The sequence below is a fragment of the Pseudomonas citri genome (assembly GCF_025336485.1).
Taxonomy (GTDB): Bacteria; Pseudomonadota; Gammaproteobacteria; order Pseudomonadales; family Pseudomonadaceae; genus Aquipseudomonas; species Aquipseudomonas citri.
Window position 1 is genome coordinate 283,338 of the sequence record NZ_JAODAB010000002.1, and the last position, 57,671, is coordinate 341,008.

The 57,671-nt window shown below is 60.8% G+C and carries 52 protein-coding genes (1 of these 52 only partly in view); 7 read left to right on the forward strand and 45 right to left on the reverse strand.

The window, feature by feature from the left end; translation table 11 throughout:
- Positions 1–95 precede the first annotated feature (95 nt).
- From fliJ to N4Q37_RS03725, 39 genes are all read right to left on the reverse strand, one after another.
- Complete coding sequence (fliJ, locus tag N4Q37_RS03535; RefSeq protein WP_260955410.1) at positions 96–545, reverse strand: flagellar export protein FliJ; 450 nt, start codon at positions 543–545, stop codon at positions 96–98.
- Positions 546–551: 6 nt separating this feature from the next.
- On the reverse strand, positions 552–1,910 hold the full coding sequence (gene fliI / locus N4Q37_RS03540) for a flagellar protein export ATPase FliI (protein ID WP_260955412.1): 1,359 nt from the start codon (positions 1,908–1,910) through the stop codon (positions 552–554).
- Complete coding sequence (gene fliH / locus N4Q37_RS03545) at positions 1,900–2,730, reverse strand: flagellar assembly protein FliH (protein ID WP_260955414.1); 831 nt, start codon at positions 2,728–2,730, stop codon at positions 1,900–1,902. The genes fliI and fliH overlap by 11 nt, the downstream gene beginning before the upstream one ends.
- Positions 2,731–2,737: 7 nt before the next feature.
- Positions 2,738–3,757 carry a flagellar motor switch protein FliG gene (gene fliG, locus N4Q37_RS03550; protein WP_260955415.1) on the reverse strand — a complete coding sequence of 340 codons (1,020 nt, stop codon included), beginning with the start codon at positions 3,755–3,757 and terminating at the stop codon, positions 2,738–2,740.
- The gene (gene fliF, locus N4Q37_RS03555) at positions 3,750–5,537 is read right to left on the reverse strand and encodes a flagellar basal-body MS-ring/collar protein FliF (RefSeq protein ID WP_260955417.1); all 1,788 of its coding nucleotides are present in this window, start codon (positions 5,535–5,537) and stop codon (positions 3,750–3,752) included. Before fliF ends, fliG begins: the two co-directional genes overlap by 8 nt.
- Before the next feature lie 15 nt (positions 5,538–5,552).
- On the reverse strand, positions 5,553–5,879 hold the full coding sequence (gene fliE / locus N4Q37_RS03560) for a flagellar hook-basal body complex protein FliE (RefSeq protein WP_003199082.1): 327 nt from the start codon (positions 5,877–5,879) through the stop codon (positions 5,553–5,555).
- A 151-nt stretch (positions 5,880–6,030) separates the two neighbouring features.
- Positions 6,031–7,419: a sigma-54-dependent transcriptional regulator gene (locus tag N4Q37_RS03565; protein WP_260955425.1), complete on the reverse strand. Its 1,389-nt coding sequence runs from the start codon at positions 7,417–7,419 to the stop codon at positions 6,031–6,033.
- A 5-nt stretch (positions 7,420–7,424) separates the two neighbouring features.
- Positions 7,425–8,615 (reverse strand): sensor histidine kinase, encoded by a 1,191-nt coding sequence (locus N4Q37_RS03570; protein ID WP_260955640.1) that lies wholly within the window; start codon positions 8,613–8,615, stop codon positions 7,425–7,427.
- A 128-nt stretch (positions 8,616–8,743) separates the two neighbouring features.
- The gene (locus tag N4Q37_RS03575; protein WP_260955426.1) at positions 8,744–10,219 is read right to left on the reverse strand and encodes a sigma-54 dependent transcriptional regulator; all 1,476 of its coding nucleotides are present in this window, start codon (positions 10,217–10,219) and stop codon (positions 8,744–8,746) included.
- Between the two features lie 169 nt (positions 10,220–10,388).
- On the reverse strand, positions 10,389–10,685 hold the full coding sequence (locus tag N4Q37_RS03580; protein ID WP_260955427.1) for a flagellar protein FliT: 297 nt from the start codon (positions 10,683–10,685) through the stop codon (positions 10,389–10,391).
- Positions 10,686–10,696: 11 nt separating this feature from the next.
- Positions 10,697–11,092: a flagellar export chaperone FliS gene (fliS, locus tag N4Q37_RS03585; RefSeq protein WP_260955428.1), complete on the reverse strand. Its 396-nt coding sequence runs from the start codon at positions 11,090–11,092 to the stop codon at positions 10,697–10,699.
- Between the two features lie 129 nt (positions 11,093–11,221).
- Positions 11,222–12,655, reverse strand: coding sequence for a flagellar filament capping protein FliD (gene fliD, locus N4Q37_RS03590; protein ID WP_260955431.1), 1,434 nt, complete (start codon positions 12,653–12,655; stop codon positions 11,222–11,224).
- Between the two features lie 82 nt (positions 12,656–12,737).
- Positions 12,738–13,103, reverse strand: coding sequence for a flagellar protein FlaG (locus N4Q37_RS03595; protein WP_260955433.1), 366 nt, complete (start codon positions 13,101–13,103; stop codon positions 12,738–12,740).
- A 72-nt stretch (positions 13,104–13,175) separates the two neighbouring features.
- Positions 13,176–14,027: a flagellin domain-containing protein gene (locus N4Q37_RS03600; protein ID WP_260955436.1), complete on the reverse strand. Its 852-nt coding sequence runs from the start codon at positions 14,025–14,027 to the stop codon at positions 13,176–13,178.
- Positions 14,028–14,281: 254 nt separating this feature from the next.
- A complete protein-coding gene (locus tag N4Q37_RS03605; RefSeq protein ID WP_260955438.1) occupies positions 14,282–14,551 on the reverse strand; it encodes a hypothetical protein in 270 nt (89 codons plus the stop codon).
- Positions 14,548–15,837, reverse strand: coding sequence for a motility associated factor glycosyltransferase family protein (locus N4Q37_RS03610; protein ID WP_260955440.1), 1,290 nt, complete (start codon positions 15,835–15,837; stop codon positions 14,548–14,550). Before N4Q37_RS03610 ends, N4Q37_RS03605 begins: the two co-directional genes overlap by 4 nt.
- A gap of 83 nt (positions 15,838–15,920) precedes the next feature.
- Positions 15,921–16,847, reverse strand: coding sequence for a ketoacyl-ACP synthase III (locus N4Q37_RS03615; protein ID WP_260955442.1), 927 nt, complete (start codon positions 16,845–16,847; stop codon positions 15,921–15,923).
- Between the two features lie 197 nt (positions 16,848–17,044).
- The gene (gene pseI, locus N4Q37_RS03620) at positions 17,045–18,097 is read right to left on the reverse strand and encodes a pseudaminic acid synthase (RefSeq protein WP_260955444.1); all 1,053 of its coding nucleotides are present in this window, start codon (positions 18,095–18,097) and stop codon (positions 17,045–17,047) included.
- Positions 18,090–19,595 (reverse strand): UDP-2,4-diacetamido-2,4,6-trideoxy-beta-L-altropyranose hydrolase, encoded by a 1,506-nt coding sequence (pseG, locus tag N4Q37_RS03625; RefSeq protein ID WP_260955445.1) that lies wholly within the window; start codon positions 19,593–19,595, stop codon positions 18,090–18,092. The genes pseI and pseG overlap by 8 nt, the downstream gene beginning before the upstream one ends.
- Positions 19,592–20,293 (reverse strand): pseudaminic acid cytidylyltransferase, encoded by a 702-nt coding sequence (gene pseF, locus N4Q37_RS03630; protein ID WP_260955447.1) that lies wholly within the window; start codon positions 20,291–20,293, stop codon positions 19,592–19,594. The genes pseG and pseF overlap by 4 nt, the downstream gene beginning before the upstream one ends.
- A gap of 6 nt (positions 20,294–20,299) precedes the next feature.
- On the reverse strand, positions 20,300–21,460 hold the full coding sequence (gene pseC / locus N4Q37_RS03635) for a UDP-4-amino-4,6-dideoxy-N-acetyl-beta-L-altrosamine transaminase (protein ID WP_260955448.1): 1,161 nt from the start codon (positions 21,458–21,460) through the stop codon (positions 20,300–20,302).
- Positions 21,457–22,458, reverse strand: coding sequence for a UDP-N-acetylglucosamine 4,6-dehydratase (inverting) (gene pseB, locus N4Q37_RS03640; RefSeq protein ID WP_260955450.1), 1,002 nt, complete (start codon positions 22,456–22,458; stop codon positions 21,457–21,459). Before pseB ends, pseC begins: the two co-directional genes overlap by 4 nt.
- Positions 22,459–22,486: 28 nt before the next feature.
- On the reverse strand, positions 22,487–25,420 hold the full coding sequence (locus N4Q37_RS03645) for a TIGR00180 family glycosyltransferase (RefSeq protein ID WP_260955452.1): 2,934 nt from the start codon (positions 25,418–25,420) through the stop codon (positions 22,487–22,489).
- 49 nt (positions 25,421–25,469) lie between these two features.
- Positions 25,470–26,207: a cephalosporin hydroxylase family protein gene (locus N4Q37_RS03650; protein WP_260955454.1), complete on the reverse strand. Its 738-nt coding sequence runs from the start codon at positions 26,205–26,207 to the stop codon at positions 25,470–25,472.
- Positions 26,208–26,222: 15 nt separating this feature from the next.
- Positions 26,223–27,293, reverse strand: coding sequence for a class I SAM-dependent methyltransferase (locus N4Q37_RS03655; protein ID WP_260955455.1), 1,071 nt, complete (start codon positions 27,291–27,293; stop codon positions 26,223–26,225).
- A complete protein-coding gene (locus N4Q37_RS03660) occupies positions 27,283–28,140 on the reverse strand; it encodes an NAD-dependent epimerase/dehydratase family protein (RefSeq protein ID WP_260955457.1) in 858 nt (285 codons plus the stop codon). The genes N4Q37_RS03655 and N4Q37_RS03660 overlap by 11 nt, the downstream gene beginning before the upstream one ends.
- The gene (locus N4Q37_RS03665) at positions 28,137–29,363 is read right to left on the reverse strand and encodes a class I SAM-dependent methyltransferase (protein ID WP_260955459.1); all 1,227 of its coding nucleotides are present in this window, start codon (positions 29,361–29,363) and stop codon (positions 28,137–28,139) included. Before N4Q37_RS03665 ends, N4Q37_RS03660 begins: the two co-directional genes overlap by 4 nt.
- Positions 29,360–29,920 (reverse strand): dTDP-4-dehydrorhamnose 3,5-epimerase family protein, encoded by a 561-nt coding sequence (locus tag N4Q37_RS03670; RefSeq protein WP_260955460.1) that lies wholly within the window; start codon positions 29,918–29,920, stop codon positions 29,360–29,362. The genes N4Q37_RS03665 and N4Q37_RS03670 overlap by 4 nt, the downstream gene beginning before the upstream one ends.
- A complete protein-coding gene (gene rfbG, locus N4Q37_RS03675) occupies positions 29,917–30,999 on the reverse strand; it encodes a CDP-glucose 4,6-dehydratase (RefSeq protein WP_260955461.1) in 1,083 nt (360 codons plus the stop codon). Before rfbG ends, N4Q37_RS03670 begins: the two co-directional genes overlap by 4 nt.
- Positions 30,981–31,754 carry a glucose-1-phosphate cytidylyltransferase gene (gene rfbF, locus N4Q37_RS03680; RefSeq protein WP_260955462.1) on the reverse strand — a complete coding sequence of 258 codons (774 nt, stop codon included), beginning with the start codon at positions 31,752–31,754 and terminating at the stop codon, positions 30,981–30,983. Before rfbF ends, rfbG begins: the two co-directional genes overlap by 19 nt.
- A gap of 234 nt (positions 31,755–31,988) precedes the next feature.
- Positions 31,989–35,561: a glycosyltransferase gene (locus N4Q37_RS03685; protein WP_260955464.1), complete on the reverse strand. Its 3,573-nt coding sequence runs from the start codon at positions 35,559–35,561 to the stop codon at positions 31,989–31,991.
- A 91-nt stretch (positions 35,562–35,652) separates the two neighbouring features.
- A complete protein-coding gene (locus N4Q37_RS03690; RefSeq protein WP_260955466.1) occupies positions 35,653–37,218 on the reverse strand; it encodes a flagellar hook-associated protein 3 in 1,566 nt (521 codons plus the stop codon).
- Positions 37,219–37,231: 13 nt separating this feature from the next.
- On the reverse strand, positions 37,232–39,298 hold the full coding sequence (gene flgK / locus N4Q37_RS03695; protein ID WP_260955468.1) for a flagellar hook-associated protein FlgK: 2,067 nt from the start codon (positions 39,296–39,298) through the stop codon (positions 37,232–37,234).
- 10 nt (positions 39,299–39,308) lie between these two features.
- Complete coding sequence (gene flgJ / locus N4Q37_RS03700; protein WP_260955470.1) at positions 39,309–40,613, reverse strand: flagellar assembly peptidoglycan hydrolase FlgJ; 1,305 nt, start codon at positions 40,611–40,613, stop codon at positions 39,309–39,311.
- A 10-nt stretch (positions 40,614–40,623) separates the two neighbouring features.
- The gene (locus N4Q37_RS03705) at positions 40,624–41,709 is read right to left on the reverse strand and encodes a flagellar basal body P-ring protein FlgI (RefSeq protein ID WP_260955641.1); all 1,086 of its coding nucleotides are present in this window, start codon (positions 41,707–41,709) and stop codon (positions 40,624–40,626) included.
- 45 nt (positions 41,710–41,754) lie between these two features.
- Entirely contained in the window at positions 41,755–42,450 is a 696-nt protein-coding gene (flgH, locus tag N4Q37_RS03710) for a flagellar basal body L-ring protein FlgH (protein ID WP_260955472.1), read from the reverse strand.
- Positions 42,451–42,523: 73 nt separating this feature from the next.
- The gene (gene flgG, locus N4Q37_RS03715) at positions 42,524–43,309 is read right to left on the reverse strand and encodes a flagellar basal-body rod protein FlgG (protein WP_260955474.1); all 786 of its coding nucleotides are present in this window, start codon (positions 43,307–43,309) and stop codon (positions 42,524–42,526) included.
- 49 nt (positions 43,310–43,358) lie between these two features.
- Positions 43,359–44,096 (reverse strand): flagellar basal body rod protein FlgF, encoded by a 738-nt coding sequence (locus N4Q37_RS03720; protein ID WP_260955476.1) that lies wholly within the window; start codon positions 44,094–44,096, stop codon positions 43,359–43,361.
- Between the two features lie 256 nt (positions 44,097–44,352).
- On the reverse strand, positions 44,353–45,915 hold the full coding sequence (locus tag N4Q37_RS03725; protein ID WP_260955478.1) for a sigma-54-dependent transcriptional regulator: 1,563 nt from the start codon (positions 45,913–45,915) through the stop codon (positions 44,353–44,355).
- Between the two features lie 343 nt (positions 45,916–46,258).
- On the opposite strand from N4Q37_RS03725, the gene phhA reads away from it, so the two are divergent.
- The 3 genes from phhA to N4Q37_RS03740 all read left to right on the forward strand — a co-directional run bounded on the left by phhA (position 46,259) and on the right by N4Q37_RS03740 (position 48,694).
- A complete protein-coding gene (gene phhA / locus N4Q37_RS03730; protein ID WP_260955480.1) occupies positions 46,259–47,044 on the forward strand; it encodes a phenylalanine 4-monooxygenase in 786 nt (261 codons plus the stop codon).
- Positions 47,045–47,144: 100 nt separating this feature from the next.
- Positions 47,145–47,501 carry a 4a-hydroxytetrahydrobiopterin dehydratase gene (locus N4Q37_RS03735; protein ID WP_013692526.1) on the forward strand — a complete coding sequence of 119 codons (357 nt, stop codon included), beginning with the start codon at positions 47,145–47,147 and terminating at the stop codon, positions 47,499–47,501.
- Positions 47,501–48,694 (forward strand): amino acid aminotransferase, encoded by a 1,194-nt coding sequence (locus N4Q37_RS03740; RefSeq protein WP_260955483.1) that lies wholly within the window; start codon positions 47,501–47,503, stop codon positions 48,692–48,694. Before N4Q37_RS03735 ends, N4Q37_RS03740 begins: the two co-directional genes overlap by 1 nt.
- Positions 48,695–48,746: 52 nt before the next feature.
- On the opposite strand, the gene N4Q37_RS03745 is transcribed toward N4Q37_RS03740, so the two are convergent.
- Complete coding sequence (locus N4Q37_RS03745; protein WP_260955485.1) at positions 48,747–49,310, reverse strand: NAD(P)H nitroreductase; 564 nt, start codon at positions 49,308–49,310, stop codon at positions 48,747–48,749.
- 118 nt (positions 49,311–49,428) lie between these two features.
- Between N4Q37_RS03745 and N4Q37_RS03750 the strand changes: the two genes are divergently transcribed.
- The gene (locus tag N4Q37_RS03750) at positions 49,429–50,883 is read left to right on the forward strand and encodes a TrkH family potassium uptake protein (protein WP_260955487.1); all 1,455 of its coding nucleotides are present in this window, start codon (positions 49,429–49,431) and stop codon (positions 50,881–50,883) included.
- On the opposite strand, the gene N4Q37_RS03755 is transcribed toward N4Q37_RS03750, so the two are convergent.
- A complete protein-coding gene (locus N4Q37_RS03755; RefSeq protein ID WP_260955489.1) occupies positions 50,840–51,895 on the reverse strand; it encodes an AraC family transcriptional regulator in 1,056 nt (351 codons plus the stop codon). The genes N4Q37_RS03750 and N4Q37_RS03755 overlap by 44 nt on opposite strands.
- A gap of 185 nt (positions 51,896–52,080) precedes the next feature.
- Between N4Q37_RS03755 and N4Q37_RS03760 the strand changes: the two genes are divergently transcribed.
- Positions 52,081–52,392 (forward strand): DUF962 domain-containing protein, encoded by a 312-nt coding sequence (locus N4Q37_RS03760; protein ID WP_260955642.1) that lies wholly within the window; start codon positions 52,081–52,083, stop codon positions 52,390–52,392.
- 49 nt (positions 52,393–52,441) lie between these two features.
- Here N4Q37_RS03760 and N4Q37_RS03765 read toward each other — a convergent pair whose 3' ends face one another.
- The gene (locus tag N4Q37_RS03765) at positions 52,442–53,257 is read right to left on the reverse strand and encodes a UDP-2,3-diacylglucosamine diphosphatase (RefSeq protein WP_260955491.1); all 816 of its coding nucleotides are present in this window, start codon (positions 53,255–53,257) and stop codon (positions 52,442–52,444) included.
- A gap of 135 nt (positions 53,258–53,392) precedes the next feature.
- Between N4Q37_RS03765 and N4Q37_RS03770 the strand changes: the two genes are divergently transcribed.
- Together N4Q37_RS03770 and N4Q37_RS03775 are read left to right on the forward strand one after the other, a co-directional pair.
- Positions 53,393–54,148: an AraC family transcriptional regulator gene (locus N4Q37_RS03770; protein ID WP_260955493.1), complete on the forward strand. Its 756-nt coding sequence runs from the start codon at positions 53,393–53,395 to the stop codon at positions 54,146–54,148.
- 81 nt (positions 54,149–54,229) lie between these two features.
- Complete coding sequence (locus tag N4Q37_RS03775) at positions 54,230–55,120, forward strand: DMT family transporter (RefSeq protein WP_260955495.1); 891 nt, start codon at positions 54,230–54,232, stop codon at positions 55,118–55,120.
- On the opposite strand, the gene N4Q37_RS03780 is transcribed toward N4Q37_RS03775, so the two are convergent.
- From N4Q37_RS03780 to N4Q37_RS03795, 3 genes are all read right to left on the reverse strand, one after another.
- Positions 55,114–55,401, reverse strand: a complete 288-nt coding sequence (locus tag N4Q37_RS03780) for a SelT/SelW/SelH family protein (protein WP_260955497.1) — start codon at positions 55,399–55,401, stop codon at positions 55,114–55,116. The genes N4Q37_RS03775 and N4Q37_RS03780 overlap by 7 nt on opposite strands.
- A gap of 112 nt (positions 55,402–55,513) precedes the next feature.
- Positions 55,514–57,544 (reverse strand): FimV/HubP family polar landmark protein, encoded by a 2,031-nt coding sequence (locus N4Q37_RS27670; protein ID WP_313958310.1) that lies wholly within the window; start codon positions 57,542–57,544, stop codon positions 55,514–55,516.
- A 110-nt stretch (positions 57,545–57,654) separates the two neighbouring features.
- Positions 57,655–57,671, reverse strand: the 3' portion of a protein-coding gene (locus N4Q37_RS03795) for a MarR family transcriptional regulator (protein WP_260955498.1). 418 nt of this gene lie beyond the right edge of the window; the window shows 17 of its 435 coding nt (coding positions 419–435); its start codon lies off the right edge, out of view — the gene reads right to left on this strand; its stop codon occupies positions 57,655–57,657.

Here is a 57,671-nt window from a genome sequence, read left to right on the forward strand (position 1 = left end):
GCTTCCTTGTCATGGACATACGTGTACAAGGTTTAGCATCTGGTAGAGCTATGGGCAAGGTTTTCGATCATTTCCCGCCAAAATTGCGTGCATGATCAATAGGGGTCCTGACGCGGCAAGCGCTGGGACAACTCATCCAGCAGCCTTTGCTCGCGCTTGTCCTCCAACTGCCGCGCCTCGTCGATATAGCGCTGCACCAGCTTGCGCAGACCTTCGACCCGGGCGAAGGCTTCTTGCCAGGCCACACGGGCCTTTTCCAGGTTGTTCTGGTGCCAGACCAGGCTCTGGCGCTGCTGGTCGATGGCGGTACCCAATTGCGCCAGGAACCCCTGATAACCCAACAGCCATTGACCGGAAACCCCGTGGCTGCCACGGGCGATCCATTGCTCCTGGTATTCGAGGCGAAAGTTCTCCAGGTCTGCCAGCTTGCTTTCGGCTACCGCAACCTGGCCTTGGAAATAGGCAAGCCGCTGAACCGCGGTTTTCTCGGCCTTTTCAGCCATGTCCACCACCGGCGCCAGGCGTGCCGAACGACTCGTGGCCATGGCCGGTTACCCGCCGGCAATCGGGGTGAAGAGGGTTTGCAGGTGCGCTTCGCTGGCACCCATGCCAATGTTGTCGTTGAGGCTCTGGCGCAAGTAGACCGACATAGCCGGATACAGGTTGATCGCGGTGTCGGTTTCGCGGTCGCCGCCCGGTACATAGGCACCGACGCTGATCAGGTCACGGCTTTGCTGGTAGCGCGACCAGTACTGCTTGAACTGCTGGGCACGCTTGAGATGTTCGGCGCTGATGACCGACGGCATGACCCGGCTGATGGAAGCCTCGATGTCGATGGCCGGGTAATGCCCCTCCTCGGCCAGGCGCCGGGACAGCACGATGTGTCCGTCGAGCACGCCTCGCGCCGAGTCGGCGATGGGGTCCTGCTGATCGTCGCCTTCGGACAACACGGTGTAGAACGCTGTAATCGAGCCTCCACCCTTTTGCGCATTGCCGGCGCGCTCCACCAGTTTCGGCAACTTGGCAAACACTGAAGGTGGATAGCCTTTGGTGGCCGGCGGCTCGCCGATGGCCAGGGCGATTTCCCGCTGGGCCTGGGCGAAACGGGTCAGCGAGTCCATCAGCAGCAGGACGTTCTTGCCCTTGTCACGGAAATACTCGGCGATGCGCGTGCAATACATGGCCGCCCGCAGGCGCATCAGCGGCGCATCGTCCGCCGGCGAAGCGACGACGACGGAACGCTTGAGGCCCTCCTCGCCCAGGATGTGCTCGATGAACTCCTTCACCTCGCGACCCCGTTCGCCGATCAGCCCTACCACGATGATGTCGGCCTCGGTAAAACGGGTCATCATGCCCAGCAGCACACTCTTGCCCACCCCCGTGCCGGCGAACAGCCCCAAGCGCTGGCCCCGTCCTACCGTCAACAAACCGTTGATGCAGCGGATCCCCACGTCCAGCGGCACGCTGATGGGGTCACGCTTGAGCGGGTTGATGGTCGGACCGTCCATCGGCACCCAATCTTCAGCCTTCATGCCGCCCTTGCCGTCCAGGGCCCGCCCGGCCCCGTCCAGCACCCGTCCGAGCATGCTCATGCCCATGGGCAACCGACCGTTATCTGCCAGGGGGACCACGCGCGCGCCGGGTGCGATACCGGCGACGCTGCCCACGGGCATCAGGAAAACCTTACTGCCGGAAAACCCCATGACTTCCGCTTCGACCTGTACCGGGTGATAGCTGTCGTCGTTGATCACCAGGCAACGACTGCCCATGGCGGCCCGCAAGCCCTCGGCTTCGAGGGTCAGGCCGACCATGCGCAGCAGGCGTCCTTCGAGGATCGGCTGGCCAGCCAGCTCGATGGCATCCGCGTAGCTGCCCAGGCGCTTGCCGAAGCTGGTTCGCTCAAGGCGCATCGCGGCCATCCGGCTCAAGGGCTTCGATGGGGGCGACAGCCCGATCGTCGCTGGCGGCGACTTCGGGCTCGTCCGGTAATTCCAGGCTCAAATCGGGCTGCGCCGGATGCAAGGCCTGCTCGTGCAATTGATCGAACAGTTTGGCCATGGCCTGGCTGATGCGGGTCTCGATCGTCGCGTCGATCCGGCTGTGCTCGGTCTCGATCCGGCAACCGCCCGGCAACAGCGCGGCGTCCTCGACGATGCGCCAGGTTTCCTCATGGCGTTCACGCAAGGCCTTGACCAGCTCGAAGTCCTGGGGATTGACGTACAACCGCACGTCACCCGCGCCCAGCGGCAGCAGCTTGAGGGCCTCACGCATGACGTGTTCGATCTGGCTCGAGTCGATCGCCAGCTCGCGCTGGATCACTTGCCGGGCAAGGTGCTGCACCAGACCCACCAGGGATTTCTCGATCTGGGTGTCCTGCTCGGCGATGGGTTCGAAGAGGTTACGCATCAACGACTCCAACGCCCGGAGCTTGGCCGTCAACGCCACGTCGGCTTCCTGGCGGACCTTGAGCGAGGTGCTGTGGAAGCCTTCCTTTTCGCCCACGGCGAAGCCTTCGTTGTAGGCTTCCTGGCGAATACTTTCGACTTCCTCGAGGGTCAGCGGCTGGACTTCTTCCAGCGGCACTTCCTCGACTTCCGGCAACTCCTCCACGGGCTCGGGTTCAGGCTCGGGCACATGGGGGTCGAAGCTGGGCAACGACCAGACGTCGAAGCCCGCTACGTCGCGAGCGCGGATCAGGTCGCTGGGTGAATCTTCACTCTTGGCAGACATAACGACCTTAGATCATCTCTTCGCCGCCCTTGCCGCCGAGCACGATCTCTCCGGCTTCGGCCATACGGCGGGCGATGGTGAGGATTTCCTTCTGTGCGGTTTCCACGTCGCTGACGCGCACCGGGCCCTTGGCCTCGAGATCGTCGCGCAACAGTTCGGCCGCCCGCTTGGACATGTTCTTGAAGATCTTTTCCTTGACGCCTTCGTCCGAACCCTTGAGGGCCAGGACCAGCACATCGGAGGAGACCTCGCGCAACAGCGCCTGGATGCCACGGTCGTCGACATCGGCCAGGTTGTTGAACACGAACATGAGGTCTTCGATCTGGCCGGACAGGTCCTCGTCGAACTCGCGGATCGAGTCCATCAGTTGGCCCTCGATCGAACTGTCGAGGAAGTTCATGATGTCCGCCGCGCGCTTGATACCACCCAAGGTGGTGCGCGAGGCATTGGAGTTGCCCGAGAACTGCTTCTCGAGGATCTGGTTCAATTCCTTCAGGGCCGCCGGCTGCACGGTATTGAGCGACGACACCCGCAAAATGATGTCCAGGCGCACTTTATGGTCGAAGTTGCTCAGCACCTCGCCAGCCTGGTCCGGGTCGAGGTAAGCCACCACGATCGCCTGGATCTGCGGGTGCTCGTAACGGATCACGTCAGCTACCGCACGCGGTTCCATCCACTTGAGGCTGTCCAGGCCGCTGGTATTGCCACCCAGCAGGATCCGGTCGATCAGGCCGTTGGCCTTATCCTCGCCCAGGGCCTGGGTGAGCATCTTGCGCACATAGTCATCGGAGCCGACGCCCAGACTGGTCTGATCGCCGACGATGTCGACGAACTCACTCATGACCTGCTCGACCTGCTCGCGGTGCACATTACCCATTTGTGCCATGGCCACGCCCACCCGCTGGACCTCCTTGGGCCCCATGTGGCGCAACACTTGGGCGGCGTCGGTCGACCCCAGGGACAACAACAGGATCGCGGCCTTGTCGACCCGGGTCAGTTTGGCAACAGCGGCTCGATTATCACTCATCTGCGTTAATCCACTCTTTCACGACCTGGGCCACGCGACCCGGATCTTCTGCCACCAGACTCTTGATGGCGTTCAACTGGGCGTCATAACCTTCGCTCGGGCTTGGCAGCAGAATGCTCTGCGGTCCGCCGAGGCTGACGCGATCGTTGGCCAGCTCGCCATCCAGGCCACCCATGCCTCCCAGCTCGACGTCGCCGAATGCCGCGAGCTCTTTGCCCTTGCCACCGTTGGTGATGTTGTTGAGCACCGGACGCAGGACACCGAACACCAGTATCAGGATGAACAGCACACCCAATACCTGCTTGACCACATCCCAGAACCAGGGTTGCGAATAAAACGGAATATCGGCGATGACTTCCCCGCGCTCCGAAGAGAACGGCACGTTGATCACGCTGACGCTGTCGCCACGGCTGGCATCGAAACCGACGGCGTCCTGCACCAGGCGGGTGAAGCGCGCCAATTCGTCGGCACTCCACGGCGCACGACTGGTTTCGCCGTTGGCCGGGTTGACCTTGACCTGATCGTCCACCACCACCGCCACCGACAAGCGATTCAAACGGCCCTGCTGTTGCTTGGTGTGGCTGATGGAGCGGTCCAGCTCGAAGTTCTTGGTCGACTGTTGACGCTTGTCGGCCGGATACGGTGCCAGCATCGGCTGGCCGGTGGTCGGGTCCATGATCTGCTGGCCGTTGGCATCCACCAGCGGTTGGCCTGGCTGCACCATGCCAGCGGCTGCGCCAGCCCCACCCGTGGTCTGCGGGGCGCTGGCCGGCGACGGAGGCTGGTTGCTCAGGGCACCCGGCACACCTTGCGGGCCATTGCTGGCAGTACGTTGTTCATTCACCGATTGCTCGCTGCGCAACGCTGGCTGATCCGGGTTGAACTGCTCGGACGTCGACTCGACGGCGCTGAAATCCACGTCAGCGGAGACTTCGGCTTTATAGCGGTCGTTGCCCAGGATCGGTTGCAGGATGTTGTGCACCCGCTGGGTCAGCATGCCTTCCATGCGGCGGCTGTAGTCGAACTGCTTGCCGGCCATGGTCAGTTCGGAGTTCTCCGCCTGATCGGACAACAGGGTGCCCTTCTGGTCGACTACGGTAATCTGGGACTTGCTCAATTCGGGAACGCTGGTCGCCACCAGATTGACGATGGCGAGGACCTGACCCGGTTCCAGGGAACGGCCCGGGTACAGTTCCACCAGCACCGAAGCACTCGGCTTGCGTTCATCGCGCACGAAGACCGAGCTTTTCGGGATCGCCAGGTGCACGCGGGCACCCTTGACATTGTTCAGGCTGGAAATGGTACGCGCCAGTTCACCTTCGAGGCCACGACGATAACGGGTCGCTTCCATGAACTGGCTGGTGCCCAGCCCCTGGTCCTTATCGAGGATCTCGAAACCGATGTTGCCATCGGTAGGCGACACACCGGCCGCAGCGAGCTTGAGGCGCGCACGGGCGACGTCGTCGGCCTTGACCAGCAAGGCGCCGGAGTTGGGTTCGACGGTATAAGGAATGTCGGCGGAAGCCAGGGTTTCCATGACTTGCTTGGCGTCCATGCCTGCCAGGCTGCCGTACAGCGGACGGTAGTCCGGCTGCTGGGACCAAAGCACCACGGCAAAACCAATCGCCACGCTGGCTGCCAGGCCGACCAACAGGCCCACCTGACGCAGCATGGTCATCTCGGAGAGATTTTCCAGGAAAGACAGACCGAACAGCGGCGGTTTACCGCCGTCTACCGCAGTGGCCTTGGCTGGAACGTTATCAACGGCTGCTTCTGCCATGACTCAATAATTTCCTTAAACCGGCATCTGCATGATGTCTTGGTAGGCTTGAACCAGCTTGTTGCGAACCTGGGTCAACGCCTGAAACGAGACACTGGCTTTCTGCGAGGAGATCATTACGTCCGTCAGGTCGACGCCACTTTTGCCAATTTCAAAAGCACTGGCCAACTGGTTCGACGCCTGCTGGGTGTCGTTCACTTTATTGACGGCCTGACCGAGCATGTCGGAAAAGCTGCTGCCCCCCACCTGGGGGACCGCGACCGATTTAGGCTGGGCCATGGCGTCCATTTGCATGGCCCGCATGTCCAACATCAACCGATTAAATTCAATACCTTGGCTCATGGTCTATTCTCTCTGGCGGCCCGCATTTTTTTGACACTTGCTCAGCGGGTGTTCAGGTATTAGCAACAAGGGTGCCAGCTCCATGGCAACGAGAAACAAATGCGCGCGCGCAATCTCCCACTCCTGTGGGGGCAGTTCGGGTTTCAATGACTCAACTGGCGAACAGGTAAGCCTCGACATCCATGCCGGCGTCACGCATCTGCGCCAGCTTGTAGCGCAGCGTGCGCGGACTGATTCCCAGGCGCTCGGCGGCTTCCTTGCGGCGACCGCGCTCGGCACGCAGGGTATCGATGATCATCTGGAACTCCCGGCGACGCAGGTCGTCTTCCAGACCTCCCGCCGACTCGCCCTCCACTTGCACGGGCGGCACGGGCGCGGCGACCGGAGAAGGCGCCGGCAAGGGTGCACAAGCAACCGGCCCGGCCAGGCAGAAATCTTCCGGCCGGATCAAACCGCCTTGCTGCAGGATCAATGCTCGCTGGATCGCGTTGTCCAACTCCCGCACGTTACCAGGCCAAGGGTAGGCAACCAGGAAAGCCCGGGCCTCGGGCGAGAGCGTTGCCATCGTGTGCTTCATTTTATTGACGTGCTTGTTCAACAAGCGCTCGGCCAGCGGCAGGATATCGGCGGTGCGCTCGCGCAACGGACGCCAGGCCAGGGGAAACACCGACAAGCGGTAATAAAGGTCTTCACGGAAACGCCCCGCCGCCACTTCACCCGCCAAGTCACGGTTGGTGGTCGCCACCACGCGAATATCCAGGCTGATGGGCTTGCGCGCACCGACCCGCTCCACTTCCCGCTCCTGCAAGACGCGCAACAGCTTGGCCTGCAGGCCCAAGGGCATTTCGGAAATTTCATCGAGCAGAATGGTACCTCCATCGGCCTGCTCGAACTTGCCGGCCTGGGCCGCGATAGCGCCGGTGAACGAACCTTTCTCATGACCGAACAACGTCGCTTCGAGCATGTTGTCCGGGATCGCTGCGCAATTGATGGCAATGAACGGTTCACTGGCGCGTCGGGACTGCTGATGGATATAACGTGCCAGCACTTCCTTGCCCGTCCCCGATTCGCCGGAAATCAACACGGTCGAATCGCTGCGAGCCACCCGCGTGGCCAACTCCAGCAACTGTGCACTGGCCGGCTCGACGGCCACCGGCCCCTCGCCTTCGACGGCAAGACTGCCCAACCCATGGCGCGCGACCAGGTCGAGCAACGCCTTGGGTTCGAACGGCTTGACCAGGTAATCCGCGGCGCCCTGGCGCATGGCATCCACCGCACGCTCGACAGCACCGTGGGCGGTCATCAGCAATACTGGCAGGTAAGGCTGGCGGGCTCGCAACAGGCCGAGCAATTGATGACCGTCCATGCCCGGCATGTTGACGTCACTGACCACCAGGCCAAACGCCTCCCGATCCACCGCCAGCAACGCCTCCTCCGCCGAACCGACGGCGGCGTAGTCATGCCCGGCCAACACCAGCGTATCGGCCAGCGCTTCGCGCAGGGCCCGATCATCTTCAACCAGCAACACCTTGATCGCCATTGCCGTCACTCTCCCCCCGGCACACCGCTAAACAGCGGCAACAGCACCTGCACACAGGTGCCGCGCCCCAGTCGCGAGTGCAGCTGCAATTCTCCCTGGTGAGCCCGGGCTACAGCCTTGACCACGGTCAGGCCGAGGCCCGTCCCGGTAGCCTTGGTGGTGAAGAACGGCTCGCCCAAGCGCGCCAGCACCGCCGGCTCGATGCCGCAACCATTGTCGCTGATACACACACGCAAGCTGCTACCGCGGGTATAGACGTGCACCTTGAGCCGGACATTGCCATCACTGGCCTGGATCGCATTTTCAATGAGGTTCAACAACGCCCCTACCAGCGTGTCGCGATTGCACAGCACTTCACCGACGCGACTGTCGCACTGCCAGCGGATCGGCAGATCCTGCACATGGGTCGATGCCGCGGCCTGCAACGCCTGCAGCAAGGCCTTGGGGGTAATACGATCGGTCAGGGGCAACTCGCCGCGAGCGAATACCAGCATGTCGCGCACTTGGTGCTCCAACTCGTGCAAGCGCTCCTTGAGGCGCCCGGCGAACCGCTGTTGGGTATCCATAGGCAGCTGTTGCTCCGTCAGATGACTGGCGTATAGCAAGGCGGCCGACAGCGGCGTACGAATCTGATGAGCCAATGACGCCACCATCCGCCCCAGGGAAGACAGGCGTTCATGGCGAGCCAATTGGTCTTGCAGGTGACGGGTTTCGGTCAGGTCGTTGAGCAACACGAGCTGGCCGGGCTCGGCATCGAGCGAGCGCGTCGAGATGGACAGGCGCCGACCATCCCTGAGGGAGACTTCGTGACCGTCATCTTCCCGGGGTGCGAAGCAGCGCGCGATGACGTGTCGCCACAGCTCGCCTTCGAGCGGTAAACCGAGGAGATCGCAGGCCGCCGGATTGGCTTCGCGCACAAGGCCGTGGGCATCAATGACGATGACACCACCGGGCAATAGGTCGAGGAGGTTTTGCAGACGATTCGCCAGACGCTCCTTCTCTGCCAGCTCCTGCATGCGCTGGGCGCTGACCACCGCCAGCTCACCCTTGAGTTCAGTGACCCTGGCTTCGAGCAGACTGTAGGAATCCGTCAGCTGACTGGACATCTGGTTGAACAGCGAAAAGGCCTGCTCCAGTCCGAGCCGGCTCGCCTGCTCGGCGGATGGCAGGCGCTCCGGCTCGGGGATGGCAGACATCTGGGCGGCGTGGGTCATCGTGCTCTCTCGCTTGGCTGACCGTCAGTTAAACGGAACGTTGCGAGGGGTGTAGCAATACCCGTGCCGAAAAAAAACCGCCTGTAAATCAGGCGGTTGTAAAACAGGCGTCAATCATCCGCCTGTTCATCTCCTTCACGACGGCTCATGCCGTACTTGCGCATCTTCTCCACCAGGGTGGTACGCCGAATGCGCAAACGCTCCGCGGCGCGGGCCACGATACCGTTGGCGTCGTCCAGGGCCTGCTGGATCAGCCCCTGCTCCAGGCCGCCCAGGTAGTCCTTGAGGTCCAGGCCTTCCGGCGGCAACAGGGCGCTGGCGGTGAAATCCGGCGTATGACCGTTGATTGCCACCCGTTCTTCCAGGTCGCTGCGCAGGCTATCGACCATTTGCTCGTCTTCATCGTCGACGTAGCGGAATTTCTTCGGCAGCTCGGTCACGCCGATCACCCCGTACGGGTGCATGATTGCCATGCGCTCCACGAGGTTGGCCAGCTCCCGGACGTTGCCCGGCCAGCCGTGACGACACAGGGACATGATCGCCGCCGAGTTGAAGCGGATCGAGCCACGCTTTTCGTGCTCCATGCGCGAGATCAGCTCGTTCATCAACAGCGGGATGTCCTCGACCCGCTCACGCAGCGGCGCCATCTCGATCGGGAACACGTTGAGGCGGTAATAAAGGTCTTCGCGGAAGCTGCCGATCTCGATCATGCTCTCGAGATTCTTGTGGGTCGCGGCGATGATCCGCACATCCACGCTCTGGGTCTTGTTGCTGCCCACGCGTTCAAACGTGCGTTCCTGCAAGACGCGCAGCAGCTTGACCTGCATTGGCAGCGGCATGTCGCCGATTTCATCGAGAAACAGCGTGCCGCCATTCGCCAGCTCGAACCGCCCGGCACGACTGGTGATTGCACCGGTAAAGGCGCCCTTCTCGTGCCCGAACAGTTCGCTTTCGAGCAGTTCGGCGGGAATCGCGCCACAGTTGACCGGCACGAACGGCGCTTCGCGGCGCTTGGAGTGATAGTGCAGATTGCGCGCCACCACTTCCTTGCCGGTGCCCGACTCGCCCAGGATCAACACGCTGGCGTCGGTATCGGCCACTTGCTGCATCATCTGGCGCACATGCTGGATCGCCCGGCTGGTGCCAACAAGACTGCGGAAAAGGTTGGGTTCGCGGTGCCTGCCACGCTCGCGAGCCTGGTCGTACATCTCGCGATAAACCTGGGCGCGGTGCAGCGAATCGAGCAATTTGCTGTAGCTGGGCGGCATTTCCAGGGTGGAAAGTACCCGGCGACGCTGGTCTTCAGGCAAGTCAAGGGAAGAATTTTCGCCCATTAGCAAAACGGGAAGGAACTCATCCCAGGTTGAGAGTGTCTTTAACAAGCCCAACAGAGTTGCGGGAGCATTTACGGTCCCGATGAGGACACAAATGACTTCACGACTGGACGACAGAGAGCCGACTGCCTGCTGCCAATCATGGCTGCCACAGGGCAAATTTTCTTCACCGAGAAAATTCAGGATCACCGCCAGGTCACGGCGGCGGACGCTATCGTCATCGATCAGGAGAATTTTGGTTTCACGCCACATGCAATAGCAACTTCCCTAGTCAACTCAATACCCGAAATTAGGGGGCAAGCTCGACGCTTGCAGACTTGTCACGCCTGTAGACGCCTGAAATCTGTAAACAGCTACTAGTTAAGTCAAAAAAACGTGCACAGTCAAATTTATGGCGCACTTTGTTCGGATTAACTGAGCATTAACCGAACAGATGGTAAACCTTTGCCGCGTTCTGCGCTTGATGGACTTGCGACATTTCATCGACGATTGCCTGACGCTCCCCAGTCGCCGCCTCCAGCAACAATCGATACACCCCTAGCAAATCTTCCAGGTTGTGGCGCAACGCCGCCTCATCAACGCCGGACTCGCTCAGAATGTCTTCCATGCAGGAACGACACGCCACATCCAATTGACCGATCGCCTCCCAATTACGCTCAGCCAGGGCATCGACCAGGGCGTCACGGGTTTGTTCGATTCGCTGCAAGACAAGACTCATGAGCGTGCTCCTCAGAATTGCGGACCCGGTGCGGCAATGCCGTCCCAGCCTTCCTTGACCGTGCGCAGCAGCTCGGCGACTTCGTCGAGGATCTTCGGATCGGTCTTGGCGTTGGCTTCAGCCAGGCGTTTCATCATGTAGGTATAGAGACTGTCCAGCTCACTCACGGCCTCAGCCTGGTTTTCCAGGTCCAAGCCCTCACGCAGGCCGCCAATGATGCCAATGGCCTTGCTGATCAGTACACCCTTGTTCGGGATGTCCTTGCGCTCCATCGCACCTTTGGCCTGGGCAATGCGATCCAACCCTCCTTCCATCAGCATCTGCACCAGACGATGGGGACTTGCTTCGGAGGTTTGCGCCTGGGCGCCAATCTTCTGGTACTGGCGAAGGGCTAACATCGGATTCATGTTCTACCTCATCAAAAATCTTTGGTCCGTATGAACAGCGTATCGACGCTGCGTCAAAAAACTTTAGATCGAAAAAGCCGAAAGCCCGGAGCGCTGGAAACGCTACCGGGCTTTTTGTTTCGATCGCTATCAACTGTTTTTCTGTTGCGCAGTCAACGCCTCGAACATCGAGGTGATGTTGCTGGCAGTGGCTTTAAGCTTGCCGACGAGGGTGTCCATGTCATTGTACTTTTTGGTAAGTACCGCCGTCAGGGTTTCGATCCGGCGATCAAGGGCCAACTGATCATCACTCAGCTTCGTCTTGATACGATCCAGGTTCTTGGAACGAGCCGTCAGAATGTTATCGACAGCCTTGCCATTGGAATCCTTCTTGCCAGTCTCGGTGTAGGGCTTGAGAGCATCCTGCATGCGCTCGATCAGGCCATTATCGCCAGTGAAGAGGGTCTGGACTTCGCCACCCAACTGCTTGTCGTTCAGGGCCTGGGTGAATTTCACGCTATCGAAATCCAGGGCGCCCGTGGTTTGGTTAGTGGTAATCCCGAGCTGAGACAAGACTGTCAATTTGTCGCCCGCACCGGTCTCGGACAGCGGCGCACGAATGGCGGCCAACAACGAGCGGGGCAACGAGTCACCGGTCAATGCCGCCGAAACCGGATTACCGTCAGCATCTGTGGTTGGCTTGGTGAGCGAAGTCACGGCCTTGGCAATGGCGTTATAGGCGTCGACGAACTTCTGGATCGAAGCCTTCAGGCCATCGGCGTTGGTGGAAACGGTGACGGTCGTCGGACCGCTGTTGGCGACGAGCAACGTCATGCTCAAACCGGAAACTACGTTATCCAGCTTGTTGGTTGGGCTGGTCATCGCGAGCCCATCGACAGTGAATACCGCATCCTTGGCAATGCTGATGGAGCCCGAGGAAGTCGCGCTGGGCGTCCCCATCAAGGTGGAACCGTCTGCGGTCAGACTGGCGATGCCACTGAGGGAAATATCATTGCCCGCACCGGTCTTGGTCGACCCTACCACCAGCCTCGAACCGAAGCTGTCGGTCACGATGTTGGCAGTCAGGCCACTGGAGGAATACGTGCTGTTGATCGCATCCCGGACCGACTGCAAGGTCCCATCGGCCGGTACGTCCAAGGTGTAGTCCTTGCCTCCCTGGCTGATCGTCAGCGTACCCGCCCCTACCAGGCTGGAAGTGCCACCTGCGAAAGCGGCCGTTGCGACTTTCGAAGACGTCGCCAGCTGCGTGACATCGACCGAATAGGTACCACTGACCGCTGAGTTACCCGCTGTCACCGTCAATGCGCTGTTATTGGCCGACGTGGCAGCGACCCCAGTGAACTGCGGAGTAGTCGTACTACCCAGGCTTTCAAGCGAGGACTGGAACGTAGCCAGCAACGACTTCAGGGTGCCAATCGCCGAGATGTTGGCGGTATTGGTCTTGGTGGCGCGGTCGATCTGACCCTGCTTGGCCGCCTTGTCAGAATCCACCAATGCCTTGACGATAGCAGTGGTATCAAGGCCGGAGCCTAAACCCAAGCCAGGTAGAATTGGACTTGCCATGTGGGACTCCCTTCAGTGTGTCGCCGGCCTTTTGACCTTTACAACGCCCAAAAGAACTAAACAACAAAATTCGTGCCAGCTGTCAGGCTTCTGCGCTGAACAACAGGCTGTTTGCATCATTCAAACTATTAGCCAGCTTAAGAACTTCTTCATTCGGGATCTGGCGAATCACCTCGCCGGACTCACTGGCAATAACCTTGACCACTACTTTGCCTGAAGGCTCGTCAATCGAGAACTCCAGATTACGCTTGACCGACTGAACGAACTTCTCGATTTCCTGGACAGCTTTCTTGAGTCTGTCCTGCTCGGCAGCGGCGTCCTTGGGAACTTCTTTGACCGATTTCACAGGCGCAGTATCAGCCCGAGGCTTCTCCACTGGCTTGTCGGCCACTGTTGGCGCCGGCTTGGCCGCTGGATAAGACAAGTTCAGCTTTACGCTCATATCCATGTCCATCACCTCTTGAACGGAAAAAGCGAGAGAGTACGCAAGCGCACCCCCCCGCTAAAACTCATCCAGCTATTACTGAAGCAGCTTCAGTACAGCGGATGGCAGTTGGTTGGCCTGGGCCAGAACCGAAGTGGAAGCCTGTTGCAGAGTTTGCTGCTTGGTCAGCTGGGCAGTTTCTGCAGCAAAGTCGGTGTCTTGTACGCGACCCAGTGCAGCACTGGCGTTTTCGTTGATGTTCTGCAGGTTGGAGATGGTGCTGGTCAGACGGTTTTGTGCAGCACCGAGGTCAGCACGGCTGGAGTTGATGGTCGCCAGAGCAGCGTCGATCTTGTCGATAGCATTCGCGGTGGCGGTTTCTGCAGAGGCGCTGTCAACAGCACTGATCACGACAGTGGCAGAGTCAACGCTCAGGGTCGCTGCGTCGAAACCGCTGTCCAGGGTCAGAGTGATCTGGTTGTCAGCACCGGTGTTGGAACCGACCTGGAAGGTCATGGTGCCAGCGGAACCGTCGATCAGGTTCTTACCGTTCAGGTTGGTCGAGTTGGCGATACGGGTCAGTTCGTCCGACATCTGAGCAAATTCTTTGTTCAGAGCGGTACGGTCTGCGGTGCCGTTGGAGTCGTTTCGTGCTTGTACAGCCAGTTCACGCATACGCTGCAGGATGTTGGTGGACTCTTGCAGAGCACCTTCAGCGGTCTGGGCGATGGAGATACCGTCGTTGGCGTTTTTGATCGCAACGGTCTGACCGCGGATTTGCGAAGTCATACGGGTAGCGATTTGCAGGCCGGCGGCGTCGTCTTTGGCGCTGTTGATTTTCAGACCGGAAGACAGACGGGTCATCGAAGTGGACAGCGCATCGGAAGCCTTGTTCAGGTTCTTTTGAACGTTCAACGATGTGACGTTAGTGTTTACTGTTAAAGCCATGACGAATTCCTCGTTGGTTGGGTACTGCGGCTTCCGGCCCTGGCAACCGCCGGGTGTGGCCTAGAGAACCTTCGTAATAGTTATCGTCGTAATCGGAACTTGCTTTAGCAGTTTTTTCAAAATTTTTGCCATCAGCGTGCCACCCCTCTTAAATCAAGGGCTTAGCCGGATTTGCAGGGTAAAAAAATGGCGCCAGGGAACTGTCGGACTCCGACTACGGCAGAGCGGCGACACCGCCCCACCGAAGAAAGTGTTCAAATCGTCAGACTTGGGATCAACAGCTCAACCAGCTCGTACTCAAGATAGTCAGCCAGCGAGAGCCAGTTCTGAGCCTGCTGGTCATCGAACATCAGCGCAAGCAACCCACCCCACGCCACCTGGGCATCGCCGGACATACGTTCGATCAATGGCTGTGCCGCTTCGACCAAGGCCACCATCGCCAGCCCCGCCTCGACATCTCGTCCAAGACGAAACAGTCGCGCGCATCCACGAGCCTCATCGATCACGCCTTCAAGCCTGGTCATTGCACAAACTCCGGATGAAACGCCGTGCCGACAATCATCGCCCCATCCCGACTGCTGTTGTAGAAACGCACCTGGGGATGCCCGGCGATGAACCGTTCCAACTCACACAGATAGCTACGGAAATTGAGCTGGGTCTTGACCCGTCGGCCATGACCATCACGCACCCAATGTCTGGCCGCACCGAGTTGCGGACCCAGATCGCCATCGCCCCAACCGGCGTGGGTCTTGTCGTGAGGAAAAGCGAAATCGGCGCCGAACAAAGTAATTTGCGTGGCCCCCATCCTCACCGCCAGATCCACTGCCGGATGAATCACGCTCCCCCCCACATACAACTCACCGCGGGGAAGCTGCTCGCGCATCCGACGATAGATCGGACTGGATGAATAACCGACGTAACGCGTTCCTTGCCAGGCTTCGATGACCGAGGGATCGGCCATTGGCAGGTAGACCAGCGCGATGCCAGCAGTACCTTCGGGAGGGAGATGGCGCATGGAAATGCGCTGATCGATGCTGACCACCACATCCGGACGGATGCCATGATTGAGCAATGGCCAATAAGCCGTATCGACGCAAATCAACAGCGGCCGTCCGGGCCGCTCACCCAGGCTGCGCAGTCTCTCGAAGTGCTGTTCGAGGCTGGGCCCGGTGGCGACGACAAAAGCTTCCCGGCCGCCCAAGGAGCCGAACAGTTCGGCGACATCCCGATCTGCTTTCACCAGGCCGAAAGTGGCTTGCAAGCGCTCGACAATCTCCGGAGCCTCGGGGTCGAATTCACGGTTGTTGAAGGCCAGGTGGGTTTCGCTGATCAACCGATCACGAATCTTCGCATTGAAATCATCAGCCAGCACCAACTCGGAAGGCACGGCAAAAAAAGGCAGCTGGATTTCCGCCTGGCCGCCGGCGTAAAGCAATTCGACCCGAGGATCGGTGAGCCATGGCAACTGATCCAGGACCTGCAGCACCAGGGCGAACACCGAGCCGTTGAGGATGTGCACACACAGGTGCTCCAGCCCTGCCCGCTCCAGCAACCGGTTCTGCAGATCCCCAAGGCCGGTGCCATAGACATGCACGATGGCGGCATCCGGCAGGCTGGCGGCTTGCAGGTCTGCCTCGGAGAGACGGTCATGGCGACTGGTCAGCTGGATGCCGTTGACGCTCAGGGTCGACCCCAGGCCTTCAACCAGATCAACCTGCAAGTCATGGGTATCCTCCAGGCGCAGACGCCCGGCCAGCACAGGCCAGCGTCGCTCGATCACCTGCAGATTGCGCTCAAAGAACTCGCTCATGGCGTCTCGCTTTTCGATCAGGCAAAAAAATAGCGTTCAAGGTTACACCTTGGACGCTATTTCTTACCTGGGTTTAACAGGTATCAAGGACGGTAGATGATCGCCGAACCCCAGGACAGTCCCACGCCGAAACCGCTCAATGCCACGCGCTTCCAGTCGGAATCGAGCACGTGCTTCTCCAACAGCAATGGAATGCTCGACGACACGGTGTTGCCGGTCTCGACCATGTCCTTGAGGAACTTCTCCGGCTCACCTTCAAAACGCCGGGCCACGGCATCAACGATTGCCGCACTGCCCTGGTGGATGCAGAACGCATCGATATCCTCAGGCTGCAGGCCGGAATCGGCGAGCAATTCGTGAAGATGCGCCGGAACCTTGAGCAAGGCGAAGTTGAACACCTGGCGGCCGTTCATGAAAAACACGCCGTCACTGACTTTAAGGTGCGGCGCTCCGGAACCGTCGGTGCCGAACTTGGACTTGCCCAGTTGCCATGGGGCATCTTCGCCCATCCAGGTGGCAGTGGCCGCGTCGCCGAACAGCATCGTGGTGTTGCGGTCTTCCGGGTTGACGATTTTCGAGTACGGGTCGGCGGTCACCAGTAGGCCGTTCTTCAGGCCAGCGGCCTCCATGAAGCCCTTGATGGCGTAGATACCATAGACGTACCCCGAGCACCCCAGGGAAATATCGAATGCCGCCACGGTGGTAGGCAGGCCAAGCTTGTCCTGGACAATGGCGGCCGTATGGGGCAAGCCTTCTTCGTCACCGTTCTGGGTCACGACGATCAGCACGTCGATGGATTCGCGTTTCAGGTCGGGATTGTTGGCAAACAGCGCGTTGACCGCTTCGACACACAAGTCCGAGGTTTCCTGCCCTTCATGCTTGCGCGGCAGGAAAGCGGAACCGATCTTGCCCAGGATGAACTCTTCATCCTTTTCAAATTTCGCACCCTGTGCGTAATTGTCCACGCCGGCTACAGGAACGTAGCTCGCAATGCTTTTTATGCCAATCATTACGGCTTCCCAATAAAAAACAGCCCAATACCACCGCTCGCACAGAATCGAGGGGCGCCGACAAACGGGAAGTGCAGAGGGCTATCACTGGACCTGATAAAGGCCTGGCGCCATCTTCCCGGTCAATACAATACAGTGAAGATGCGCGTTATGACTCGCAGGTCACGCCAATTTTCCGAATATGCGCGATCAGAAAGCTATTCCACCAGCGACCATGCCAGTGGAGTTCCCCGCTTGATGGCCTGACGAGCACAGCGCCCCATCAAGCGCTCCGCGTGCTTGGGAGCCAATCCAAGGCCGGGACGGATGGCCCGGACATTCTGCGGGCTGAACACTTCGCCAGGGGCCATGTCTTTCGTTACATAGAGCGAACGACGGTACACCAGCGACTTGCGCTCGGCCTCGGTCACGCCATAGTGCACCTGCCCCATGGCCTGCCAGGCACGTTCGGTTTCAATCACCAGCGCCTCAAGCTCTGCCGGCTCCAGAGAGAAACTGGCGTCCACCCCTCCGGCCTCGCGGTCAAGGGTGAAATGCTTTTCCACAACAGTCGCGCCCAGCGCCACCGCGGCAACCGACACACCCACGCCCATGGAATGATCTGACAGCCCCACCTGACACTCAAAAAGCTCCCGCAAATGAGGAATGGTGCGCACGTTGCTGTTAGCCGCAGTGGCCGGATAGGTACTGGTGCATTTGAGCAGTACAAGATCCCTGCAACCGGCTTCACGGGCCGCGCGCACGGTTTCGTCGAGTTCGGCGATGCTTGCCATGCCCGTTGAAATGATCAGCGGCTTGCCGGTGGCGGCGACCCGACGGATCAACGGCAGGTCGGTGTTTTCGAAACTGGCGATCTTGTAGGCCGGCACATCCAGGCTTTCCAGGAAGTCCACCGCCGTCTCGTCGAATGGCGTGGAGAAGGCAAGCATGCCCAGCGCCTTGGCACGGGCAAAAATGGGGGCATGCCACTCCCATGGCGTATGGGCTTTCTCGTACAAATCATAGAGCGACGTTCCGGCCCACAGACTGTTGGGATCCTTGATGAAAAACTCACCCTCGCTCAGATCCAGGGTCATGGTATCGGCAGTGTAGGTCTGCAATTTCAACGCGTGCGCACCTGCCCGGGCAGCGGCTTCGACAATCTGCAACGCCACTTCCAGGGACTGGTTATGGTTACCACTCATCTCGGCAATGATGAACGGTGGTGCTTCGGCCCCAATGATGCGATGGCCAATTTTGAAACTATTCATGGGCGCTATCCTTCAATACGCGCGTGAACACGCAAGTATTCTGAGCAAAACCGGCCTGCCGAAACAAACCCAGCGAGGCATCATTGCCAGGCAATACCTGCGCTACGAGGCTTCGCAACTCGGGCCAGTGGGCAGAGACAAACGTTTCACCATGCCCCAGCAATGCCCTACCCCAGCCCTGCCCTAGACGATGTTCGAACAGGTAAATCGACACGAGCGCTTCGACGCCATCCATGTCATAGCGCAATACACCTACCGGTCCGTCCGCCGCTTCTCCAATCAATAGCAACCGTCGCTCATTGACCAGGCTTGCCTGCAACCATCGGCAATGGTCATCCCAGCCAATAAGTGACGTATCCAGCGATACACGACGGACAGCCTCGGCGTTACGACCGTCAAAAAGCAGTTGGGCATCAGCCTGCGTGGCCCGTCGAACTTGCAATACAGCGCCAGCCAGGGTCGCAGCGACCCGTTGGGCGCCCCGGCCATCGACACACTCCCGGGATCGCTGGGCCAAACTGAGGCGCAAGCCCTGGTTATCCACGACAAACCCAATGGCCTGGCGCAACTGCCGGACACTGACCATCGCTCGGGTGCCGAGATAAATGTGCGCACCGAACGCAGCCATCATTTCACTGTTGGCCTGTTGATTGTTCGATACCGCGATGCAAATCGTGGGCAGCCCCATGGCGGCGCGCTCCCAACTGGTTCCGCCGCCGGCACCGATGAACAGGTCGGCCTCCAACATGAGCTGATGGAAATCGTTGACGAAACTGTGCAAACGCCAGTTTGGATGACTGTCCACCATCTCCTGCATTTGGGACCACGCCGGGTTGTCGGCACCGGCGACGAAATCGACCTCGATCTCATGGAAATCCGTCAGCGCCAACATTGCATGATGAGTTTGCATTGCCGCGTCAAAGCCGCCGAAATTGACCAACACCCGGCGAACCTTGGGTTTGATTTCAATCGCCTCGCACTGAAACTCATCACGCAACAACGCATATCGTGGGCCCAGCAGCACCTGGCAATGTTCAGGCAATAACCCGGCATAGGCGGTCGGAGTGCCAGACAGGTTCTGGTTAAGTAACAGATCGACGTTGTAAGTGCGGGTCGCCAGGTCATCCACTGCCATGACCCGCGGTGCGAAGCGGCGCACGGCAGTTTGCCAATGATGATCCAAACCGTAATGATCGACGATGATCCAGTCGAAATCGGGTATTGCGCGCAACGCGAAAGCCAACGCCGCGATATCTGCCTGCCAGGGCAGCAGCGATTCGATACCCTGTCGGGGATCTTCGTCGGGGTAGCGGTCCGGCAAAGCCAAGGTCTCGAAACCTTCGGCCTCCAACGCCTGCAAGCGATGGCCTGGCAGCAGGCGACAGGCAAATACCACATGGGCACCTTGCCTGCGCAGAACTCGGGCCAAGGTCAAGCAACGGGAAATGTGCCCGTTACCAATGGTCGGCGAAGCATCAGCACGGATCAGCACCCTCATTGCAGTTCACCGCCAGCCCTCAACGCGGCGTAAAGGTACTCAGCCCGCGCCCAGTCTTCGGGGGAGTCGATGTCCTGCACCATATACCGCGGCAGAATGACAGGCAGGCTCTTGGGAGAAAACAACGCATCACCACGCAACCAGGCCTCCCGGCGCCCCCAATAAAACTGACCGGCGTCCTGAAACGCTTCGGGCAGATCCTGGGAGCGAGTGTCGCGAAACTGGGGATAGAGTGGGTTCAGGGCGCCTTGTTCATCCAGGATCAATGCACGCTGGACAGGAAAGCCGAAACCGGTCACCGAAAACGCAAACGACCGTTCAGGATGCTCGCGCAGCAATTCGTAGCCCTGGCGCAGAAACCGCGCCTGCAGCAAGGGCGCGGTGGCATAGATGCAACAGGCAAGATCGAACGAGCGCTCGTGCAACTCCCCCAGTGCGTGATTGATTACCGCTGCCGTTGTGGTGAAGTCATCGGCCAATGCCGCCGGCCGCATGAATGGCACCTGGGCGCCGTGAGCCCTCGCCAACTCGGCAATTTCCTGGTCGTCGGTGCTGACAATCACTTCATCGAACACGCGCGATTCCAGGGCCGTGCGAATCGACCGTACGATCACCGGTACGCCATCGAACAGCTTCACGTTCTTGCGCGGGATCCGTTTGCTCCCGCCACGCGCGGGAATGATCGCGATGGCATTCAAGTGTCGTTACTCCTCAAGCAACCGGCGTAGTTGCTCGACCACATAGTCCTGTTGTTCATCACGGAGGGAAGGAAACATGGGCAAGCTGATGGCCTCGGCGTAATAACGCTCTGCCTGGGGGAAATCGCCGTCGGCAAATCCCTGGGCGCGGTAATACGGTTGTAGGTGGACCGGAATGTAATGCAGGTTCACGCCAATCCCGGCGGCACGCAAGCCTTCAAACACCTGGCGATGGTCGAGGGCAATGTCCTTGAGTCGCAAACGCACCACATACAGATGCCAAGCGGATTCAGCATCAGCTTGTGCGCCGGGCAGGGTCAAGGGCAAACACGCCAGAAGGCGATCATAACGTGCCGCCAGCTCACGGCGTCGCGCGACAAACCCGTCCAGCTTGTTCAACTGCGAAAGCCCCAACGCGGCTTGAAGATCCGTCATTCGGTAATTGAACCCCAGCTCTATCTGCTGGTAGTACCAAGGGCCATGACTGGGCTCGGTCATTTGTCCGACATCACGCGTCATTCCATGGCTGCGCAGGCGTTGCAGGCGCTGCGCCAATTCCGGACGGTTGGTCAGCACCATGCCACCCTCGGCGCTGGTGATGATCTTCACCGGATGAAAACTGAATACCGTCATGGCCGCGAATTCGCCACATCCCACGGGTCGACCCGCGTAAGAAGCCCCCACGGCGTGGGAAGCATCCTCAATCACTGTGAAGCCATAACGCTTGGATAATCGTGCGATGTACTCCATGTCACAGCTTTGCCCCGAAAACGCAACCGCCACCAACACCTTGGGCAGCGAACCCCGACGCTCAGCCGCCTCCAGCTTTGCCTCAAGAGCACGAGCGTCAAGGTTCCATGTCAGTGGATCGATGTCGACAAAATCCACCTGCGCGCCGCAATAACGCCCGCAGTTGGCCGAAGCCAGGAAAGTATTGGGGGTGGTCCATAACCAATCGCCGGGCCCGAGTCCCGCCGCCAGGCAAGCAATGTGCAGCGCAGCGGTTGCGTTGCACACCGCCACGGCGTGATTGGCCTGACAGCGCTCGGCCATCGCCTGTTCGAAGCGCTCAATGGCCGGTCCCTGGGTGAGCCAGTCGGACTGCAACACCGCAACGACCGCATCGATATCAGCCTGATCGAGGCTTTGTCGACCGTAAGGGATCATGTCGACAACCGAGCATGCAGGGTCGCGATCTGATCCACCGATAAAAAGTGCGGATTGGTGTCGGAACGATACTCGAAATCCTCCGCCACAGGTGTGCCTCGTTCGCCCAGGTTGTCCACTGCGAAGTCCACATCCACGTGGGTGAATCGAATCGACGGCTCGATGGTGTAGTGATCGGCAAACTCGATGGTCATGCGCGCGTCATCCAGCGGTACCATCAGTTCATGGAGTTTTTCCCCGGGACGAATCCCGACACTCTTGTGTGGCAAGTGCCCGGCCATGCCCGATGCCAGATCGACAATGCGAATCGACGGGATTTTCGGCACGAAGACTTCACCACCGTGCATACGTGCGAAGCTGTCGAGCACAAACTGCACGCCATGATCGAGGGTGATCCAGAAACGAGTCATGCGTTCATCCGTAATCGGCAGCTCCGTCGCGCCTTGCGCAATCAGCTTACTGAAAAACGGCACCACCGAACCTCGCGAACCGGCGACATTGCCATAGCGCACGACAGCGAACCGGGTCTGCTGGTCACCAGCGATGTTATTGGCCGCGACAAACAACTTGTCCGACAGCAATTTGGTCGCGCCATACAGATTGATTGGGCTGGCGGCTTTGTCAGTAGAAAGCGCCACAACTTTCTTCACGCCGTTATCAATGGCTGCCGCAATAATATTTTCCGCACCATTGACGTTCGTGCGGATGCACTCGGTGGGGTTGTATTCGGCAGCCGGCACTTGCTTGAGGGCAGCCGCATGCACCACATAATCGATGCCACGCATGGCCTGGCGCAGACGATCGGCGTCACGCACGTCCCCCAGGAAATAGCGCATGCAAGGCGCATTGAATGTCTGCTGCATCTCGTATTGCTTGAGCTCATCGCGGGAAAACACCACCACCCGCTTGGGCTGGTATTGCTCCAACAACCGGCGGATGAAATTGCGCCCGAACGAACCCGTGCCGCCAGATATGAAAATCGATTTACCGTTGAACATATTGAATCCTTTTGCCTGACAGCCAGACTTACGCAAGCAACCGCGCCCACTCCATCGCCTTTGCGACGCCCAGCGCGAAGCCAGTGCCGGTCAGGGTCAGGTTGGGGTTACGGGCGGTGTCGTGTTCGAAGCGCGCGAGCCATTTATCCCGCAAGGCGTCGGCTGCCTGGGGGTCATTGGCCAATGTGCCCGGATGCAGCATCTGGGCCTGGGGGGTCCAGACGATGAGGTAACCGGCATCTGCGGCCTTCAGGCACAGGTCGACATCGGCGAAGGCGTCGGCAAAGTGCTCCTCGTCCAAGCCTCCCACCGCCTCGAACAGTGCCTTGCGGATCATCAGGCAAGCGCCGGACACCGCCGAATAGTTCTGCTCCGCCTGATGGCCATTGAGGTAGCCCTTGGCGTCCTTGCGTTCGCCAACGAACACCGAACCCACCTGACCATCAGGATTGAGCACCAGCCCGGCCTGGGTGGTAATGCCGCGGTTATCCATCTGCTTGCTACCGACAATTCCCACTTCCGGTCGCTGGGCCTGATTGAGCAAGCCGTCGAGCCAGTTGGCGTTGATGACTTGCACCTGGGCCGACAGCAATACCAGGTAATCGCCCTTGGCCTGACCGCTGGCCCAGTTGTACAGGGCCGCTGCACTGAGACGTCGATCACTGCGCAGGATACGCACCCGGTCGCCCTTGCCTTCCAGGCTGTCCAGCCATTGCAGCAGTTCTTCGGACTGGCTGTGATTGTCGGCAATCACGATCTCATGGCGGTGGTAACGGGTGCGTTGCAGCACGCTGACCAATGCCTGCTGCACCTGTTCAAGATTGTCCCGGCTTTCAAGGATGATCGACACCAGTGGTCGCTCGGCGTGCTGGTAATCGATCTGATAAATCAGCGGTTCGGTCGAATTGACCTGGGCGCGATACCCTCGGGCAGCCAAGTGACGCTTCAACACTTGACGCTCCTGGGCATTTTCTTCCTCTGCCGGTGCGCTGCAGATCAACAACGGCTCGGCCAAGTGCGCCAGGCCGACCAGGCCAGCCTCCTCGATCAACCGTAACAGCAAGTCCAGCTCCAAGGCCTGGGTGTATTCGGCCGTAAAGCCACGGGCCTGGGCCAGCACCTCACGACGAATCAGCCAGTGCCGAGCCATCAATGACGGCACCGATTGCAAGAGATCGAGGTTGACGCCGGGACGGAACACATCGCTAAGGCTGCCATCAGCCTTGCGCTGGATTTCATCCATGGCCACCGCGCGAACGCCTTCGGCACCGATCAGCTCAAGACTGGCACGCAACAGGCCATTTTGGGTGAACTGGTCACCGGCCTCGGCCAGCACCAGCCAATCGGCAGTGGATTGCCCGACGATCTGGTTGATGCGCTCGACATAATTGGTGGTGCTGACTTTGACGAAGTGCACGGTGTCGCGCACGGTGGTGGTCGCTGGCAAGTCACCCGTGGTGAAAACGACGACGTTGAATGCCTTGCAGTGGCCGTTCACCAGGCTATCGAAGGTGGACTGCAGCTTGACCATGTCAGCATCCAGGTCCAGCAGCAAAATACCAAAGCGCGGTCCGCCCTGGTGCTCGGCCAGGTGGGCGGCGATGGCCTTGAGTTGTTGATCATCAGGGCTGCGCGCGTCGAGCCAGTTGAGCAGGCGTCCGGAATGCATGCTGTCCAGCAACCGGCGCTCCTGCTGCCCCGGCACCGAGTCCAATCGTTCGGCCCAGGCCTGCATCCTCACCGCCTCGTCGGGCTCGTCGCTGGTTTTCAACGATTCGGCCAGGCGCTTGACCACCGCACGGTTGAACGCGTAAAGGCCCTGGGCCTCCCACAGACGGCTGCGGATCGTGCGTTCGTTATCGTTGGGTTGTACGCGCATCAGTTCATGTTGGCGCAGCAAAATGCCTTCCAGTTGCTGAAGCTGCAGGCGCCCGGCCGGCATGGCATGCAGCAGGAATTCGAACTGGGTCAGCAGATCGAACACCCGCTGGTTGTAAAAAGGCATCTCGACAAACTGCTGTGGGCCGAACGAGCGCACCGGCTCCTCATCTGCCTGCAACCACGCCGAACGGATGATCTGCGTCCCCTTGAGCGAGCGCCCTTGGAGCAAGCAATCCGCCATGGCCGCGAAACTGTCGAGGGCGATCTGCTTGATACGCCCCGGCGCCTGCTCGCTGAGCTGGGTGGGGATGGACGCCAGGAATTCGGCAAACCGCTCGCGTTCAGCGACGCTTTTTGCATCTTTGTAGCTCAACACCGTCAATACGTTGGTGTTGTGCTCCGAGCCGCCGTAGTTGAGCTCACGAACGGCAAAGGGAATGGGCAGGATCCGGGCCTTGGCGCACGCCAGCAAATAGAAGGTATGCCCGATCTCCTGCCATTCGAAATTGGTGCCCGGCGGCAACAGGCCGTACCACTGCTGCAGCAGGTCGGTACGGGTCACGGCGTAGAACGGCGGCAGGAACTGATCCATGAAGCGGATTACCCGGTCTTCCGCCAGTTCACTGTCGTAATCCTCATGCACCTTGCGGTCGCGACGGAAGTAACACACTTCGGTCGCACAGGAGAGGTACATGATCCCGTAGCCATGGCACAGGCCATAGTCTGGGTTGGCTTCAAGGAGTTCCACCGACTCGGTCAAGGCGTCGTGCAGCAGGAAATCGTCATCGGCGGCGAACACCATGTACGGTGTCTTGACCTCATTGACGCCATAGGTCAGCTTGTCCTGAAGCCCCTTATAGGTGAACTGAGGCAAATGGCGGTAATCGACCGAAGGGAAATCCCGGACGATTTGCTCATCGCACTCGACTGACGAATCAAGCACCAGCACCGAACAAGGGTAGCTGCTGTAGTAATGCAACGTACGCCGCAGGAAGGCGCTGCGGTTGTGGGAAATGACCACCACCGTGAACCGCTCGCTCAGCGGTGCCACGTTGTCTTTAATAGTGTTTCGAACCTGCATATTTCCTGTCCCCACAACCTGCCAGACGCCAATGACGTGAAACGATGAATTAACGGACCCGACGCAGATAACCGTCCGGTGCGACGCTGATCAGCAGCTTGTTCTGCAATTGCTGGTCAATTTCAAAGTCAGCGTTTTCCTCAAGGTATTTCCACACGGCGGTTTTCGGGTTATCACCCGGCCCCCAAGGACGATCCGGGAAAAAGTCCGCTGGCATGTCCTCAACCACCGTGTCCATCACCACGCAGTAGCTGCCCACCGAAACCAGGGGCGCGTACAGGCGCAGTTCTTCAAGCACATGGTCATGGGTGTGGTTGGAGTCGAGCACCAGGATGACTTTCTTGCCTTTGGCTGCCGCATGAACCTGCTCGGCAATCGCCGGATCGATGCTCGAACCTTCGATCATGGAGATGCGCTTGCTCATCGGGTGGCTTTCGATGGCTTCGCGGTTGTGCGGGCGGATGTCCAGGTCGATGCCCAGCACCTCACCGTGGCCTTGCAGCTCCAGCAACGAGGCGTAGTAGATGATCGAACCACCGTGGGCGATGCCGCATTCAATGATCAGGTCAGGCTTGATCTGCCAGATCAGTTCCTGCATGGCCATCATGTCCTGCGGCAACTGGATGATCGGCCGGCCCATCCACGAAAAGTGGTAGCTGTACTTGTGCTTGGCCGATTCGTTGAAAAACTCCTTGGCCAGGCCAACCAGTTTTTCGTCTTGGCCTTGAGCAGCGATTTCGGTCGCGCATTGGGCCTGGAAAGCTTTATGGATAGTGTTGTCGGTCATGTTCGAATCTCGTGGTTATTGGAACGAAGCGCTGTCAACGGCGTGATAGACATAGCGTCCACCGGTCATCCGCTTGATTTCTTCGAGGTAATTGGAATTCATCACAAATACGTGCGCCCCTTCGGGCAAGGTATCCATCGCCTCATCGGGTGAAGAAACGCGCACGCCACTCAACGGCAGGTACCGTCCTTGCTTGGCGGGATTGATGTCCACCACACAATCCACCGCCACACCGGCCCGTTGCAGGAACAGCGAATAGATCACGCCTTTGGAGGACGCTCCCCAGATCGCCGAGCCTTGTCGAGGCGCGGCCTGGATAATCTGCACCGCGCGCCCCAGGCTTGCGGTGAACCCATCGGGCAGTGCGAGCGCCGGTACCGGCTGCCCGGGCTCCAGGCGCAGCGTCGCCAGGTCGGCGACGATGTACAGGTACTGGCCACCAAACAGATGCCCGGCCTCGTGCACCGTGCCGAACATCCGACGCAAGTCATCGAGGCGAAAATAATTGACGTGTTCGTAGAACAGGTCGAACCAGGCACGATGTTCCAGGATCCAGTCCAGGCAAGGCACTTCGATGTAGATCTGCCCCCCTTGGTTGGCCGCTGCAATTTCGGCCAGGAATCCCACCGGGTCCTGGATATGCTCAAGCACGTGGCGCAGCACCACCGCATCAGCCGACAGGCCCAGGTCGCGAGTGAATGGCGCCTTGATCACATCGACACTGTCGCCCTCGTAGGCCGGATCGATGCCGGTAACGGCATACCCCCGCCCCTTGAGCAGCTCCAGGAAATAGCCTTTGCCACAGCCGACTTCGATCAACTCCCGACCACTGAAATGCCGGGCAATGATGCCTTCCACTTCCACCAGGTGCCGCTGGAACTGCCCCGAATGAGCCTGTTCGTTCTGGTAGTCGCTGTCGTAGCTGAGCTTTTCGGCATCGAATGCCTGGTTGAACACCAGTCCGCTCACTTCGTCCTGGACCAACACCATATCGGCACTCGCCGAAGCCCTGGCTGATTGCTCATCGGCGAAGGTCCGGTTCTGCAAGACCGGAAGACCGGTGGCCCGGTACAACTCACGCGTCATGTGCGGCTCCCAACAAGGTTTGCAAACGTTCGGCCACGCCCCAGAACGCCATGGGTTCGTGGGTCGGATAAGGGTAATGTCCCAGGTTCAGGCGAAGGCCCACGCCTCGCTCCCGCAGGCGCGCTTCAACCAGGGCACGCACGGATACCGGCTGACCGCTCGAACAATTCACCACGCCGTTGAAGTCGCGCCGTCCCAGCAACTGCGCCAGGTAATCGGCTGCGGTTTCTATCGGCAAGTAATCGCGCAGTTGTTCGCCACCGGACATATCGAACACCGGGGCCTGTGCATCGATCGCCCGGTCCAGTGCCGCCAACAGGCTGTTGGGGTTCTGGCCGGTGCCATGGAGGTAGAACAGGCGTGCCCACTGCAAGGTGAACGGATGCTCGCGTTGCAGCTGTTCGAGGAACAGGCGCAGGGTGTTCTTGGCCAATCCATAGGGGTTGGCCGGTTGCGGTGCTGTCTGCTCGTCGAGCGGCCCGTTCTGCAAGCCGTATTCGAAACAGGTGCCCGTGACCAGTACTTGGGAAACCCCCGCCGCGACCACCTGTTTGATAAACCGGTAGTCAGCCATCAGGTTGTGTTCGAAGTGAAACAGCGCCTGGTAATTCGGCAGCCCCGGCCACGCCAGGTGCACCAATGCATCCACACCTTCTGCCAGCGCGGCTAAGTCCAGATCATCGGCGTGAACATCGGCCGTCACGAACTCGACCCGGTCGAACCACGGCAATGCCCTGGCCGGCTCGATACGACGTGCAACAGCCCGGACCTGCCAGCCACGCGCCAGCAAGGCCTCGACCAGATGCTGGCCGACGAACCCGGTGGCGCCCGTCACCAAAACCTTCATAGCACGGTCAACTCAGGCACCGCGATGACGAAGCGCCCGTCCCATTGACGAACGACCGCCAACTGCTGGCTGACTTCACTCAGCAGGTTCCAGGGCAGAACCAGGACATAATCGGGCTTCTCTACCGCGATGCGCTCAGGCGACACGATAGGAATCCGACTGCCCGGCAGGTACTTGCCCTGCTTGTGCGGATTGGCATCCGCTACCCAGGCCAGCAAATCCGGCTTGACCCCGGCGTAGTTGAGCAAGGTGTTGCCCTTGGCCGCCGCGCCATAACCCACCACTTGCTTGCCCTCGGCCTTGGCCTGCAAGAGAAAGCGCAACAGACCGTGCTTGATGGCTTCTGCGGCCGGCGCGAGGGTGGCGTAGTACGCAGCGGTTTTCACGCCGGCTTGCAGCTCAGCCTGCAACTGCTGTTGCACGGCAGCCTGCACTGGGCGCCGAATGCCGTCGGCTCGCTGGACGAACACCCGCAACGAACCGCCATGGGTCGACAATTGACTGACATCGAACACTTCAAGCCCATTGCGCTCGCACAACGTCTGTACGGCCGTCAGCGACAGGTAGGAAAAATGCTCGTGGTACAGCGTGTCGAACTGCTGCCCCGCCATGAGCGTGAGCAGTTGCGGAAACTCGAACGTGGCCACACCCGTCGGTTTCAACAGCGTGGCAAAACCGGCGAGGAAATCATTGATGTCCGGCACATGGGCCAGCACATTGTTGGCGGCCATCAGATCGGCTGCCCAGCCTTCGCCTTTGAGCTGCGTGGCGGTCTCGCGACCAAAGAACAGCTCGCGGATGTCCAGCCCCTGCCCACGGGCCGCCTCGGCCGTGCTTCGGGTAGGCTCGACGCCCAGGCATGGGATGCCGCGCTGGGCTACGTACTGCAACAGGTAACCGTCGTTGGCGGCAACTTCCACCACGCGGCTGTCGGGGTTCAAGTCGAAGCGCTCGACCATCTCGCCCACATAACGCTCGGCATGGGCCAGCCAGGTGCTGGAGAACGAGCTGAAATAGGCATACTCGGCATCGAACAGAGCATCGGCGCGAGTGTAATCCTCGGTTTGCACCAGCCAGCACTGCTGGCAAACAGCGACTTTGAGGGGCACCCACTGCTCAGCCTGCTCCAACTGGTCGGCCCGCACATACGCGTTGGACGGTGGTGAAGTACCCAGGTCAATCAGTGGCAACGCCAGGGCAGTCCCGCAACCTCGGCAGTTCATAGACGCACTCCAGCGAAACGCTCATCGAGCAAGGGATGTTGGCTGTCCCGTGTCGACAGATTATTGACAGGCAACGGCCAGGCGATCGCCAGCCGTGGATCGTTCACCGACAAGCCACCCTCATGCTCAGGGGCGTAGTCGGCGCTGTGCAGATAAAGCAATTCGGCATCGTCGGTCAGGGTCTGGAAACCATGGGCGAACCCGGCCGGGATCAACACGCTGCGACCATCGCCGGCCTTCAGGCGCTCGGCGTGCCAATGCAGGAAAGTCTCGGAGTCGGGGCGCAGGTCCACGGCAACGTCCCAGACCTCACCGCGCAGGCAAGTGATCAACTTGGCTTCCGGTTGCGCCGCATGTTGATAATGCAGGCCGCGCACACTGCCCCGCTCTCGGGTACAGGAGTGGTTGATCTGGCGGATATGGAACGGCTGGCCAAACGCGCTCAGGCTGCCTTCGCAGAACAGTCGGGAAAAATGCCCGCGCGCATCTTCAAAGCGCTTGTGCCGGACGCTGAACAGACCGGCCAGAGGCAGTGCGTGCAACGAAAATTCGCTCACAGTGCGCCTCGGTACAGGTTCAACTGGCCAAGGGTGACCTGTCGCATGTCATCGCCGTTCTGCCAGGCCAGGTGCCAATCGAGAGTCTGGGCCAGGCATTTTTGCAGCGACCAGCGCGGCTGCCACCCCAACAATTGCCGGGCGCGACTGCTGTCCAGGCGCAACAGGCCGGCCTCATGCAAGTCACTCGCTTCGATTCGCAACCCTGGCGCCTGCGGCCAACGCTCAGCCAGCAACTGCACGACTTCGCCAACGCTGCACATGTCCGCTTCGCCTGGGCCAAAATTCCAAGCCCCAGCAAACCGTGGGCCTTGCTCATACAAGCCGGCGGCCAACTGCAAGTAACCGGCCAGTGGCTCCAGGGCGTGCTGCCACGGGCGTACGGCTTGCGGATAGCGCAGCGTCACCGGCTCATCCGCCGACCAGGCCTTGAGCACATCGGGAATCAAGCGTTCAGGGGCAAAATCGCCGCCCCCCAGCACATTGCCTGCCCGAGCCGTGGCCAGGGCCAGGCCATGTTCGGCGTAACGCTCGACCGAAAAGAATGAGGCAGCATAAGACTGGGCCAGCAACTCGCAGCAGGCCTTGCTGCTGCTGTAGGGATCGTGCCCCCCCAAGGCTTCGTTCTCGCGATACGGCCACGCCCATTCCTGGTTGGCGTATACCTTGTCGGTGGTGACCAGCACACACCCCTTCACGCCGCCAACCTGGCGGACCGCTTCCAGCAAGTTAAGGGTGCCCATCACGTTGCCGGAGTAGGTCCCCAGTGGGTCGCGGTAACCTTCGCGCACCAACGGCTGAGCGGCCAGGTGCAGGACAATCTCCGGTTGCACATCGGCCAGCACTTCCAGCAAGGCGCCGAGGTCGCGTAAATCACCGCGCCGATCATCGATGCCCTCGCCCACACGAGCCAGCTCGAACAGGTTTGGCTGGGTAGCCGGATCCAGAGAAAAGCCACTGACCTTCGCACCCAGGCTTTGCAGCCACAGCGCCAGCCAACTGCCTTTGAACCCGGTGTGGCCGGTGACCAGCACCCGCTTTGCGCGCCAGAACTCCGGACTCAACCCCATTGTTTCCATGGGGCCTCCCCGCTTTGCCATAAGGCTTCAAGGTGGTTTTTATCGCGCAGGGTATCCATCGGGTGCCAGAAACCGTCGTGCTGGAAAGCCTGCAATTGCTGCTCGCTCGCCAGTGCCGCCAACGGTTCGGCCTCCCAAGAAGTCTGGTCGTCATGGATGTAAGGCAGGACCTTGGGCGAAAGCACAAAGAAACCACCGTTGATCCAGCCGCCGTCACCCCGGGGTTTTTCGGTGAAACCCAAGACGGTATCGCCGTTACGCTCCAGTGCGCCATAACGTCCCGGAGGCTGGACCGCGGTCACCGTGGCCAGCTTGCCGTGGGACAGGTGGAAATCCACCAGGGCGCCGATATTGAGGTCCGACACACCGTCGCCATAGGTGAAGCAGAACGCCTCTTCATGTTCCAGATAACGCGCTGCACGCCGCAGCCGCCCGCCGGTCATGGTGTCTTCACCCGTGTCGATCAAGGTCACGCGCCACGGCTCGCTGTAGTTCTGGTGAACGTCCATGCGGTTGTTGCACATGTCGAAGGTGACGTCCGAGGTGTGCAGAAAATAGTTGGCGAAGAAATCCTTGATGGCGTAGCCCTTGTAGCCCAGGCAAATGACGAAGTCGTGGATTCCATGTGCGGAATACTGCTTCATGATGTGCCAAAGAATTGGCTTGCCACCGATCTCGATCATCGGCTTGGGCTTGAGGTGCGACTCTTCGCTGATACGCGTGCCGAGACCACCCGCCAAGATAACTGCCTTCATCGTCTCCCCTCTCGTTCATCACCGGGCTCGACCAAGCATTTTCTGCTGTGCGAGCGCGGCGATTACACCTTCGATGCCTGTCCGAGCGCTGCGATGGGCCGCAAGCGCTCGTTTTATGGCGATATGAGGGGGGGCTTGCAGGAAACGCGCCAGCTCCATGGCGCTTATCTGGAGGGGAAAACAGAACCTGGCATCGCTTTCGTGGCAGAGGGCAAGATCCCCTCGCCACAGGTTTCAATCCGGCAACCATCCCCACAGCCAATGCTGCAAGTTGTCGCCGCTGAGCATGTAATCACGCAGCACCGCCTCGCGCAGTTCATCGCCCATGCGGTAGCTGGCATCAGGATCGGCCAGGTGCATGCGGATCGCCGCAATCCACTCTTCGGTGCTGTTGCTGCGCACCTTGGTACACGGCAGGAAGCCGTCATAGGCCCTGGTGTCGGTACAGATCACCGGGTAGCCACAAGCACCGTATTCCAGCAGGCGCAGGTTGCTCTTGCAGTCGTTGAAGATATGGAATTCCAACGGGGCCAAGGCCAGGTCGAGGTTCAGGCTGGCGAGTTTGAACGGATAGTGGTTCAAGGCGACCGAGCCATGGAATTCATGGATATACGGCCGCAACGCGTCCGGGCACATGCCGAAGAACACCCAATCCACTTCATCGGCCAGTTCACGCACTACATCGGCAATGATTTCCAGATCGCCGCTGTGACTGGTCCCACCGCCCCACCCTACCCGCGGCTTGGCCGACGTGCCTCGGCGGCTGGTCAATTTCGCCCACGGCTCGAGCGGCAGCATGTTGGGCACCACGCGAATTTCACTGTGCATGCTGGACAAGGCGTCGGCCAGGGCCTGGGTGGTCACCACCACCCGATCACACAAGCCAATGCCTTCGCGCAGCATTTGCTCGGTGTTGGCCGGTTTGTTGCGGGCATGAGTATTCTTCTTCGGCGCACTGACCACATAGTCGTCCAGCTCGAAGATTCGGAGGGCACCGCTGTATTTTTTCATCCGCAGGATGTCGCCGGCGGAGCCTTCGCTGTAGCGCCCCTGCAAAACGATGGTGTCAGGCGACAAGCGCTCGATGTCCACGGTCGAAGGCGACTCGTAGGCCACCCGGGCAATCACCCGCCCGGCCGCTTCGAGCTCAGCCAACGGGGCCGTGACGCGATAGTGGCCGACCGCCGTGGCATTGACCGGCAGCCCGAGCACCAGCGGCAGCGCACGACTGCAGAACGGGTTCCAGTTATTGCGCAGCGATGGCTCCAGGCTGAAGCTGGACGCCCCCAGGCTCAGGGAGGGACTGTAGGCCGGATCCCGAGCTATCTGCGGCAACCATTTGCGATAGAAGACTTCGTGTTCACGCTCCAGCAATGTCGTTGCTTCAGACTGGGCCGATGCCGGTTGGGAGGCAACCTGCGTGACGCTGGCATAAGGTGTCCAGACCACCAGATAGCCATCCTTGCCTGCACGCAAGCACAAGTCCACATCACTGAGGCCGAGAGTGAACGTCGCGTCATCAAGCCCACCAAGCTCCTCGAACACCTGCCGGCGCAGCATCAGGCAATCGCTGCTGACCGAGCTCCAGTTCTGCGTCGTATGCAAGCGCTGCATGTAGCCACGCGAGGCCGCCGATTCGCCGTAAAACGGCGTACCCACGGGCCCGGCCAGCCCGAGAATCTGCCCCCCGCCGACAATCGAGCCCTGCGGGCTGAGGATGCGGGCACCCACGACCGCAACTTCCGGACGCTGGGCATGATGGATCAGTTCGTCCAGCCAGTCGTTCTCGCAAATGACCATGTGCGGACTGAGCAACAGCAAAAATTCGCCCCGGGCCTGGCTCGCGGCAAAGTTACGCACTGCGGCGTCACTGTCATCGCCGACATGACGCAATACACGCAACATGCTCGCGCCCAGTTGAGCCATGCTCGCCAACCAGTCAAGCATGGCCGGATCCCGGACACCGCTGTCCACGATCAGGATTTCATAGTGGGCGTAAGCGGTGCGCTCGATCAGGCTTTCGGTGCAGCGCTGCAGGGCCGCAAGCGAGTCGCCGGTGCGCACGATAATCGACACCAGCGGACGAGCCGCATGTTGGTAGGTGATGCGATTGATCAGCGGCAGCGTGTCCTGCCGAATCTCATGGCTGATGCCGATGCGATCCAGGTGCGCTCCCACCATCGCGGCATTGCCCTCGACGACCTCCGGCAATGACAGCCATTGGGCAAAACTGAGGACAGACTCCACCTGGATTTCAGCGACATGCTCGATCGTCTGCGGACCGGACTCTTCCACCAGGCGCCAGAGCAGGTCATGGGGCGCCAGCTCTCCACGGGCCGGATCGAAACCGCCCAGAGCCAGGAACCGCTCTCGCTCGAAGGCCAGGGTCCGCCCGACGTACGGGTAGGCACGCATCAGGTCCAGGTTGAAATCGGGCTTGAATACCGGTTCGAACGACTCACCGTCCACTAGCGCGCCTTCGTCACTGTAGACACACAGAACGCCCGGTTTTCCTGCCACACGCTCAGCCAGGATCAACAAGGCCGAATCACGCAAGGTGTCGCCGGCACGCAACAGGTAGAACCAGTGAGCGCCCTCCAATTGGGGAACGATGGCGTTGAGTTGCTGCACCCAGTCAGGCTTATAAGGCAACTGCAACACGCGCTCATTGGCCTCGCAATGGGCATCGGAAAGCACGACCACCGCTTGTGCCGGATAGAGCTGAGCCTCGATGCTGCGCAGCGTCGCCGTCAATGCCGGACCATCACCGACGCTGTCGACGACCACCGGCACAATATTCGGGCGCAACGGCCAGCTGTCGATACGCGCCGGCATCACGCGCTTTTCCACCTCGCTGAATCGCCGGATCGACAGCCATTCGCGATAGAAATCCGCGTAACTCTCGCTCTGTCCACCGACCCTACCGTTGACGACAGTATTGCGGTTACCCAGGATTCGAGTGACGCACAACTCCTGCCAGGCATGGGGCTGCTCGGTGATCTTGTCCAGGTCGATGTAGCGCACCCAGCCGGAAGCGGGAGCCGCCTCACCGTTACGCGCGGCAAGCATTTGCGCCAGCCACTCCCATTCCACCTTGGCGGCCTTGAGCATTTCCGGGGTCTTGCTCAAACGCTCCGGGTACAGCCGCTCGACACTCAACACCGTATTGAGCGCCACCAGGTTGCCGCGACGCATCAGGCAGACGAACAAGGCAAAATCGAGCGTGGCAAGAAAGCCGGCGCCCTCCTGGATCAAGGCCGGCAGTAACTCCAGCACGTCCGCCCGGCGCATCAGGGTCGAACTGAAGTTACCCACGAAATTGGCCGGTGTACTTTCGAAAATCGCCAGCATATCGTCACCCTTGAACAGGGCGTCGTTTGGCGTAAAGCGGCAGTTGTCCACGCGCGGAGGCAAGATGAAATTGCCCGCATCACACAGCAACCGCAGCGCGAACACCACGCTGGCATCGGCATGATCGCTCAGCGCTTGGGCTTGCACGGCGATACTGGGCGCGAACAGCCGGTCATCGTCGCAGAGGATCTTGATGTACTCGCCTTGAGCCTCTTCGACGCAGCGCAATAGATTGCCTTGGAGTCCCAGTCGTTGCGGATTCCTCAGATAACGTATCGGGTGCGACGGCTCAGCGAAGGAGTCGACGATCTGGCGAATTTCATCGCCTGGTGAGTCGTCGCAAATAACGATCTCAATGTGCTCGTAGGTCTGGGCGAGAGCGCTGAGCAACGCCTGGTCGAAGAACCGGGGGTTGAAGGCTGGGATGACGATGCTGACAAGCGGAAGTGGGTTCACGGCAAAACTCTCGAGCGGCGGGCCCCGACCTTTCAGGCCGGAGCCGCAAAACCGCTTAAAAAAGACGGTTGGCGGCTCGGTCGATACCGGCTCAAATCTTGTTGAACAGACCCAGCTGGGAAATTTTGCTGAACGCCAATTGCGAGGCCTGCAACATGGTCTGCTGCAAGGTCAAGCGGGTCATCACTGCGGCCGCATCGGAATCGCGGATCGACGATTGAGTCTGGCTGTTGGCCAGGATCAGGCTCTGGTTGGTGTCGCTCTGGGTTTCCAGAGCCTGGCCGCGACCGCCCACCGAACTCAGGGCGCTGGACAACTGATCAGTGCCGCTTGCCAGGTTGCCGATGCCAGAAGCCAATGAGGCCTGCAATTTTTGCATGGCGATAGGGTCACCATTCGTCGGCGTGTTCAACGCGGTTTTCAACTGGTTCACGGTATCCAGGATGTTCTGGGTCTCATGGGTGTTGACCGCGATACTGAACTGATCGTCAGCAGCAGGCGTACCGTCCAAGGTAAAGCTCACGCCGGAGGCCGTTGCCACGTTACCGGCCAATGTGCCGCTGGACACCGGTTGGCTGTCGGCGGTTAGCGGCGCGGCGTAGAGGTCGAAATCGGTGGCGCTGGTGAACTTGAGCACAGCCGCCCCAGTGGGAAAACTGGCATGGTAAGCCACAGGATCGGTGATCGCGCTGTTGGTGACCTGGACTGTGGTCGGGTTGCCTGGGCTACGGGTCGCGACAAACGTGTCCGGCTTGGCGGCCAGGGTAAAGGTATGGCCTGGCAACACGGTCCCTGGTACATCACCGGTCTGCAGGTTGATGTTCAACGTCAACTCCACGCCACGGAATGTCACGGCCTGACCGCTTTTGCTGTTGGGGTCGAAAGCGCCCCCCTGGCTGGCTTCGGCAGTCACGTCGTTGCCTGCCGAGTCGGTGATTTTCAGTTGCGTGCCGCTGGCGAACTCCACGGTGTATGGCTCGCCGCTGCGGAACTTGCTGTTATAGCTGACATTGGACGACACCTGGCCATTGGACAGGACCACCCGACCATCATCCACCGCCGGCGCGGTCATGGTGACCTGGCTGCGGCTGGTATTGATCGCCTGCTGGAAAACGTCCCAACCGGTGCTGTTGGTGGCCATCGACATGGTGTCGCCGATCGGCAGGTCCAGGGTGACCTGGTCGCCGTTGTAGCTGTAGGTCCCATCGTTGTTGCGAGTGAACGGGGCGGTATCGCCCTTGGAACCGGCGAAAATATATTTACCGTTCTCATCCTTGCTGTTCATCAGGCTCAGCAACTGCTCTTCGATCTGGGCCAACTCCGAGGCGTTGGCCTGGCGGTCCGCGTCGGTGTAACCGGCGTTGCCGGCACCGACGGCCAATTCCTTGGCACGCTGCAGCACGTTACCGATGCTGTTCATGACCGCTTCGGTCGTGCCCAGGGTCGCCTTGATGGTCGTGGCGTTGGTTTCGTACTGGGACAGCATCGACGCTTGCGTGCCCAATTGCAGCAGACGCGAAGCCCCCACCGGGTCGTCGGCGGCGGTATTGACGCGCACCAGGCTGCTGGCCTCTTCGCTGGTCTTGACCACATTGGCGAAGTTTTTCTGATAGTTCGCAGCCGTGCTTTCGTAAAACTGGGAAGTAGAAATGCGCATGGGCTACGGCTCCTTAAAGACTATTGATCAATGTGCTGAAGATTTCCTGCGCCGCCTTGATGATCTGCGAAGACGCCGTGTAGTACTGCTGATACTTGACCAGGTTGCCGGTCTCCTCATCCAGATCCACCCCGGACAGCGAGTCACGGGCCGTCTTGGCGTTGTTGAAGATCGCACCGGTAGCGGCGCTGTCGAGCTTGCCCTGGGCAGCCTTGGCCCCTACGCCTTCGACCAGCTTGCCGTAGGCATCATTCAGGGAGATACCTTTGCTGGACGAGCTGGTGTCCACGGTTTTGGCTGTCTGCAAGCCGGCCAGGACGGTGCCGTTACGGTTGTCCAGGCTACCAGGCTGGCTGACGCTCACGTCGATGGCTGCGCCATTGGAGGGGGCACCGGCGATGGACATGTCAAAGGTGACGGTGCGCTGTACCGGCGGTACGGACGCATCCATGATCGGATTGCCGCTGGCATCCTTGAGTGGAACAGTCAGGCTCAGGGTATTGCTCTGACCTGGCTTGATCGTGCCACTGCTGATCGTGCCACCTTTGGCGTCGAGCAACTGGTAAGCCTGGCTGGTGCCGTCTGCGGACGTTGCACCGAACACCACCTTGACCGGCATGGAGGTCTTGATGCCGTTCTGGATGATGGTCGTGGTGGCTTCGTCGTAGATGTCCAGCTGGGTGGTCATGCTCGGCTGGCCACTGGCCGGAATGGTCAGCGTACCGCTGCCGCCTGGCACGATGGCGGCACCCAACGGTGCGGCAATCGCCAGCCGCTTGGAGTCGGTCATCTCGGTCTTGATGCTGCTCGCCGCATTGCGGGTCGGCGTGATCTTGAACGAATCGCCAGCGACGGCCCCGCCGCCGCCGAAAGTCATCGAGAAACCGTCGATCGTTGGCGCCGGCGTGGTCGCGGTGTTGAACGAGCCCTGGGAAGTACCGTCCGACAACCGCACTACGCTGTAGTCGCTCGCGCTGGTGAAGGTCACTTTGTAGTCGCTGATGTTCAACTGGCCGGTATCTTCGATGGACACGTTGAAGTTGCCGGAACCGGCGCTATTGTTCAGCGCGGCGATGCTGCGCTGACTCATCTGCTCAGCGCTGTTGATATTGGTGAACAGGTTGGAACCGAAAGCGCCGTTCATGTCGATGCCCGAGGCCTGGACCGTGTTCATCTGGTCGGCGACGACGAGGGCTACGCGGCCCAGTTCGTTCATGGCCGGGTCGAGCACAGTGCTGCGGTAGCGCAGCAGACCGCCGATTTCGCCACCGGAGAGCACCGAGGTCAGGTCCAGGGAGCTGGAACCGGTGTTGAGCTGGATGCCCATGCGCGACGGGTCGGTCTTGCTCGGAACCGCTTCCAGAGTATTGACGGTATTGCCCATGACCAATGGCTGACCGGACCCCAGGTAGATGTCCAGGTTGCTGCCCCTTTCCACCACTTGCGTGCCGGTGAGCGTCGAGAGCTGGAGAACGGCCTCGTTGCGCGAATCGAGTAGGTCGTTGGGCTCGCCCCCGGCATTGGCGACGTCGGCGATTTTCCTGTTCAACTGAGCAACGGTGGAGGCCAGTTTATTGATCTGGTCGGCCATGTTCGCCAGGTTGCCGTTGATGTTCTCGTTCTGCGCCGTCAACTGGCTGGCAATCGAATTGAAACGATTGCTCAGGGCTTGGGCATCGCTGAGCAGCAACTGACGGGAAGCATCGTCACCGGGCTTGGCGTTGACGTTCTGCACCGAGGCAAAGAACTTGGTCAGCGCACCGTTGAGGCCGGTACCACTGTCCGACAACAAGGAGTCGAGCGGCGTGATCTGCCCTTGATAGGCCGTCGCATCGCTGTTGAGCGAGGTGGTGGTCTTCAACTGCGCTTCGAGATAGGAGTTATAGACCCGCCGCACGTCCGCCAGGGTCGTGCCGGAACCAATGAACACGTTGCCGTACAGGTTGGACGCCTTGGTGGTCTGCACGGTCTGCTGACGCGAATAACCGGCGGTATCGACGTTGGAAATGTTGTTACCCGTGGTCACCAGCGCGGTCTGGCTGGCAGACAGACCCGACATCCCGATATTGAGCAAACTCATGGTTCAGACCTTATAAAGTCGTGGTGGCGCCTGCAGCGGCGTAGTTCTGGGAACTCGTCATCTGCCGGGCTATATGCGAAATCTTGCGGGCGTAGTTAGGGTCGGTGGCGTAACCGGCCTTCTGCAGCTCGCGTACAAACTGTTCCGGGTTATCGGCCGACTTCAGCACATCTTGATAGCGGCTGTTGCTTTGCAGCAGATTGACCAGGTCATGGAAGCTGTCGCGATACGAAGCGTAGGAACGGAACTCAGCCGTCTCCTTGACCATCTGGCCGTTGCGGAATTCGCTGGTGATCGCCCGCGCCGAATCGCCTTTCCAGTTCTGACTGGCCTTGATACCGAACAGGTTGTGGCTGCTGCTGCCATCGGGCTGGCGCATGACCGACTTGCCCCAGCCGGTTTCCAGGGCGGCCTGGGCCACCAGGTAACGCGGGTCGACACCGATGCGGTCCGCGGCTTCCTTGGCCATTGGCAGCATGGCGTTGACGAATTCGTCGGCATCGTGGAAGGCCTTGCGGGCCGGCGCCAGTGGCGGCTGGGCCACGGCGCGACCATAGACCTGCATGTCCTCTTTCGACTTGGACGCCTCGAGCGCGGCCAGCCAGTCGCCATTGCCCAGCGCACCGGAGGCTGGCGAAGTGGCACTGAGCGCCCGATCCGGCAGCAGGTTCTGTGCAGGCGCATCGGTAGCGGTCGACGCCGAAGGCACCAGCCCGGCGAGCAGGCGATCAGCCAGTTTCGGCGGCAGGGCCAAGCGACGCTGATTGAGCAGTTCCCTGTCGTTGCGGTGGACCCCCTCGGCCCCTTGCGGCGCATTCACGGCCCGCGAAGCCCACAACGGGCGCTGGCCACTGACGCGCGACAACGGGCCATCGGTGGGCAGCGTGCCAGCCGCCACCGGTGTGGGCACCGCGACATTGGCTGCCTTGTCGAGCGCCTCCTGCTGCTTCTGCGCCGATAACTTGGCAGCCTCGCCGGGTGCCAGCGGCTTGTTCTTCGACATCTGGCGCAGCAACACGTCTGCAAGGCCGATACCGCCGCCCTCGCGGGACATGGAAACGGCCAACTGCTGGTCGTACATTTCCTGGTACTGCTTGGCCTCGGGGGTGTTCATGGGGTTGTCCTTGCCCAGAGCCTCGGTGGCCGAACGCATGGACTTGAGCATTTCGCCGAGGAACAACGACTCGAATTCCTGCGCCACTTTACGCAGGTTGCCGTCGCTGTTCTTGTCGCCGACCTTGAGCTGGTTCAGGCGATTCAGGTCCGAGTAGGAACCCGAATCCCCGCTGATCAAAGCGCCCTTGCGCATATCCATGGCCGGCCCCTCAAATCACGATCAGATCGGCTTGCAACGCGCCGGCCTGTTTCAGTGCTTCGAGAATCGCCATCAAGTCACCCGGCGCCGCGCCGACCTGGTTCACCGCCCGGACGATTTCATCCAGGGTAGTGCCCGGACCGAACTTGAACATCGGCTTGGCTTCCTGTTCGGCACTGACCCGCGAACGCGGCACTACGGCGGTCTGGCCGTTGGACAAAGGCCCTGGCTGGCTGACGATCGGGTCTTCAGTGATGGTCACCGTCAGACTGCCGTGGGTCACGGCGGCCGGCGAAACCTTGACGTTCTGGCCGATCACGATGGTGCCGGTGCGCGAGTTGATGATGACTTTCGCCACTGCCTGGCCCGGGTCGACCTCAAGGTTTTCCAGGATCGACAGGTAGTCGACCCGCTGGCTCGGGTCCAGCGGCGCGGTGACGCGGATCGAGCCGCCGTCAATGGCCTGGGCCACGCCTGGGCCAAGCATGTCATTGATTTTGTCGACGATGCGCTTGGCGGTAGTGAAGTCGGAACGGTTGAGGTTCAGCGTCAGGCTGTTGCCCTGGTTGAAACCGCTCGGCACCGAACGTTCCACCGACGCACCACCCGGGATACGGCCCGCTGACGGAACGTTGACGGTGATTTTCGAACCGTCCGCGCCCGAAGCATCGAAACCGCCTACCACCAGGTTGCCCTGGGCGATGGCGTAGACGTTACCGTCGATACCCTTGAGGGGGGTCAGCAACAGGGTGCCGCCACGCAGGCTCTTGGAGTTACCAATGGACGAGACAGTGATGTCCACTTGCTGGCCGGGCTTGGCGAACGCCGGTAGATCGGCACTGACCGACACCGCCGCGACGTTCTTCAACTGCACGTTGCCGGAACCGGCCGGCACCTTGATGCCGAACTGCGACAGCATGTTGTTGAAGGTCTGCAGGGTGAACGGGGTCTGGGTGGTCTGGTCACCGGTGCCGTTCAGACCCACGACCAAGCCATAGCCGATCAACTGGTTGGAACGCACGCCGGAGATGCTGGCGATGTCCTTCAGGCGCTCGGCTTGAGCACTGAAGGCCGCCGCCATCACCAACGCACCCATCAGCAGTTGCTTGAGTTTCAACCGTTTGAGATTCAACTGGGCCACCTAGAAAGGAAACTTCGGGCTGAGGAAGAAACGGTCGAACCAGCCCGGCTGACTCGCATCGGCAAAGGCCCCGGTACCGGAGTATGTAATGCGCGCATCGGCCACACGGGTCGAGGGCACGGTGTTGTCGGTGGCAATGTCGTCGGCGCGAACCATGCCGGCGATGCGCACCAGCTCGTCACCGGTGTTGAGGGTCAGCCATTTTTCGCCCCGCACGGCGATGATGCCGTTGGGCAACACGTCGGCGACGGTCACGGTAATCGAACCGGTGAGGCTGTTGCTCTGCCCGGACTTGCTGTCGCCCTTGGTGGCGCGGTCGGAACCGTAGCCGGCATTGAGGCTCAGGTCGTTACTGCCGATCGGGTTATTGGTGGTCAGGCTAGAACCGAACAACGAGGTCAGGCCGACGCTGGTCTTGCTGGTCTTGTCGATCTGCGCATTGGCGTCCTTGCTGGCCTGGGTCCGCTCGTTAAGGGTGATGGTGATGATGTCACCGACCCGGAAGGCCTTGCGGTCCGTGTACAGGTTCTGCTCGAAACCGGCCTGGTAGATCGCGCCATTGTTGGCGGCAGCCGGCAACGGCGTGCGCGGCAACACCGGAGCGTAGTACGGGTCATTGGGCCTTGGCGTTGGCCCGACGCAGCCGGCGAGCGCGGTGATTCCACTCAGTGCCAGTACAGATACGAAGCGATTCATGACCCTACCTCTTGGTGTCGCAGGCGACCAAAGGCCGCCTTTTATAGATGTACTTGCCGATTCCGAGATGCAATTACAGATTCTGCGTGACGAACGAGAGCATCTGGTCGGCGGTGGAGATCACCTTGGAGTTCATTTCGTAGGCGCGCTGGGTGGTGATCATGTTGACCATCTCCTCCACAGTGCTCACGTTGGACGTTTCCAGGGTGTTCTGCAGGGTGGTGCCGAAGCCATTCAGGCCAGGGGTGCCAACTTGCGGCGCACCGCTGGCGGCGGTTTCCAGGAACAGGTTGTTACCCACCGCTTGCAGGCCGGCCGGGTTGATGAAGTCGGCGGTCTGCAGGTTGCCGATCACCTGGGCGGCCGGGTTGCCCGGCAAGGTGATGGACACGGTGCCGTCGCGGCCGACCGTGAAGGTCTGGGCATCGTTGGGGATCACAATGGCCGGCTCCAGGGCGAAACCGCTGGCGTTGACGATCTGGCCATTGGAGTCGAGGTGGAACGTACCGTCACGGGTATAGGCAGTGGTGCCGTCCGGCTGCAGGATCTGGAAGAAACCGCGGCCGTCGACGGCCATGTCCAGTGGCTGCTCGGTGGTTTGCAGGCTACCGGCAGTGAAGTTCTTCTGGGTGCCGACAATGCGCACACCGGTACCCACTTGCAGACCCGACGGCAATTCGCTGTCCTGGGTCGACTGGGCGCCTGGCTGGCGCTTGATCTGGTACAGCAGGTCCTGGAACTCGGCGCGATCACGTTTGAAACCCGTGGTCGAGACGTTCGCCAGGTTGTTGGAAATGGTGGTCAGGTTGGTGTCCTGGGCGGACAGACCGGTTTTGGCAACCCATAGAGCCGGAAGCATTCGATTCTCCTCGTACGCCTGTTTTTCGGCGCGACGCTGTAATTAATGGTTAGATCTGCAAGACCCGAGCCATGGCCTCGTCGCCTTCTTTGGCGGTGTTCATCATCTTGACGTGAAGCTCGAATTGCTTGGCCAGGGCCAGCACCGAAGTCATCTCGTCCACGGCATTGACGTTGCTCGCTTCCTGGAACCCCGACACCAGGCGCACGCCGGCGTCGACGGGGGCCGGCTGGCCATCCTTGGTACGGATCGAGCCATCCAGGCCCTTATTCATGTTCTTGAGGTCAGGGTTGACCAGCTTGATGCGGTCCACCTCAGCCATCACTCGCGGACCTTCGCCCATGGCGCGGATACTGATGGTGCCGTCCTCGCCGATTTCGATTTTCTGCTCCGGCGGCACGGCGATCGGACCACCGTTGCCCATCACCGGCATGCCGTTGCCGGCACGCAATACGCCCAGGGCGTCAACGTTGAGGCTGCCGGTGCGCACATAGCTTTCACCGCCATCGGGATTCTGCACCGCCATCCAACCCGGCCCACTGACCGCCACGTCGAGGTCACGACCGGTTTCCACCAGCGCACCCGGAGTGAAGTCGGTGGCAGGCCGCTCGGACATGGCAAACGCCCGCGCCGGAAAGCTGTCGCCGAACACCGGCATCGAGCGCGCCTGCTCCAGGTCTTTTTGAAAACCATTGGTGGAGATGTTCGCCAGGTTGTTGGCATGGGCCCGTTGCGCCAGTGCGTTCTGGCTGGCGCCGGTCATTGCCACATAAAGGTACTTGTCCACTGTCGTTCCTCTGCATGCCGGACGTTTGCCGCCCACTGCTGTGTCGCACAGCCATAAGCAATTTGCAGACCAACTTTTTTCTGACGCATCAGCCCCCGATAAACAAAGGGGTTGCGGGTTTCAGGGGGGATTTGTTGAATGTATCGAAGACGAAAAACCGGCGGTGCGGTGCCGCTTCACGGCAATACTTGGTTTAAAGACGAATACCTGTGGCGAGGGGATCTATCCCCTCGCCACAAAAGCACGCGCCCCGGAATCATGTGCCGGGTTCTTTACCCACCTCATACTCGCGCAGCTTATTGGCAATGGTCGTATGGGAAACCCCCAGCCGCTTGCCCAGTTGCCGGCTGCTGGGGTGTTCGGAGTACAGCCGCTCCAACACAGCTTTCTCGAAGCGCCCGACGATTTCGTCCAGGCCACCCTCCAGGGAAAAATCGCCGAGGGGTTGGCGCACGCCATAGTCCGGCAAACGGATGTGCTCGACCTTCACCGTCCCGCCATCGCACAGGGAGACGGCCTGGAACAGCACGTTCTCCAACTGCCGGACATTGCCCGGCCAATGATAGTGGCGCAGGCGCTCCATGGCCGCTGGCGCCAGTTTTGGCAAGGAACAGCCGATTTGCCGACTGGCCTGGTCGAGAAAATGCTCCACCAAGGGCATCAGGCCGTCGAGGCATTCGCGCAGCGGTGGGATGTGCAGGGAAAGAACGTTCAAGCGGTGGTACAAATCCTGACGGAATTCGCCTCGGGCGCAGAGCTCAGACAGATCTACCTGGGTCGCGCAGATCACCCGGACGTCGAGGTAGACCTCTTCGTCGCTGCCTACCCTACGGAAGCAGCCGTCCTGCAAAAAGCGCAGCAGTTTCACTTGCAGGCGCGGGCTCATTTCCCCGACCCCATCGAGAAACAGCGTCCCGCCCGCGGTCAGTTCCAGCAGCCCCAGCTTGCCTTCGGCCCGAGCCCCTTCAAAAGCGCCAGGGCCATAGCCGAACAATTCTGTCTCGGCCATGGACTCCGGCAGCCCGGCACAGTTGAGCGCCATCAACGGCGACTGCCCCCGCGGGCTCGCCAGATGGCAGGCGCGGGCCAGCAGCTCCTTGCCGGTGCCGGTTTCACCTTCTATCAACAGCGGCGCGTCCAGCGGCGCCATGCGCCGGGCCTCGCGGACCACCGCCGCCATCACCTTGGAACTCTGGAAAATGCTGTCGAAGCCACGCAACTCCTGCTTGCGTACGTTGTAGATACGCTCGCCCACCCGGTCGGCCCGGTGCAAGGTCAACACCGCGCCGGCCATCGCCTCGCTGTCGTCGTGTTCGGATTGCAGCGGTGCGATGTCCGCCAGGAACACATCGCCCTTGACCTTGACCCGCAGCCCGTTGATGCGCGACTGGTTGGCGCGCACCAGTTCCGGCAGATCGAAATCCTCAGCGTAGCGGGACAGCGGGATCCCTGGCACCTCGTCCACCCGCACACCGAGCAACTGCGCCGCCGCTCGGTTGGCCGCGACGATGGAACCGCCCATGTCGATGGACAACACCGGAAACTCCAGGGCGCCCAGCAACGCGTTGAGCTCCATGTGCCGACGCTCGCTGGGCATCAGTCCTACGCGCTTGACGCCGAAGACACCGGCAATTCCCTCGAATTTCGGACGCAACGCCTGGAATTGGATGTTGATCAGGTTCGGACAGTGCAGGTAGATCGCGTTGCCATGTTCGCCCCCCACCTCGCCCCGGGCGACGTTGATGCCGTACTCCACCAGCAGGTTGAGAATGTCCCGCAGGATGCCGATGCGGTTCTGGCAATGGACTTTGATGCGCATAAGAGGCTCGATGTGTGTAGGCAATCAAATGGAATAGGGACTGCTGCACAGTCCAACGGGAGCAAGCTCCCTCGCCACCGTTTTTTTGCCTGGTGGCGCAAATAGTCGTCAAGATTATGTGACAGCTGTAGGACGTTTTACAGCCTCATCTCCCTTCAGAGCGGCCACACGCCCAAATACGTAACGAAAACTTTACGAATTTTCCACCAACAAGCCGTTCAGCCCTAAATCGGCCCGCTGCGCACGCCTCTGCTTCGCGCTATCTCTAATACATCGCTGGACATAACAACAAACAGCCTTTCTCCCGGTTTCCGAGCCGGAGGAAAAACAGCAGGAGAGCAGCATGAAGCAGACGCAGTACGTGGCCCGCGAGCCCGATGCGCAAGGTTTTATCCACTACACCGCCGAAGAACACGCGGTGTGGAATACGCTGATCACCCGCCAGCTGAAAGTCGTCGAAGGCCGTGCGTGCCAGGAATACCTGGACGGCATCGACAAGCTGGGCCTGCCCCACGACCGCATCCCGCAACTGAGCGAAATCAACCAAGTGCTGGGCGTAACCACCGGCTGGCAAGTCGCCCGGGTACCGGCGCTGATCCCTTTCCAGACGTTCTTCGAATTGCTCGCCAGCAAGCAGTTTCCGGTGGCAACCTTCATTCGTACCCGCGAAGAACTGGATTACCTGCAAGAGCCGGACATTTTCCACGAGATTTTCGGCCATTGCCCATTGCTGACCAATCCCTGGTTCGCAGAGTTCACCCACACCTACGGCAAGCTCGGCCTCCAGGCGTCCAAGGAAGAACGCGTTTACCTGGCGCGGCTGTATTGGATGACCATCGAGTTCGGCCTGGTGGAAACGCCGCAAGGCCGACGCATCTACGGCGGCGGCATCCTGTCCTCGCCCAAGGAAACCGTGTATTGCCTGTCCAACGAGCCGGAGCACCAGGCCTTCGACCCGCTGGAAGCCATGCGCACGCCGTACCGCATCGACATCCTGCAACCGCTGTATTTCGTGCTGCCGGAGCTCAAGCGTCTGTTCGACCTGGCCCACGAAGACATCATGGGCATGGTCAAGCGTGGCCGTGAACTGGGCTTGCATGCCCCGAAATTTCCACCAAAGGCTGCGTGACCCGCGACTTTTGATCCCAATTGAGTCTGTTGCACAGCGCGGCTTTGCTTTAGCGTGGGTGCATCGACGCTTTTCAAATATTCGATCCAGGAAACCCACCATGAACACTCTGAACCAAGCCCATTGCGAAGCCTGCCGCGCCGACGCCCCGCAAGTCAGCGACGAAGAACTGCCGGTGCTGATCAAGCAGATCCCGGACTGGAACATCGAAGTGCGCGACAGCGTGATGCAGTTGGAAAAGGTATTCCTGTTCAAGAACTTCAAGCACGCCCTGGCGTTCACCAATGCCGTTGGCGAAATCTCTGAGGCCGAAGGCCATCACCCTGGCCTGCTCACCGAATGGGGCAAGGTCACCGTGACCTGGTGGAGCCACTCCATCAAGGGCCTGCACCGCAACGACTTCATCATGGCCGCCCGCACCGATGACGTGGCCAAGACAGCCGAGGGCCGCAAGTAATGCATTTCGACGCCATCGGCCGGGTGCCCGGCGACCCGATCCTCGGCCTGATGGAGGCCTATGGGGCGGACAGCAATCCGAACAAGTTCGACCTGGGTGTGGGTGTCTACAAGGATGCCCTGGGCCTGACGCCGATTCTTGCGTCGGTGAAACTGGCCGAGCAGCGACTCGTCGATAGCCAGGCTACCAAGACCTACATCGGCGGGCATGGCGATGCCGTGTTCGGCCGGTTGATCAATGAACTGGTATTGGGCGCCGACTCGTCGCTGATCCAGGAAAAACGCGCGGGCGCCACCCAGACCCCAGGCGGCACAGGGGCCCTGCGCCTGAGTGCCGACTTCATCGCCCAGTGCCTACCGGGCCGTGGCGTCTGGTTGAGCAATCCGACCTGGCCGATCCACGAAACCATCTTCGCGACGGCCGGACTCAAGGTCAGCCATTACCCTTACGTAGACGCTGATAACCGCCTGGATTTCGAGGCGATGCTGGCCACCCTATCCCAGATTCCCAAAGGCGACGTGGTATTGCTGCACGCCTGTTGCCACAACCCCACTGGCTTCGACCTGTCCCATGAGCAATGGCGGCAGGTGTTGGATGTGGTCCGTAGCCGCAACCTGCTGCCGCTGATCGACTTTGCCTACCAGGGCTTCGGCGATGGGTTGGAGCAGGACGCCTGGGCAGTCCGGCTGTTTGCCCAGGCGCTGCCGGAAATGCTGGTCACCAGCTCCTGCTCGAAGAACTTCGGGCTGTACCGCGACCGTACCGGCGCGCTGATCGTGTGCGCGGCGGATGCGGAAAAACTCGTGGATATCCGCAGCCAATTGGCCAACATCGCTCGCAACCTGTGGTCGACACCACCGGACCATGGCGCGGCGGTGGTGGCGACGATCCTGGGTGACGCGCAACTCAAGAGCCTGTGGGCCGACGAAGTACAGGCCATGCGTCTGCGCATCGCGCTGTTACGCAACGGCTTGCTGGAAGCCCTCGAACCCCATGGCCTGCGTGAACGTTTTGCGCATATCGGTGTGCAACGCGGGATGTTCTCCTACACCGGTCTGACACCGGGACAGGTCAAGCACTTGCGCGAGCGCCACAGCGTGTACATGGTCGGCACCGGCCGGGCCAACGTCGCCGGTATCGACGCCACGCGCCTGGGGCTGTTGGCCGAGGCTATTGCTGACGTTTGTAAATAACACCAGTCACTGTGGCGAGGGAGCAAGCTCCCTCGCCACAGACCTTTCGGGGCTAGGCGCCTGTCCACTCACGGACAAATTCGGCGGTGTCTTCTTTCGGCGCGATGCGCGCCTCTTTCTGCGGGGTACCCAGGTAAAGGAAGCCGATCACTTCCTCGCCATCGGCCAGGCCCAGCCCTTCGGCCACATGAGGCGAGTACGCCAGCTCACCCGTGCGCCACACGCCGCCAACACCCTGGGCATAAGCCGCCAGCAGGATGCCGTGGGCGGCGCAACCTGCCGCCAGCAATTGCTCGGATTTCGGGATTTTGAAATGGTCCTGCAAACGGGCGATCACCACCACGACCAACGGCGCACGCAACGGGCCATTGAGGGCCTTTTCCACGACAGCTTCGGACACCAGCGGGTCATTGAAGCGTGCCGCTTCGGCCAGCAGTTCACCCATGCGATAGCGCGCTTGACCTTCGACCGTCAGGAAACGCCATGGCCGCAACTGGCCATGGTCCGGGGCCCGCATCGCCGCGGCGAACATGACCTCGCGTTGTTCGGGGGTCGGCGCCGGGTCCACCAGGCGCGGGACGGAAACACGGTTGAGCAAAGCGTCGAGAGCCTGCATCGGCCACCTCCTGAAAAAATGTCCGGCTATTCTAGACACAAGCGGCGCCGGGTGCCGGTTTACATGCAGCATGCCGTGGGTAGAATGGCGCCCTTCCCTTTCAGCCCGAGCGGACTTCATGGCGTTGCCGACCCTGCGGATCATCGGTTTCATTATCGGCATCTTCCTGATCACCCTGGCGATCTTCATGGTCGTGCCCATGGCCACGCTGCTGATCTTCGAGCGCACCCGGGACCTGCCGTCGTTCCTCTGGTCGAGCATGATCACCTTCGTCGCCGGCCTGGCGCTGGTCCTGCCCGGGCGCCCGGAACACATCCACCTGCGCCCGCGCGACATGTACCTGCTGACCGTCAGCAGTTGGCTGGTGGTGTGCATCTTTGCCGCGTTGCCCTTCCTGCTGACCCAGAAGATCAGCTACACCGACTCGTTCTTCGAGAGCATGTCGGGGATCACCGCCACTGGCGCCACGGTCTTGAGTGGCCTGGACAACATGTCCCCGGGCATCCTGATGTGGCGCTCGCTGCTGCACTGGCTCGGCGGCATCGGTTTCATCGGCATGGCGGTGGCGATCCTGCCGTTGCTGCGCATCGGTGGCATGCGGTTGTTCCAGACTGAATCCTCGGACCGCTCGGAAAAAGTCATGCCCCGCTCCCACATGGTGGCGCGATTGATCGTCGCGTCCTACGTGGGCATCACCATTCTCGGCACCCTGGCGCTGTGGTGGGCCGGGATGAGCCTGTTCGACGCCATCAACCATTCGATGTCGGCCATTTCCACCGGAGGCTTCTCCACTTCGGACCTGTCGCTGGCCAAATGGACCGAGCCGGCGGTGCACTGGGTGGCCATCGTCATCATGATCCTGGGCAGCCTGCCGTTCGCCCTCTACGTCTCGACGCTGCGGGGTCATCGCCGGGCGCTGATCAAGGACCAACAGGTCCAGGGGCTGCTCGCGGTGCTGCTGGTGACCTGGCTGGTGCTCGGCACCTGGTACTGGGCGACCACCGACCTGCATTGGCTCGACGCCCTGCGCCACGTGGCGCTGAACGTCACGTCGATCGTCACCACCACCGGTTTCGCCCTGGGGGACTACAGCCTGTGGGGCAATTTCTCGCTGATGCTGTTCTTCTACCTCGGGTTCGTCGGCGGCTGCTCCGGCTCGACGGCGGGCGGAATCAAGATCTTCCGCTTCCAGGTCGCCTACATTCTGCTTCGGGCCAACCTCAATCAGCTGATTCACCCGCGTGCGGTGATCAAGCAGAAATACAACGGTCACCGCCTCGACGAGGAAATCGTCCGCTCGATCCTCACCTTCTCGTTTTTCTTCGCCATCACTATCTGCGTGATCGCCCTGCTGCTGTCGCTGCTGGGCGTGGAGTGGATGACCGCGCTGACCGGTGCCGCCAGTACCGTTTCCGGCGTCGGCCCGGGCCTTGGGGAGACCATTGGCCCGGCCGGCAACTTTTCACCGCTGCCGGATGCCGCCAAGTGGATTCTGTCCGCCGGCATGCTGCTGGGCCGGCTGGAGATCATCACGGTGTTCGTGTTGTGCATTCCGGCGTTCTGGCGTCACTGACGGTCTGGCTGAGCAAGCGCGCCCGGTACTCGCCAGGCGTGGTGTCAAACCAACGGCGAAAGGCCCGGAAGAAATTGCTCGGGTCGGCAAACCCCAGCAGATAAGCGATTTCCAGCAAGGTCATGGTCGGTTGCGCCAGGTACTGCTCGGCCAGTTCGCGGCGGGTGTCGTCCAGCAGGTTCTGGAAGCAGGTACCCTCTTCCAGAAGGCGTCGCTGCAAGGTGCGCTGGGACAAATGCAGCTTCTGGGCCACCACCTCGCGCTTGGGCTCGCCCTGGGGCAGCAGCCGGCACAACACCTGCCGCGTCCGGTGCGTGACGCGACTTTCGGAAAAACGCGCCAGGTATTCACCGGCGAAACGATCATGGAGCTCCGCCATGGCCACGTTAGCCGTGGGCAGCGATGCTTCCATATCGGCCCGATGGAAAATCAGTGCATCGTAGGGCGCACCAAACACCAGTGGTGCGGGGAAGGCTTGTCGATAAGGCTCCGGGTCATCGGGCTCGGCGCCCTGGAACAACACCTTGACCGGGTGCAGGGAGCGTCCGGTCAGCCAGTTGCACATGGCCAGCGCACAGGCCAGGGATGCTTCGGCACTTTGCCGCGTCGGCGGGAGATGGTCGCCATGCACCGTCAGGATCAGCCCGTAGCCCTCTTTCAGCTGGCGGATACTCAGGTCGGCACTTTCGGCGATGATCCGCTGGTAACGCACCAGCCGCTGGAACCCTTCGATCAACGTGCGACTGGACATCAACGCGTAACCGACCACATGGAACGACGCCGGGCGCACCACCTTGCCCATGTTCAAGCCAATGGCCGGGTTGCCCGACAGCGTCACTGCCAGTTGCCAGAGGCGTGTCATCGAATCCTGGGGGAAACGGGCGTCCGGATCTTCCAGCGCGTCGAAATCCAGCCCCAACTGCTTGAACAGCGCACGGCAATCCAGGCCGTCCATTTCCAACGCCTTGACAATCCCCATCGCCCAGCTTGAAGAAGTCGTTCGTTCGCCCATGACGTTTTACTTGCATGACGAGCCGCAGGGTACGGCTGGTTTGGCGAAGGATACAGCGTCCGCTGTAAGACAGGACACTAGAGTGGCATCCATTGTCACTGGCTGTTGTGAATGATCCTTCTAGACTTCAATCAAGCCGTTGAATGCAAAACCTCACCCCAACCACCACCACAGAGCCTGCAGTCGTGGAAAACCCAAGAACATTCAATACGTTTGCCGAGTTCTATCCCTATTACCTGAGCGAGCACAGCAACAGCACCTGCCGACGATTGCACTTCGCGGGTACGTCCCTGGTCATTTTGATTCTCGCCGTGGCGCTCACGGTCGGTAGCGGCTGGTGGCTGCTCACCGTGCCTGTGGCCGGCTACGGTTTCGCCTGGGTCGGGCACTTTTTCTTCGAAAAGAACCGCCCGGCCACGTTCCGGCACCCGTTCTACAGCCTGCTCGGTGATTTCGTCATGTACCGCGACATGCTGCGGGGCAAGGTTGCGTTCTAATAAGAGAAACATCTCCCTCGCCACAAAAACTTATGTCACCGCAAACGTTTCAGGCCGGTTCGGCGATTTTCAGTGCCTTGAGTTGCGCCTCCCGGGCCTGGGCGTCCGCCAACCGGTAGAGTTCGATCGAGCCGTCCCAATGCTCGATCAACGCCGTACACGACTCGACCCAATCGCCGCAATTGAGGTACTCCACCCCGCCCACCTGGCGGATTTCGGCATGGTGAATGTGCCCGCAGACCACGCCATCCAGCTCGCGTTTCACGCACTCGTGGGCGATGGCCTCTTCGAAATCGCTGATGAAACTGACGGCGGTCTTGACCTTGTGCTTGAGGTACGCCGACAACGACCAGTAGCCGTAGCCATAGCGCGCCCGCCAATGGTTGAGCCAGCGGTTCAGCGTGAGGGTGAACTCGTAGGCCGAGTCGCCGAGGAACGCCAGCCAGCGGTGATAACGGGTGATGACATCGAACTGATCGCCGTGGATCACCAGAAGGCGCCGACCGTCGACAGTCACGTGCACCGCCTCGTCCACCAACTGGATATTGCCCAGGATCAGCTTCGAGTAACGACGCAGGAACTCATCGTGATTGCCGGTGACGTAGATCACCTCGGTGCCGCGCTTGCTCATGGTCAGCAGGCGCCGGATGACGTTGGTGTGGGCTTGCGGCCAATACATGCCGCCGCGCAGCTTCCAGCCATCGATGATGTCACCGACCAGGTAGATCCGGTCGGCCTGATAGCCCTTGAGAAACTGCGACAAATGTTCCGCCTGACAATCCCGGGTACCCAGGTGCACATCGGAAATCCACAGGGTGCGAACACGCTGCTTATTGCCTGGTCTGGCGAGTTCGGCGCTGGTCATTGGGCAACCCTCTGATCGTTTTTGCCACTGTGCACGCCAGCGGTTAATGGCCCATGACAAACACAAGTCCATTACATGACAGCGCGGGGCGTCGTGTCCTCGGTGTATGCTGGCGGCCTGACACGGGAGACCGCGATGAGACCGATCCTCACACTGCGCCACTACAGCCACGACCTGATCGTCCACAGCCATGAGCATGCCCAACTGGTGTTCGGGTTGTCCGGCGCGCTGGATTTCGAGGTCGAAGGGTGTGGCAGCCAGGTGGTCCAGCAGAGCTTCGTCGTGATCCCCGCCGGTGCGCATCACGCCTGCGGCAGCCCCCACGGCAGCCGTTGCCTGGTGCTGGACGTGCCCAGTGATGATTGGGTCGGACAATGCCTGGGCGATCACGCCGACGCCAGCCGCCGGTTGCTCGACGGCCCCGCGCGCCTGCCTCTGGATGCGGGACAAAGCCAGTTGGTCAGTTGGCTGGCAGGCAGCCCGGTGGACGATCCGCTGATCGCCCAGCAAGGCGCGGTGCTGCTCCTGGCGAGTCTCAATGGCACTCGGCAAGCATACGGGGGCAGGCGCCTGCCCTACGCCGCACTCAACGCCCACATCGATCAGAATGCCGCCTATCCCCTGCAAGTGGCGGACCTGGCGCGGGTCGCCGGGCTTTCAAGTGCCCGCCTGCACGCCCGTTTCATCGTCGAGCGTGGGCAAACCCCGATGGATTACATCCGCAGCCGCCGCTTGCACAAGGCCGTGGCGTTGCTGCGCGATTCGGACCTGCCCATCGGTGAAATCGCCCACCGGGTCGGCTACAGCTCCCAAAGCGCCTTCGCCGCAGCGGTGCTGCGCGAATTCGGCAGTTCGCCGGGCAAATTACGGCGAGCGCTAGAGCCGCGCTAAAAATCGCTAGGATCGCGACAGACAAAAACGGCCGGCAACGGGTTCAATAGCCCGACGTTCAACCGTTTCACAAGGACTGCCATGACGCCCCGTACCGCCCTCGGCGCCCTGCACATCGGCGCACTCATGTTTGGCCTGACCGGCGTATTCGGCAAACTCGCCGCCGCCTCGCCGACGATGATCGTTTTCGGTCGTGCGGTCTTCGCTGTGCTCGCCCTCGCCACGTTCGCCCGGTTCGCCGGCCGTACTCCCTGGCGCACACTGCGGGCCCGGGACGCCAGGCGACTGCTGCTGAGCGGCCTGCTGCTGACTGGACACTGGGTGAGCTTCTTCCTCTCGGTAAAAATCGCCGGGGTGGCGATCGCCACACTGGGGTTCGCCAGTTTCCCGGCCTTTACCGTGCTGCTCGAGGGACTGATCTTCCGCGAGCGCATTCGCGCCAATGAGGTCCTTTTGGTGGTGTTGGTGAGTATCGGCCTGGTGTTGGTCACGCCGGCCTTCGACCTGGCCAGCGGCGCCACCACCGGGCTCTTGTGGAGCGTGGCCTCGGGGCTGCTGTTCGCCTTGCTGTCGCTGACCAACCGCGCCGGCTCCGAACACGTGCCGCCAGTGCAGGCCGCGCTGTGCCAGAACGTCGTGGTAGCGGCATGTCTGTTGCCCATGGCCGTGCCCCAGCTGGGCGAAGTGCGCCCGGTCGACTGGCTGTGGATCGGGTTGCTCGGTGTGTTCTGCACCGGCGTGGCCCACAGCTTGTTCGTCGCCAGCCTGGCAGTGATCAAGGCCCGGACTGCGGCGGTGGTCTTCGCCATGGAGCCGGTCTACGGCATCACCATGGCCTGGCTGCTGTTCGGTGAAGAACCGACGCTGCGCATGCTGCTGGGCGGTGTGCTGATCATCGTTGCCATCGTGGTGTCGAGCCAACTGGCCAGCTCACGCAAAAGCGGGATGGGCGCCGAAGCGCCGTCTCACTGACCCCGGTCGTTGTGGCCCAGGTCCCGCTCCGGGTCGATCTGGTCGCGGACCCGTTGCTTGAGCACCTTGGCCTCGGGAAACCCGCCATCGGCCTTGCGCTCCCAGATCTGCGCGCCGTCGCAACTGATATGGAACACCCCGCCGGTGCCTGGCACCAGCGAAACCGCTGCCAGATCGTCGCCAAAGGTACTGAGCAACTCCTGGGCGAGCCAGGCGGCACGCAGCAACCATTGGCATTGTGTGCAATAGGTGATGACGACTTGCGGCTTGTGCTCGCTCATTGCAGGTGAACTCCCGGGTTCGAAGACGTCGCCATGATACCTGCCTTTGCCCGAACACTTGCGAGTTGCCTCCCTGTGCTCCCACCAGGGACAGAGTACTTTGGGCCGTTTTTCAGCGAATCCCGGCCAGCAGTACCCGGGCGGTCTCCTTGAGGGGGTCGTCAGCTTCCTCGAGCAGTTCTTCAAGCAGCGCGATGGCCGTCTTCAGGTCCCCGTCATCGATGCAGTTCTGCGCCTGTTCCAGCTTGACCGACGGCTCTGGCGGTTGAGGTTCGAGGGACATGGATTCAAAAGGCAACGCCTCGAGCTCCAGCGACTGCTCCTCATCGGCGAAACCATCGAGGAAAGCGTCGTCCAACGACTCGGTTTCCAGCGGCGCCCCCCATTGCAACTCCGCTTCGTCAGGCTCCGAGAGCGACAATTCCTCCCCCACGTCGATGGCAGCCTTGGGGACGTTGTTTCCGACCGGGGTGTCCGGGGTGTCTGCCAGGTCCCAGCTGGTTTCCAGGGACAGCGCGTCCAGGTCCAACTCGAATTCATCCCCCGGTACCCTACCTTGCGGCTCAGGCTCAGGCTCAGGTTCAGGTTCAGGTTCAGGTTCAGGTTGAAGATCAGGCTCAAGCTGACGTTCGGGTTCAGGTTCAAGTGCTGGAGCCGCCGCCAGAGGTAACGCCATTGCCGCGCCGGGCGTGGCGAGGCTGTTGACCCTGGGGTAGCGTGCACGAACTTCCTCCAGCGTCGAGGCGGCGACGCCCTGGGCCGACAGGTGCTGCTCCTGGGCCTGGAAACCGATGACATCACCCTGCTTGCCCAACACTTCCAGCAACTTGAGACCCAGGTCGGTGCGTTCCGGCTCGGCCAGCAAGGCGGCACGCAATAATCCGGCGGCCTCGGTAAAGCGACCATAAGTCAGGTAAATCCCGACGCCTTCCAGCACATCGCCCAAGGGCGCGTCCCCATTGTTGAACGACGAGGCGATCTCGGGTCGCTCGGTGTCGCTGGTCGAGGCATAGTCCTCGGTAGCATCTTCCAGTAGGGGCTCGGAGTGCTCGGCGATCGGCTGCGCGTCGGCCTGTTGTTGCTGGCGACGACGAAGCAACAACAGCAGCGCGAGCAGCGCCAACAGGCCCACCAGCCCCCCTACCCACAGCCAGTCAATGCCCTCCTGCGCCGGCTCAGCCGATGCCTCGACGGCTTGCTCGTTCGTAATGGGCACGGCGCCAGCAGGTTCGACCTGCGGTTGCGCCGCTGCAACGGGGGCCGGCGTCGCTTCGGCCAACCGGGCTTGCAACTCGCTGATCTGTTTGCGCTGCCCGGCGATTTCCTCGTCCTGCGCCTGGAGCCGGGCTTGCAGTTCGTCGATGGTTTTCTGTTGCTGCTGGTTCTGCAGGACACTGGCGGCCAGTTGCTCATCGGATGCAACGGCTGCTGGCCCTGGCGCAGCGGGGGCAGCAGCCGGCAGCACGGCAGAGTCGGGCAACAACAGACGCTGGCCAATGGCGAGTCGCTCACTGCCCGGGTTCAATGCCTGGATCCCTTGCATCAGTTCATTGACCGACGCGTTGCTGCCGGCGTCATGCAGGCGCTTGGCGATGATCCACGGACTATCCCCCTGCACGACGGTGTAGCGCTTGCCCTGTACCGCCGGCGGCGGCTTGATGGCCGGTGCGGCTTGGGCCGGTATCGACGACTGGGGGACTGCGGAAGGCTCGGGCACGACGCCCGGCGTGCCCGGTGGATCGATCAACACGGTGTATTCGCGCAGCACGCGTCCACCGGGTTGATTGACCTGCACCAGGAAGTTGAGGAACGGCTCCTCCACCGGTTTGCTGGAAGTCACCCGAATGAAGCTGCGACCATCACGCAGCACCGGGGTGAAACGCAGGCTATTGAGAAAGAACACCCGTTCGACCCCGGCACGATTGAAATCGTCCGGGCTCGCCAGGCTGGCCGACAGCTCGTCTTCGCCTAGCCCGGCCACATCGACCAGGGCGATATCGGCGCGCAACGGCTGGTTCAACGCCGAGTGAAGAGTGATTTCCCCCAACCCCAGCGCCGAAGCCAAAGCCGTATACCCCAAGGCCCCCACGACGACCGACACGCTGACCCAACGGCGCAACGTGGACTGCAAACTTCCAAACATGGGCATCCCTTTCGATGACGGACTGAGCGAAACGCTTCCAATACGAGGCTTGTTACTGGTTATAGTTCGCTAAGTGCCGAATCACAAAAGTCTGCCGCCAGGGATATGCCTCAGGATTTTTCCAGGT

Excerpts from the sequence above, each read along its gene's own strand:
- flgG (WP_260955474.1), bottom strand. The coding sequence starts at position 43,309 with ATGCTTCCGGCTCTATGGGTTGCCAAAACCGGTCTGTCCGCCCAGGAC.
- N4Q37_RS03650 (WP_260955454.1), bottom strand. The coding sequence starts at position 26,207 with ATGACCGACAACACTATCCATAAAGCTTTCCAGGCCCAATGCGCGACC.
- N4Q37_RS03705 (WP_260955641.1), bottom strand. The coding sequence starts at position 41,709 with ATGGGTGCGTTGGTGATGGCGGCGGCCTTCAGTGCTCAAGCCGAGCGC.
- phhA (WP_260955480.1), top strand. The coding sequence starts at position 46,259 with ATGAAGCAGACGCAGTACGTGGCCCGCGAGCCCGATGCGCAAGGTTTT.
- N4Q37_RS03750 (WP_260955487.1), top strand. The coding sequence starts at position 49,429 with ATGGCGTTGCCGACCCTGCGGATCATCGGTTTCATTATCGGCATCTTC.
- fliS (WP_260955428.1), bottom strand. The coding sequence starts at position 11,092 with ATGAATCCGATGTTAGCCCTTCGCCAGTACCAGAAGATTGGCGCCCAG.
- N4Q37_RS27670 (WP_313958310.1), bottom strand. The coding sequence starts at position 57,544 with ATGTTTGGAAGTTTGCAGTCCACGTTGCGCCGTTGGGTCAGCGTGTCG.
- fliG (WP_260955415.1), bottom strand. The coding sequence starts at position 3,757 with ATGAGTGATAATCGAGCCGCTGTTGCCAAACTGACCCGGGTCGACAAG.
- N4Q37_RS03595 (WP_260955433.1), bottom strand. The coding sequence starts at position 13,103 with ATGGATATGAGCGTAAAGCTGAACTTGTCTTATCCAGCGGCCAAGCCG.
- fliE (WP_003199082.1), bottom strand. The coding sequence starts at position 5,879 with ATGAGCCAAGGTATTGAATTTAATCGGTTGATGTTGGACATGCGGGCC.
- N4Q37_RS03665 (WP_260955459.1), bottom strand. The coding sequence starts at position 29,363 with ATGAACTGCCGAGGTTGCGGGACTGCCCTGGCGTTGCCACTGATTGAC.
- N4Q37_RS03755 (WP_260955489.1), bottom strand. The coding sequence starts at position 51,895 with ATGGGCGAACGAACGACTTCTTCAAGCTGGGCGATGGGGATTGTCAAG.
- N4Q37_RS03735 (WP_013692526.1), top strand. The coding sequence starts at position 47,145 with ATGAACACTCTGAACCAAGCCCATTGCGAAGCCTGCCGCGCCGACGCC.
- N4Q37_RS03615 (WP_260955442.1), bottom strand. The coding sequence starts at position 16,847 with ATGATTGGCATAAAAAGCATTGCGAGCTACGTTCCTGTAGCCGGCGTG.
- rfbF (WP_260955462.1), bottom strand. The coding sequence starts at position 31,754 with ATGAAGGCAGTTATCTTGGCGGGTGGTCTCGGCACGCGTATCAGCGAA.
- N4Q37_RS03605 (WP_260955438.1), bottom strand. The coding sequence starts at position 14,551 with ATGACCAGGCTTGAAGGCGTGATCGATGAGGCTCGTGGATGCGCGCGA.
- N4Q37_RS03575 (WP_260955426.1), bottom strand. The coding sequence starts at position 10,219 with ATGTGGCGTGAAACCAAAATTCTCCTGATCGATGACGATAGCGTCCGC.
- N4Q37_RS03725 (WP_260955478.1), bottom strand. The coding sequence starts at position 45,915 with ATGCGCATCAAAGTCCATTGCCAGAACCGCATCGGCATCCTGCGGGAC.
- N4Q37_RS03580 (WP_260955427.1), bottom strand. The coding sequence starts at position 10,685 with ATGAGTCTTGTCTTGCAGCGAATCGAACAAACCCGTGACGCCCTGGTC.
- N4Q37_RS03740 (WP_260955483.1), top strand. The coding sequence starts at position 47,501 with ATGCATTTCGACGCCATCGGCCGGGTGCCCGGCGACCCGATCCTCGGC.
- N4Q37_RS03600 (WP_260955436.1), bottom strand. The coding sequence starts at position 14,027 with ATGGCTTTAACAGTAAACACTAACGTCACATCGTTGAACGTTCAAAAG.
- fliD (WP_260955431.1), bottom strand. The coding sequence starts at position 12,655 with ATGGCAAGTCCAATTCTACCTGGCTTGGGTTTAGGCTCCGGCCTTGAT.
- N4Q37_RS03745 (WP_260955485.1), bottom strand. The coding sequence starts at position 49,310 with ATGCAGGCTCTCGACGCTTTGCTCAACCGTGTTTCCGTCCCGCGCCTG.
- fliJ (WP_260955410.1), bottom strand. The coding sequence starts at position 545 with ATGGCCACGAGTCGTTCGGCACGCCTGGCGCCGGTGGTGGACATGGCT.
- pseI (WP_260955444.1), bottom strand. The coding sequence starts at position 18,097 with ATGAATAGTTTCAAAATTGGCCATCGCATCATTGGGGCCGAAGCACCA.
- N4Q37_RS03770 (WP_260955493.1), top strand. The coding sequence starts at position 53,393 with ATGAGACCGATCCTCACACTGCGCCACTACAGCCACGACCTGATCGTC.
- N4Q37_RS03775 (WP_260955495.1), top strand. The coding sequence starts at position 54,230 with ATGACGCCCCGTACCGCCCTCGGCGCCCTGCACATCGGCGCACTCATG.
- N4Q37_RS03655 (WP_260955455.1), bottom strand. The coding sequence starts at position 27,293 with ATGACGCGTGAGTTGTACCGGGCCACCGGTCTTCCGGTCTTGCAGAAC.
- fliF (WP_260955417.1), bottom strand. The coding sequence starts at position 5,537 with ATGGCAGAAGCAGCCGTTGATAACGTTCCAGCCAAGGCCACTGCGGTA.
- N4Q37_RS03780 (WP_260955497.1), bottom strand. The coding sequence starts at position 55,401 with ATGAGCGAGCACAAGCCGCAAGTCGTCATCACCTATTGCACACAATGC.
- N4Q37_RS03565 (WP_260955425.1), bottom strand. The coding sequence starts at position 7,419 with ATGGCGATCAAGGTGTTGCTGGTTGAAGATGATCGGGCCCTGCGCGAA.
- pseB (WP_260955450.1), bottom strand. The coding sequence starts at position 22,458 with ATGTTCAACGGTAAATCGATTTTCATATCTGGCGGCACGGGTTCGTTC.
- pseG (WP_260955445.1), bottom strand. The coding sequence starts at position 19,595 with ATGAGGGTGCTGATCCGTGCTGATGCTTCGCCGACCATTGGTAACGGG.
- rfbG (WP_260955461.1), bottom strand. The coding sequence starts at position 30,999 with ATGGAAACAATGGGGTTGAGTCCGGAGTTCTGGCGCGCAAAGCGGGTG.
- fliH (WP_260955414.1), bottom strand. The coding sequence starts at position 2,730 with ATGTCTGCCAAGAGTGAAGATTCACCCAGCGACCTGATCCGCGCTCGC.
- N4Q37_RS03690 (WP_260955466.1), bottom strand. The coding sequence starts at position 37,218 with ATGCGCATTTCTACTTCCCAGTTTTACGAAAGCACGGCTGCGAACTAT.
- N4Q37_RS03765 (WP_260955491.1), bottom strand. The coding sequence starts at position 53,257 with ATGACCAGCGCCGAACTCGCCAGACCAGGCAATAAGCAGCGTGTTCGC.
- pseC (WP_260955448.1), bottom strand. The coding sequence starts at position 21,460 with ATGATCCCTTACGGTCGACAAAGCCTCGATCAGGCTGATATCGATGCG.
- flgJ (WP_260955470.1), bottom strand. The coding sequence starts at position 40,613 with ATGGATATGCGCAAGGGCGCTTTGATCAGCGGGGATTCGGGTTCCTAC.
- N4Q37_RS03645 (WP_260955452.1), bottom strand. The coding sequence starts at position 25,420 with ATGCAGGTTCGAAACACTATTAAAGACAACGTGGCACCGCTGAGCGAG.
- fliI (WP_260955412.1), bottom strand. The coding sequence starts at position 1,910 with ATGCGCCTTGAGCGAACCAGCTTCGGCAAGCGCCTGGGCAGCTACGCG.
- N4Q37_RS03610 (WP_260955440.1), bottom strand. The coding sequence starts at position 15,837 with ATGAGCGAGTTCTTTGAGCGCAATCTGCAGGTGATCGAGCGACGCTGG.
- flgK (WP_260955468.1), bottom strand. The coding sequence starts at position 39,298 with ATGAGTTTGCTCAATATCGGGATGTCGGGTCTGTCTGCCAGCCAGACC.
- flgH (WP_260955472.1), bottom strand. The coding sequence starts at position 42,450 with ATGAATCGCTTCGTATCTGTACTGGCACTGAGTGGAATCACCGCGCTC.
- N4Q37_RS03660 (WP_260955457.1), bottom strand. The coding sequence starts at position 28,140 with ATGAAGGTTTTGGTGACGGGCGCCACCGGGTTCGTCGGCCAGCATCTG.
- N4Q37_RS03570 (WP_260955640.1), bottom strand. The coding sequence starts at position 8,615 with ATGTCTGCCATCCCCGAGCCGGAGCGCCTGCCATCCGCCGAGCAGGCG.